58 protein-coding genes (2 of these 58 only partly in view) are annotated in these 55,360 nt (G+C 64.1%); 35 read left to right on the top strand and 23 right to left on the bottom strand.

Annotation, left to right across the window (positions count from 1 at the left end; genetic code table 11):
* Positions 1-959: the 3' portion of a polysaccharide biosynthesis/export family protein gene (locus QF092_RS01380; protein WP_281470123.1), read on the top strand. 175 nt of this gene lie to the left of the window's left edge; only the last 959 of its 1,134 coding nucleotides appear in the window; the start codon falls outside the window, past its left edge; it ends in the stop codon at positions 957-959.
* A gap of 7 nt (positions 960-966) precedes the next feature.
* Entirely contained in the window at positions 967-3,024 is a 2,058-nt protein-coding gene (locus QF092_RS01375) for a capsular polysaccharide biosynthesis protein (protein ID WP_281466890.1), read from the top strand.
* Positions 3,025-3,030: 6 nt separating this feature from the next.
* On the opposite strand, the gene QF092_RS01370 is transcribed toward QF092_RS01375, so the two are convergent.
* The 3 genes from QF092_RS01370 to QF092_RS01360 all read right to left on the bottom strand — a co-directional run bounded on the left by QF092_RS01370 (position 3,031) and on the right by QF092_RS01360 (position 4,304).
* Complete coding sequence (locus QF092_RS01370) at positions 3,031-3,528, bottom strand: MarR family winged helix-turn-helix transcriptional regulator (protein ID WP_281466888.1); 498 nt, start codon at positions 3,526-3,528, stop codon at positions 3,031-3,033.
* Between the two features lie 69 nt (positions 3,529-3,597).
* Positions 3,598-3,873 (bottom strand): FAD assembly factor SdhE, encoded by a 276-nt coding sequence (locus QF092_RS01365; protein WP_281466887.1) that lies wholly within the window; start codon positions 3,871-3,873, stop codon positions 3,598-3,600.
* A complete protein-coding gene (locus QF092_RS01360) occupies positions 3,870-4,304 on the bottom strand; it encodes a helix-turn-helix domain-containing protein (protein ID WP_281466884.1) in 435 nt (144 codons plus the stop codon). Before QF092_RS01360 ends, QF092_RS01365 begins: the two co-directional genes overlap by 4 nt.
* Positions 4,305-4,409: 105 nt before the next feature.
* Between QF092_RS01360 and QF092_RS01355 the strand changes: the two genes are divergently transcribed.
* Complete coding sequence (locus tag QF092_RS01355) at positions 4,410-5,612, top strand: pyridoxal phosphate-dependent aminotransferase (RefSeq protein WP_281466882.1); 1,203 nt, start codon at positions 4,410-4,412, stop codon at positions 5,610-5,612.
* 11 nt (positions 5,613-5,623) lie between these two features.
* Positions 5,624-6,040: a hypothetical protein gene (locus QF092_RS01350; RefSeq protein ID WP_281466880.1), complete on the top strand. Its 417-nt coding sequence runs from the start codon at positions 5,624-5,626 to the stop codon at positions 6,038-6,040.
* Between the two features lie 23 nt (positions 6,041-6,063).
* Here the strand turns inward: QF092_RS01350 and QF092_RS01345 are convergent, their stop codons facing one another.
* From QF092_RS01345 to ppk2, 4 genes are all read right to left on the bottom strand, one after another.
* A complete protein-coding gene (locus QF092_RS01345) occupies positions 6,064-7,437 on the bottom strand; it encodes an MATE family efflux transporter (protein ID WP_281466878.1) in 1,374 nt (457 codons plus the stop codon).
* Positions 7,438-7,533: 96 nt separating this feature from the next.
* Positions 7,534-8,445 (bottom strand): nickel/cobalt transporter, encoded by a 912-nt coding sequence (locus QF092_RS01340; RefSeq protein WP_281466876.1) that lies wholly within the window; start codon positions 8,443-8,445, stop codon positions 7,534-7,536.
* A complete protein-coding gene (locus tag QF092_RS01335) occupies positions 8,430-9,059 on the bottom strand; it encodes a DUF1007 family protein (protein ID WP_281466874.1) in 630 nt (209 codons plus the stop codon). Before QF092_RS01335 ends, QF092_RS01340 begins: the two co-directional genes overlap by 16 nt.
* Positions 9,060-9,122: 63 nt before the next feature.
* Positions 9,123-10,130, bottom strand: a complete 1,008-nt coding sequence (ppk2, locus tag QF092_RS01330) for a polyphosphate kinase 2 (protein ID WP_281466872.1) — start codon at positions 10,128-10,130, stop codon at positions 9,123-9,125.
* Positions 10,131-10,282: 152 nt separating this feature from the next.
* On the opposite strand from ppk2, the gene QF092_RS01325 reads away from it, so the two are divergent.
* Positions 10,283-10,927: a glutathione S-transferase family protein gene (locus tag QF092_RS01325; RefSeq protein WP_281470121.1), complete on the top strand. Its 645-nt coding sequence runs from the start codon at positions 10,283-10,285 to the stop codon at positions 10,925-10,927.
* Between the two features lie 50 nt (positions 10,928-10,977).
* Here the strand turns inward: QF092_RS01325 and QF092_RS01320 are convergent, their stop codons facing one another.
* Positions 10,978-11,862, bottom strand: a complete 885-nt coding sequence (locus QF092_RS01320; RefSeq protein WP_281466870.1) for an NAD-dependent epimerase/dehydratase family protein — start codon at positions 11,860-11,862, stop codon at positions 10,978-10,980.
* Between the two features lie 137 nt (positions 11,863-11,999).
* On the opposite strand from QF092_RS01320, the gene parE reads away from it, so the two are divergent.
* From parE to QF092_RS01300, 4 genes are all read left to right on the top strand, one after another.
* Positions 12,000-13,955: a DNA topoisomerase IV subunit B gene (parE, locus tag QF092_RS01315; RefSeq protein WP_281466868.1), complete on the top strand. Its 1,956-nt coding sequence runs from the start codon at positions 12,000-12,002 to the stop codon at positions 13,953-13,955.
* 9 nt (positions 13,956-13,964) lie between these two features.
* Positions 13,965-14,747 carry a hypothetical protein gene (locus tag QF092_RS01310; protein ID WP_281466866.1) on the top strand — a complete coding sequence of 261 codons (783 nt, stop codon included), beginning with the start codon at positions 13,965-13,967 and terminating at the stop codon, positions 14,745-14,747.
* A 135-nt stretch (positions 14,748-14,882) separates the two neighbouring features.
* The gene (locus QF092_RS01305) at positions 14,883-15,218 is read left to right on the top strand and encodes a type II toxin-antitoxin system RelE/ParE family toxin (RefSeq protein WP_281466864.1); all 336 of its coding nucleotides are present in this window, start codon (positions 14,883-14,885) and stop codon (positions 15,216-15,218) included.
* Positions 15,215-15,508 (top strand): helix-turn-helix domain-containing protein, encoded by a 294-nt coding sequence (locus tag QF092_RS01300; RefSeq protein ID WP_281466862.1) that lies wholly within the window; start codon positions 15,215-15,217, stop codon positions 15,506-15,508. Before QF092_RS01305 ends, QF092_RS01300 begins: the two co-directional genes overlap by 4 nt.
* 24 nt (positions 15,509-15,532) lie before the next feature.
* Here QF092_RS01300 and QF092_RS01295 read toward each other — a convergent pair whose 3' ends face one another.
* The 3 genes from QF092_RS01295 to QF092_RS01285 form a co-directional block, all read right to left on the bottom strand.
* Complete coding sequence (locus tag QF092_RS01295; protein WP_281466860.1) at positions 15,533-16,198, bottom strand: P-loop NTPase family protein; 666 nt, start codon at positions 16,196-16,198, stop codon at positions 15,533-15,535.
* A complete protein-coding gene (locus tag QF092_RS01290; RefSeq protein WP_281466857.1) occupies positions 16,195-17,286 on the bottom strand; it encodes an AI-2E family transporter in 1,092 nt (363 codons plus the stop codon). Before QF092_RS01290 ends, QF092_RS01295 begins: the two co-directional genes overlap by 4 nt.
* A gap of 131 nt (positions 17,287-17,417) precedes the next feature.
* Positions 17,418-17,921: a fasciclin domain-containing protein gene (locus QF092_RS01285; protein WP_281466855.1), complete on the bottom strand. Its 504-nt coding sequence runs from the start codon at positions 17,919-17,921 to the stop codon at positions 17,418-17,420.
* 216 nt (positions 17,922-18,137) lie between these two features.
* On the opposite strand from QF092_RS01285, the gene QF092_RS01280 reads away from it, so the two are divergent.
* The 7 genes from QF092_RS01280 to QF092_RS01250 all read left to right on the top strand — a co-directional run bounded on the left by QF092_RS01280 (position 18,138) and on the right by QF092_RS01250 (position 23,905).
* Entirely contained in the window at positions 18,138-18,494 is a 357-nt protein-coding gene (locus QF092_RS01280; RefSeq protein WP_281466853.1) for a hypothetical protein, read from the top strand.
* The gene (locus QF092_RS01275) at positions 18,491-19,087 is read left to right on the top strand and encodes a DedA family protein (RefSeq protein WP_281466851.1); all 597 of its coding nucleotides are present in this window, start codon (positions 18,491-18,493) and stop codon (positions 19,085-19,087) included. The genes QF092_RS01280 and QF092_RS01275 overlap by 4 nt, the downstream gene beginning before the upstream one ends.
* 61 nt (positions 19,088-19,148) lie before the next feature.
* Positions 19,149-20,486, top strand: coding sequence for a proline--tRNA ligase (gene proS, locus QF092_RS01270; protein ID WP_281466849.1), 1,338 nt, complete (start codon positions 19,149-19,151; stop codon positions 20,484-20,486).
* 171 nt (positions 20,487-20,657) lie between these two features.
* Entirely contained in the window at positions 20,658-21,323 is a 666-nt protein-coding gene (trhA, locus tag QF092_RS01265; protein WP_281466847.1) for a PAQR family membrane homeostasis protein TrhA, read from the top strand.
* 108 nt (positions 21,324-21,431) lie between these two features.
* Positions 21,432-22,715, top strand: a complete 1,284-nt coding sequence (locus QF092_RS01260) for a lipoprotein-releasing ABC transporter permease subunit (protein WP_281466845.1) — start codon at positions 21,432-21,434, stop codon at positions 22,713-22,715.
* Positions 22,708-23,391: an ABC transporter ATP-binding protein gene (locus QF092_RS01255; protein WP_281466843.1), complete on the top strand. Its 684-nt coding sequence runs from the start codon at positions 22,708-22,710 to the stop codon at positions 23,389-23,391. Before QF092_RS01260 ends, QF092_RS01255 begins: the two co-directional genes overlap by 8 nt.
* Before the next feature lie 94 nt (positions 23,392-23,485).
* Entirely contained in the window at positions 23,486-23,905 is a 420-nt protein-coding gene (locus QF092_RS01250) for a cytochrome C (RefSeq protein WP_281466841.1), read from the top strand.
* 90 nt (positions 23,906-23,995) lie between these two features.
* On the opposite strand, the gene QF092_RS01245 is transcribed toward QF092_RS01250, so the two are convergent.
* Entirely contained in the window at positions 23,996-24,712 is a 717-nt protein-coding gene (locus QF092_RS01245; protein WP_281466839.1) for a DUF1194 domain-containing protein, read from the bottom strand.
* Between the two features lie 161 nt (positions 24,713-24,873).
* Between QF092_RS01245 and QF092_RS01240 the strand changes: the two genes are divergently transcribed.
* The 7 genes from QF092_RS01240 to QF092_RS01210 all read left to right on the top strand — a co-directional run bounded on the left by QF092_RS01240 (position 24,874) and on the right by QF092_RS01210 (position 31,968).
* Positions 24,874-27,063 (top strand): RNA degradosome polyphosphate kinase, encoded by a 2,190-nt coding sequence (locus QF092_RS01240; RefSeq protein ID WP_281466837.1) that lies wholly within the window; start codon positions 24,874-24,876, stop codon positions 27,061-27,063.
* A 96-nt stretch (positions 27,064-27,159) separates the two neighbouring features.
* Entirely contained in the window at positions 27,160-28,713 is a 1,554-nt protein-coding gene (locus tag QF092_RS01235) for a Ppx/GppA family phosphatase (protein ID WP_281466835.1), read from the top strand.
* 3 nt (positions 28,714-28,716) lie between these two features.
* Positions 28,717-29,328 carry a VOC family protein gene (locus tag QF092_RS01230; RefSeq protein ID WP_281466834.1) on the top strand — a complete coding sequence of 204 codons (612 nt, stop codon included), beginning with the start codon at positions 28,717-28,719 and terminating at the stop codon, positions 29,326-29,328.
* Positions 29,325-29,813 carry a GNAT family N-acetyltransferase gene (locus QF092_RS01225; RefSeq protein ID WP_281466832.1) on the top strand — a complete coding sequence of 163 codons (489 nt, stop codon included), beginning with the start codon at positions 29,325-29,327 and terminating at the stop codon, positions 29,811-29,813. The genes QF092_RS01230 and QF092_RS01225 overlap by 4 nt, the downstream gene beginning before the upstream one ends.
* A gap of 31 nt (positions 29,814-29,844) precedes the next feature.
* Positions 29,845-30,543: a TerB family tellurite resistance protein gene (locus tag QF092_RS01220; RefSeq protein WP_281466830.1), complete on the top strand. Its 699-nt coding sequence runs from the start codon at positions 29,845-29,847 to the stop codon at positions 30,541-30,543.
* A gap of 1 nt (position 30,544) precedes the next feature.
* Positions 30,545-31,615 carry an endonuclease/exonuclease/phosphatase family protein gene (locus tag QF092_RS01215; RefSeq protein ID WP_281466829.1) on the top strand — a complete coding sequence of 357 codons (1,071 nt, stop codon included), beginning with the start codon at positions 30,545-30,547 and terminating at the stop codon, positions 31,613-31,615.
* A 5-nt stretch (positions 31,616-31,620) separates the two neighbouring features.
* Positions 31,621-31,968 (top strand): AAA+ family ATPase, encoded by a 348-nt coding sequence (locus QF092_RS01210; RefSeq protein WP_337250650.1) that lies wholly within the window; start codon positions 31,621-31,623, stop codon positions 31,966-31,968.
* 4 nt (positions 31,969-31,972) lie between these two features.
* Here the strand turns inward: QF092_RS01210 and QF092_RS01205 are convergent, their stop codons facing one another.
* The gene (locus QF092_RS01205) at positions 31,973-32,731 is read right to left on the bottom strand and encodes an EcsC family protein (protein ID WP_281466827.1); all 759 of its coding nucleotides are present in this window, start codon (positions 32,729-32,731) and stop codon (positions 31,973-31,975) included.
* 44 nt (positions 32,732-32,775) lie between these two features.
* Positions 32,776-33,261, bottom strand: coding sequence for a GNAT family N-acetyltransferase (locus QF092_RS01200; RefSeq protein ID WP_281466825.1), 486 nt, complete (start codon positions 33,259-33,261; stop codon positions 32,776-32,778).
* 97 nt (positions 33,262-33,358) lie between these two features.
* Here QF092_RS01200 and QF092_RS01195 point away from each other — a divergent pair, with 97 nt between their 5' ends.
* Positions 33,359-33,943, top strand: a complete 585-nt coding sequence (locus QF092_RS01195) for a flavin reductase family protein (RefSeq protein WP_281466822.1) — start codon at positions 33,359-33,361, stop codon at positions 33,941-33,943.
* Positions 33,944-33,970: 27 nt separating this feature from the next.
* Here QF092_RS01195 and QF092_RS01190 read toward each other — a convergent pair whose 3' ends face one another.
* Entirely contained in the window at positions 33,971-34,555 is a 585-nt protein-coding gene (locus QF092_RS01190; protein WP_281466820.1) for a dimethylsulfonioproprionate lyase family protein, read from the bottom strand.
* A gap of 109 nt (positions 34,556-34,664) precedes the next feature.
* On the opposite strand from QF092_RS01190, the gene QF092_RS01185 reads away from it, so the two are divergent.
* The 9 genes from QF092_RS01185 (at position 34,665) to QF092_RS01145 (ending at position 41,389) form a co-directional block, all read left to right on the top strand.
* Positions 34,665-35,549 (top strand): S-methyl-5'-thioadenosine phosphorylase, encoded by an 885-nt coding sequence (locus tag QF092_RS01185; RefSeq protein ID WP_281466819.1) that lies wholly within the window; start codon positions 34,665-34,667, stop codon positions 35,547-35,549.
* Between the two features lie 75 nt (positions 35,550-35,624).
* Positions 35,625-36,446 carry a hypothetical protein gene (locus QF092_RS01180; protein WP_281466817.1) on the top strand — a complete coding sequence of 274 codons (822 nt, stop codon included), beginning with the start codon at positions 35,625-35,627 and terminating at the stop codon, positions 36,444-36,446.
* A 212-nt stretch (positions 36,447-36,658) separates the two neighbouring features.
* A complete protein-coding gene (locus QF092_RS01175) occupies positions 36,659-37,192 on the top strand; it encodes an adenine phosphoribosyltransferase (protein WP_281466815.1) in 534 nt (177 codons plus the stop codon).
* 193 nt (positions 37,193-37,385) lie between these two features.
* A complete protein-coding gene (gene chrA / locus QF092_RS01170) occupies positions 37,386-38,654 on the top strand; it encodes a chromate efflux transporter (RefSeq protein ID WP_281466813.1) in 1,269 nt (422 codons plus the stop codon).
* A gap of 92 nt (positions 38,655-38,746) precedes the next feature.
* Positions 38,747-39,211 carry an SspB family protein gene (locus QF092_RS01165; RefSeq protein ID WP_281466811.1) on the top strand — a complete coding sequence of 155 codons (465 nt, stop codon included), beginning with the start codon at positions 38,747-38,749 and terminating at the stop codon, positions 39,209-39,211.
* A 111-nt stretch (positions 39,212-39,322) separates the two neighbouring features.
* Positions 39,323-40,717, top strand: a complete 1,395-nt coding sequence (fumC, locus tag QF092_RS01160) for a class II fumarate hydratase (RefSeq protein WP_281466809.1) — start codon at positions 39,323-39,325, stop codon at positions 40,715-40,717.
* 3 nt (positions 40,718-40,720) lie between these two features.
* Complete coding sequence (locus tag QF092_RS01155) at positions 40,721-40,912, top strand: DUF4169 family protein (protein ID WP_281466807.1); 192 nt, start codon at positions 40,721-40,723, stop codon at positions 40,910-40,912.
* Positions 40,909-41,124, top strand: a complete 216-nt coding sequence (locus tag QF092_RS01150) for a ribbon-helix-helix domain-containing protein (protein WP_281466805.1) — start codon at positions 40,909-40,911, stop codon at positions 41,122-41,124. The genes QF092_RS01155 and QF092_RS01150 overlap by 4 nt, the downstream gene beginning before the upstream one ends.
* Positions 41,125-41,158: 34 nt before the next feature.
* Positions 41,159-41,389: an N-(5'-phosphoribosyl)anthranilate isomerase gene (locus QF092_RS01145; protein ID WP_281466803.1), complete on the top strand. Its 231-nt coding sequence runs from the start codon at positions 41,159-41,161 to the stop codon at positions 41,387-41,389.
* A 100-nt stretch (positions 41,390-41,489) separates the two neighbouring features.
* Here the strand turns inward: QF092_RS01145 and QF092_RS01140 are convergent, their stop codons facing one another.
* From QF092_RS01140 to QF092_RS01130, 3 genes are read right to left on the bottom strand one after another with little or no spacing between them, the layout of a single operon-like run.
* Positions 41,490-42,839, bottom strand: coding sequence for a cytochrome P450 (locus QF092_RS01140; protein ID WP_281466801.1), 1,350 nt, complete (start codon positions 42,837-42,839; stop codon positions 41,490-41,492).
* Positions 42,836-44,068 carry a hypothetical protein gene (locus QF092_RS01135; RefSeq protein WP_281466799.1) on the bottom strand — a complete coding sequence of 411 codons (1,233 nt, stop codon included), beginning with the start codon at positions 44,066-44,068 and terminating at the stop codon, positions 42,836-42,838. The genes QF092_RS01140 and QF092_RS01135 overlap by 4 nt, the downstream gene beginning before the upstream one ends.
* 60 nt (positions 44,069-44,128) lie before the next feature.
* On the bottom strand, positions 44,129-44,890 hold the full coding sequence (locus QF092_RS01130; RefSeq protein WP_281466797.1) for a cytochrome c biogenesis CcdA family protein: 762 nt from the start codon (positions 44,888-44,890) through the stop codon (positions 44,129-44,131).
* A 93-nt stretch (positions 44,891-44,983) separates the two neighbouring features.
* Here QF092_RS01130 and QF092_RS01125 point away from each other — a divergent pair, with 93 nt between their 5' ends.
* Complete coding sequence (locus QF092_RS01125; RefSeq protein ID WP_281466795.1) at positions 44,984-45,232, top strand: sulfurtransferase TusA family protein; 249 nt, start codon at positions 44,984-44,986, stop codon at positions 45,230-45,232.
* A 183-nt stretch (positions 45,233-45,415) separates the two neighbouring features.
* Here the strand turns inward: QF092_RS01125 and QF092_RS01120 are convergent, their stop codons facing one another.
* The 5 genes from QF092_RS01120 to QF092_RS01100 all read right to left on the bottom strand — a co-directional run bounded on the left by QF092_RS01120 (position 45,416) and on the right by QF092_RS01100 (position 55,033).
* Positions 45,416-48,196 carry an Rne/Rng family ribonuclease gene (locus QF092_RS01120; protein ID WP_281466793.1) on the bottom strand — a complete coding sequence of 927 codons (2,781 nt, stop codon included), beginning with the start codon at positions 48,194-48,196 and terminating at the stop codon, positions 45,416-45,418.
* A gap of 560 nt (positions 48,197-48,756) precedes the next feature.
* On the bottom strand, positions 48,757-50,085 hold the full coding sequence (locus tag QF092_RS01115) for a sigma-54-dependent transcriptional regulator (protein WP_281466791.1): 1,329 nt from the start codon (positions 50,083-50,085) through the stop codon (positions 48,757-48,759).
* A gap of 7 nt (positions 50,086-50,092) precedes the next feature.
* Positions 50,093-51,859, bottom strand: coding sequence for a sensor histidine kinase (locus tag QF092_RS01110; protein WP_281466786.1), 1,767 nt, complete (start codon positions 51,857-51,859; stop codon positions 50,093-50,095).
* A gap of 57 nt (positions 51,860-51,916) precedes the next feature.
* Positions 51,917-52,585, bottom strand: a complete 669-nt coding sequence (gene purQ, locus QF092_RS01105) for a phosphoribosylformylglycinamidine synthase subunit PurQ (RefSeq protein ID WP_281466784.1) — start codon at positions 52,583-52,585, stop codon at positions 51,917-51,919.
* Between the two features lie 72 nt (positions 52,586-52,657).
* Positions 52,658-55,033, bottom strand: coding sequence for a trimethylamine N-oxide demethylase (locus QF092_RS01100; protein WP_281466782.1), 2,376 nt, complete (start codon positions 55,031-55,033; stop codon positions 52,658-52,660).
* Between the two features lie 109 nt (positions 55,034-55,142).
* On the opposite strand from QF092_RS01100, the gene QF092_RS01095 reads away from it, so the two are divergent.
* Positions 55,143-55,360: the start of an EamA family transporter gene (locus QF092_RS01095; RefSeq protein WP_281466780.1), read on the top strand. It continues 625 nt past the right edge of the window; 218 of the gene's 843 nt are visible here — the first part of the coding sequence; it begins with the start codon at positions 55,143-55,145; its stop codon lies off the right edge, out of view.

Genomic DNA, 55,360 nt, shown 5'->3' with positions numbered 1-55,360 from the left:
CGGTAACGCCCGCACTTGGCTTTTCTTCCAGCTTCCTAAGCGCGGGTCGCATCGGATCGGATACGATTGCGGCCGGGGATCGGCTTTCGGTCACCGTTTATGAAAACGTCAAGGATGACCCCCTGCTGGGCAATACCGGCCAGCGCCTTTCGCAGCTGAGCGAATTGCAGGTGGATGGCGAGGGTTTCATCTTTATCCCCTATGCCGGTCGCATCCGTGCCGCGGGCGCCTCGCCCGAAGAATTGCGAACCGAGATCGCCAAGAAACTTGACCCGCAAACGCCCGATCCGCAGGTGATCGTGCAGCGGATTGCCGGCGACGGGTCGACCGTCACGATTTCCGGCGCGGCAGGGGCGCAGGGGGTTTATGCCATCGAACGCCCGACACGGACGCTTTCATCCATGATCGCACGTGCGGGCGGCGTATCGATCGACCCGGAAACCGCCATCGTGCGCGTGACGCGGAATGGCCATACCGGGAAGGTCTGGCTTCTGGACCTGTATGAAAACCCGCGGCTTGATATCGCGCTGCGTCCGGGCGACAGCATCGTGATCGAAGAAGACACCCGTGCCTTTGTCGCCATGGGCGCAACCGGGGCGCAAAACCGCGTCCCCTTTGAAACGCAGAACCTTTCCGCGATCGAAGCCTTGGCCATTGTCGGCGGGCTGAACACCAGCCTTGCCGATCCGACAGGCGTTTTCGTGCTGCGTAACGAACCGGCGGAAGTGGCGAATGTGGTTCTGGGCCGCAACGATCTGGTGGGGGCGCAGCGCATGATCTATGTGCTTGATCTGACCCAACCCACGGGGATGTTCGAGGCGCGCGATTTCATCATCCGCGATGGCGATACGGTCTATGTGACCGAAGCGCCTTATGTGCAGTGGCAAAAGGCCATCGGTGCGCTTACCGGCGCCACCAGTGCGGCGAATTCCTTGGCAAGTGCCACCGGGACGAACTGAGCCGGTCATGCCGGACCAATCCAACAGCACCGCCGGGGCCATTCCCCGGCGGTTGCGTTTCCTGAATGGCGGCTTTCTGAACCCCGACCTTCGGCGCATTCTCGCCGCGGCGGGGCATGAGTTGCGCGCGGGCCTTCCCCGCCCCGGCGAAGGGGTGGTGGTCTGGGGGCAGTCTCCGACCGCGTGGCGCGGTGAGAGGGCGGCGTCGCGTCACGGCGCGCCGCTGATCCGGGTTGAGGATGCCTTTCTGCGGTCCTTGCGTCCGGGGCGGCAAAGGGGGCGCGGCAATGGCCCCCTTGGCCTCCTGATCGATCCGGTTGGGCTGCATTATGACGGCAGTGCGCCGTCGCTGATCGAAGAGATATTGCGTCAGAATGAATTGAACGATTCGAACCTTTTGCTTCGAGCAAAGGATGGAATTGGTCGAATTCAGGCTGGCCACTTATCTAAATACAACATTCATGACCCAGGGATGGCCGCGCCACCGCCGGGCTATGTGCTGCTGGTGGATCAGACGCGCGGCGATGCCTCGATCCGCTATTCGGGGGCGTCGGAGGCCACGTTTCAAACCATGCTTGCCACCGCGCGCGAGGAACATCCCACCGCGCGGATCGTGATCAAGACGCATCCCGAAACCCGCGCGGGCCTGCGCCCGGGTCATTTCGATGCCGCGCATCTGCCACCGGGGGTTACGCTTTGCGACGACCCAATCTCGCCTTGGGCGCTGCTGGAGGGGGCGATTGCTGTCTATACTGTCTCGTCGCAGATGGGGTTCGAGGCGATCCTTGCAGGCCATCGGCCCCGCGTCTTTGGCCAGCCTTTCTATGCCGGTTGGGGTCTAACCGTCGATGAACAGCCCCTGCCCCGTCGCCGTCGCAGCCTGACCCGCGCACAGCTTTTTGCCGCCGCGATGATCCTTGCCCCGACATGGGTTGATCCCTGCCGGAACCGGCTGTGCAGTTTCGAAGAGGCGCTTGATCAGTTGGAGGCCGATGTTTTCGCGTGGCGGGCGGATCGCTACGGCCATGTCGCGCTGAAGATGCGGCTGTGGAAACGCGCGCCCCTGCAACAGGTTTTCGGGCGCGAAAAACCTGTGGTCTTTGCCGACAGCCCCGAGAAGGCCGCGCGGATCGCGGCAAAGAGCGGGCGGCGGTTGATCGGCTGGGGCGACCGCGCGCCCGATCTGCCGGGGCTGATCCGGGTCGAGGACGGCTTTCTGCGGTCGCGCGGATTGGGGGCGGATCTGATCCCGCCCCTGTCACTGGTGATGGATGACCTTGGCCTTTATTTTGACCCCACCCGCGAAAGCCGGTTGGAGCGGTTGATCCTTGCCCCCCCGCCCCCCGGTGGCGTGGGGCGGGCGGAACGGTTGATCGCGCGCCTGATCGCGCTGCAAGTTTCCAAATATAACCTGACCTGCGCGCCCCTGCCCGATCTGCCACAGGGGCACCGCATCCTTGTGCCGGGACAGGTGGAAGATGACGCCTCGATCCGGCTGGGCGCGGGCGAGGTGAAGACAAACCTTGCCCTGCTGGAAGCCGCGCGTGCGGCGAACCCCGATGCAGTGATCCTTTACAAACCGCATCCAGATGTGGAGGCGGGGCTGCGCCCCGGTTCCATAAACCCTGCGGCCTTGGCGGGCCTTGCCGACGCGGTGCTGACCCAAGCCGATCCCATCGCCTTGATCGCGGCTTGTGACGAGGTCTGGACCATCACCTCCACCCTTGGGTTCGAGGCACTGCTGCGGGGCAAGCCTGTTACTACACTGGGCGTGCCCTTCTATGCGGGCTGGGGCCTGACCCGCGATCTTGGCCCGGTTCCGTCGCGGCGGTCGCGCCGCGCCGATGGCAGCCTGCAACCGCGCCCGACGCTGGCAGCATTGGCACATGCCGCGCTGATCGCCTATCCGCGCTATTTCGACCCGGTCACCCGCCGCCCCTGCCCGCCCGAGGTCGCATTGGACAGGCTTGCCCATGGGCCAATCCCGCATCCCGGCCGCGCCAATCGCCTGCTGGCGAAACTGCAGGGGGCCTTTGCGGGACATGCGCATCTTTGGCGGCGCTAGCCCGGATCAGTAGATATAGCGGATCTGTTCCATCCAAAGCCGTTCGGTCCGCCGAAGGCCTTGGCCGATCTGATCGATCGCCGACAGGTCCAGCACCCCACGCCGATAGATCAGCGCGGCATGGCGGGCGAAAAGTTCGGCAATCATCGTGCGGAGCTTGCGTCCCTTTTCCGTCAGTTTCACGCGGACGGAACGGCGGTCCACATCCGACCGTTGATGATGCATATAGCCCGCCTCAACCAGTTTCTTCAGATTGTAGCTCACATTCGAGCCCTGATAGAAACCGCGCGTTTTCAATTCCCCGGCGCTGAGTTCATTTTCGCCGATATTGAACAGCAAAAGACCCTGAACAGGGTTCACTTCCACGATCCGAAGGCGTTCAAATTCATCCTTGATCACGTCCAGAAGCAGGCGGTGCAACCGTTCCACCAGCCCCAGCATATCAAGATAACCCGCATGGAAGGCCCGTTCCGACCCATCCAGCACCATGTCCTGCACCGTCATCGCAACCCTCCGCAACCATGTCACGAAGGGCAGATTCGTCGAAAAATCCCAATATCCGGTAAAGCCCGATTACCCCTGCCGCGCCAGACGCCCGCGGGCATAGGCCGCGATCTCGGCCAGAAGGGGGGCGATGCCCGATGGCGGTTCGGACTGCCCCAGAATCCAAGACATCAGATCCTGATCATTTTCGGCGAGCAGGCGGTCATAGACCGCCAGCCGCCCTTCATCCAGCGCATCAAGATGCGCATCCGCCCAAGGCCCCAGGACAAGGTCCATCTCCTTGGTCCCCCGCCGCCAGCTGCGCATCTTCATCCGCTTCAGCCGTGCCTCTGCCGTTTCGGTCATCTTGCATCCGCCCCGTTGCGCATCGCCTGCGCCCGAAGGCGCCCTTCCAACTCGCCCATCCGGCCTGCCAGTGCAAGCATCTCGGTGCGCATCTGGGCCACTTCGCTGGTCAGGCGGCGCATCTCTTCGGGCACGGGGCCGCCTTGAACGGGGGCCTCTTCCTGCCCACCTTCGCCTGTCAAAAGCCAGCGCAAGGACACGCCCAGAAGGCCCGCCATCATCTGCATCTGGTTGGCGCGCGGTTCGCGCTGGTCGCCTTCCCAGGCCTCGACCAAGGGGCGTCGCACGCCGAGCCTGCGCGCAAAACCCGCGACTGTCAGACCCGCCGCCTCGCGCGCATGGGTCAGCCTGTCACCAAAGGTTGCCACGTCATCGGTGAACACCATCGCCTCATCGTCGGCCGTCACATCGCCCGTGCCATGTTCCGCCATCTTGCCTCTCCTTCTTTCGATATCGCTTGATTGCAGGGGGGGCCGACCCTAAGACCATGCACCGGAAAAGACAAACCCTGTTGCCCGAAAAAGGTTCCCCCCATCATGGCTTTCCTGTCCGACACGCTGGCCCGCGTGAAACCCTCGCCCACCATTGCCGTCACCAACAAGGCGCGTGAATTGGCGGCAGCCGGGCGCGACATCATCGGTCTTGGGGCGGGGGAACCCGATTTCGACACGCCGCAGAACATCAAGGACGCGGCAAAGCGCGCGATCGATGCCGGGCGGACCAAATACACCGCCGTGGACGGCATCCCGGAACTCAAGGCCGCGATCTGTGCCAAGTTCCTGCGCGAAAACGGACTGACCTATACACCCGCGCAGGTGACCGTGGGTACGGGCGGCAAGCAGATCCTGTACAACGCGCTGATGGCCACGCTGAACCCTGGGGATGAGGTCATCATCCCCGCCCCCTATTGGGTCAGCTACCCCGACATGGTGCTTTTGGCGGGCGGCACGCCTGTGCCTGTGGTGGCGGGGATCGAAACGCAGTTCAAGCTGACGCCTGCCCAGCTTGAGGCGGCGATCACGCCACGGACGAAGTGGTTCATCTTCAACTCTCCGTCGAACCCTACCGGGGCGGGCTATACGCGCGACGAATTGAAGGCACTGACCGATGTTCTGATGCGCCACCCCCATGTCTGGGTGATGTCGGATGACATGTACGAACACCTCGTTTTCGACGATTTCAAATTCTGCACGCCCGCCGAGGTGGAGCCCGGCCTGTATGACCGCACGCTGACCTGCAACGGCGTGTCAAAGGCCTATGCGATGACAGGCTGGCGGATCGGCTATGCGGCGGGACCTCTGGCCCTGATCAAGGCGATGGGCACGATTCAAAGCCAATCCACCTCGAACCCCTGTTCCGTTTCGCAATATGCGGCGCTGGAGGCGCTGTCGGGCCCGCAAGATTTTCTGGCCGAGAACCGCGCCCTGTTCCAACGCCGCCGCGATCTGGTGGTGTCGATGCTCAATCAGGCCAAGGGGATCACCTGCCCTACGCCGGAAGGGGCGTTCTACGTCTATCCCGACATTTCGGGCTGCATCGGAAAGGCCACGGCCACAGGCAAGATCATCACCAATGACGAGGTCTTTGCCGAGGCATTGCTGGAAGAAACCGGGGTCGCCGTGGTCTTCGGGGCGGCCTTCGGTCTTTCCCCGAACTTCCGCGTCAGCTACGCTACAGCGGATGCGGTACTGGCCGAGGCCTGCACGCGCATTCAGAAGTTTTGTGCGGGGCTTGTCTGAGGGAGGGTGACGTGCCGGGCGATCTGCCGGAGTATTATTTCCGCATCCGCGAGAACGGGGCCGTTTTGTTCAAGGTTGATACCGAGAACCGCCAGCGCCGGATCGAGCTGGATGAGATCGCGACGATCAACCTCAAGAACGGGAATATCAAGCCGCACGGCGATCATGTGCTGACGGCGCGGGAACGGGCGCTGATCAAGGATTGGGCCGCCGCGCGCAGCGCCGAACTGGCGCGGCGGGATATCGACGACATCCACCGCGCGGTCGATCACATGAACCTGACGGCGCAATGGGCGCAATCGCGCGCCAGCGATGAGGAACTGGATGAGGTAACCGATGCGCTGCTTCTGGCCATGCATGACCTGCGGTCGGTGCTGATCCGGCGCAAGGCGGATCGTCTGCTGAAGGCGGGTAAGGCGGCCGAGTGAGCGGCTGGTGTTAGGGTGGGGTTTCACCCCACGGCAACCGCACCGACACGCTGCCGCCATCCGGCCCAGAAGCGCCACATCAGGCTGGCCGCCGCGCAGGTCAACCCGACCACCAGCCCCAGCCATAGCCCCACCGCCCCCATTCCCAAGGGAAAGGCCAGCACATAGCTGCACGGGATGCCGATCCCCCAATAACTGATCGCGGCAAGCGCCATCGGCACCTTGGTGTCCTGCACCCCGCGCAACAGCCCCAGCGCGATCACCTGCATGGCATCGGCCAATTGAAACAGCGCCGCCAGTGCCAGAAGGACGGTGCCGAAGGCCACGATCTGGGCGCTTTCGGGTTTCGACATGTCCAGAAAGACCGCGACGATCGGTTCGGGCAGGGCAAGGAACAGCACCACCATCGCCACCGCGAACAGGAAGGACAGCGCAATCCCAACCAGCCCGCCCACCCGCATGGCCTGTAAGTCCCCTGCCCCATCGGCATGGGCCGTGCGGATGGTGACGGCATTGGACAGACCCAGATGCACCATGAAGGCCAGCGCCGCCACTTCCATCGCGATGCCATGCGCGGCCAGTTCCACGGTGCCAATCCAGCCCATCATGAGGGCGCTGGCCTGAAACAGACCGCTTTCCATCAACCCCGTCACGCCGATCGGCCAGCCCAGCCGGAAGACACGCCCGAAGGCCACCCAATCGGCCCGCCAGAATCTTTGCCACAGCCGAAAACGCCGCAACTCCGGCACCCAGCCCGCATATAGGCCCAAGGCCAACACGCTGGCCAATTGCACGCTCAGCGTCGCCAAGGCCGCGCCGACCACCCCCATTTCAGGCGCGCCCCAATTGCCGAAGATGAAGGCCCAGTTCATCACGATGTTCAAAAGAACCGACCCCAGCGTGACCCAAAGCACGACCTGCGTCCGCCCCAGCGCCGAAAGATAGCTTTTCAGCGCCATCACCATCAGCGCGGGGATCATCCCAAGCCCCGCCACGCGCAGATAATCCTGCCCCAGCGCCGCCACGTCCGGGTGCTGACCCAGCGCCAGAAGGATCGGCCCCGACCACCAGAACAGCGGATAGGACGCCAACCCGAACAGGATCGACAACCACAGCCCCATCCGTGCATCGCGCCGGACCTGCGTTTCATCCCCTTCGGCCAGCGCAGCGGCGACCATCGGCATCACCGCCTGCGCAAAGCCCGATCCGAGGATGAAGATCACAAAGAAACTTGATGCGCCAAGGACGGTTGCCGCCAGTTCCGTCACCCCATACCAGCCCATCATCACGGTATCGGCGACATGTAGCGCCATCTGGGCCAGATGGCTGCCGATCAGGGGCAGGCCCAGCGCAAGGATGGCCCGCGCATGTCCGGTATGGGTGAGGGGGTGCGTCATGCCACGGGATTAGCGCTGCGTCACGACAGGAACAAGACGCCATCCTCGCCGCGCTGCAGCGGGTTTTCTTTGCCAGGACGGGCATTACTGCCCATCCTACGCCCCGACCAGCATCCCCAAGGCCAGCGCGGCGATGATCGCGCCCCCCGCCATCTCGATCACCGGCAGCACGCGCCAGACCCGCGTCTCGCCCAGACCCGCAAACAGCCCTTCGCGCGACCAGACGGCCAGCCCGGCCACGGCGATGGTCACCATCGCCACGCCCAAACCCATGGCAAAGGCCCCGGCCACGCCTGCCGCGCCGATCCCCATCTGGAAAGTCAGGATCAAAAGGAACAACGCCCCGGAACAGGGTCGGATGGCCACACTGCCGATCAAGGCCAGCGTATCGCGCCACCCCCGTGCCTGATCCACCTGCGCCGCACTTGGCGCATGGGCATGGCCACAGCCGCAGGCTTCGTCATGGCCGTGAGAGTGGTGGTCGGGGTGGTGGTCGGGGTGGTCAGCCGCCCTTGTTTGCCATAGCATCCCGCGCGCCCCACGCCAGAGAAGCCACAGCCCGATCGCCCCGATCCCCGCCCAGCTTGCCGCAGCAAGCGTGCCCTCAGCCAGACCCACCATCCGCTCGCGTGTCCAGCCCAGTGCCAGCACCCCGGCATAGACCAACGCCACCGCCACACCTGCCTGCGCAAGCGATGCAGCCAGTGCAACGACCGACAGCCGCAGCATAGGAACCCGCTGCGCCACACCATATCCGCCGATCACGAATTTCCCATGCCCCGGCCCCACCGCATGCAGGACCCCATAGCCAAAGCACAGGGCCAGGAGTCCGGCCCATGCCGCGGGCTGACCCGCCTGCACGGCGCGCACCGCCCCGGCCAAGGGCGCCTGTATGGAACGCTGCGCCTCGACCGCCGACCGGGCAAGGCTGTCGAACCCACCCCAAAGCCAGAGCAGCCCCAGAAGGGCCGCCACGCCGATCCCGGCCAAGGTCAGGGCGCGGGGCATGTGACGCGCACCTCCTGTGCGAAAACGGCGCCCACTTCGGGAAAGCCCATCTCGACATCCACATCGGCAGGAAGCTCGGCCAAGGCCGCTTGCAAGGCGCGTTCGGCCTCGGTCAGGTCGGGGGCGATGATTTCCGTGGCGCAGCCTTCGGCGCGCAGGTCGCGGATGGTGTATTCGGTGTAATAGGTGGGATCGTAATTCTTCACCACCAAAAGCCCCGCCACGGGCTGTTCCAGATCGCGGATATGGCTGGAAATGATGCGCCCGCCCTCATAGCGCGCCACGCCGTCGCGCGGACCAGAGAGTGCCAGTGCCTCGGTCCCGGCAAAGGCATAGGTATCGCCCGGAAAACCGGGCTCCCAATTCATGTCAAAGCCTTGTAGCGCCGCCGTCTCGGCCGCGGTCAGGGTGCCGTCACCATCCGGGTCAAGCCCGCGTTCGGTGATCAGGACAAGCGAGAAGAAGGGATCATAGGTCCAAGTCACCCGCAGCGAAGCCACGCGGCCCTCGCTGTCGCGCAGAACCTCGATCCCCGTTTCCATGAAGATATGCGGATGTGCCGCCGCAGGCCCTGCCAGCGTCACCAGACCCGCCATCGCCCATGCCAGACGCATGCCCCCTCCAGTCACTCGCGTGGTGACAGAGTTAGGCCTGCGCCCGGCCCGCTGCAACCGGCCTTAGCGGCGAACCGCCGGGTGGGTGGCCGTGTCGAGGATATGCCCCGCGCCGTTGATCACCTGACTGGCCCGCCCCACGATCAGGGGGTCGGGGGTGCCGATCACGTCTAAATTCTTTTCGGGGTAGTCGATGGTCGTCAGGAAATGCCGCATCGCGTTCAGCCGCGCGCGCTTTTTGTCATCGGATTTCACGATCACCCAAGGGGCATCGGCGGTGTCGGTATAGAAGAACATCGCCTCTTTCGCCTCGGTATAGTCTTCCCATTTGTCGAGGCTGGCCTTGTCGATCGGCGACAGTTTCCAACGCTTCAGCGGATCGGTTTCCCGTGCAAGGAACCGCTTGCGCTGTTCTTCCCGTGTGACCGAGAACCAGTATTTGTAAAGCCTGATCCCCGACCGGACCAGCATCCGCTCCAATTCCGGGACCTGCCGCATGAATTCAAGATATTCCGAGGGCGAGCAGAAGCCCATCACCCGTTCTACCCCGGCGCGGTTGTACCAACTGCGGTCGTAGAAGACCATTTCCCCCGCCGTGGGCAGATGGGCGATATAGCGTTGAAAGAACCACTGCCCCTTTTCCACATCGCTGGGCTTGGTCAGGGCGCAGACGCGGGCATAGCGGGGGTTCAGATGTTCCATGAAGCGTTTGATCGTGCCGCCCTTGCCGGCGGCATCGCGCCCCTCCATCAGGATGACGAATTTCTGCCCCGTCTCTTGCGCCCAGATCTGCACCTTCAGAAGTTCGGCCTGAAGGGCGGCCTTTTCGGCCTCATAGGCTTTGCGGCCCAAGGGGCGGTGATAGGGGTAAAGCCCCGCCTCGAAACTGGCGCGGATGCGGTCGGTATCCAGCGTGGGATAATGCTGGGGGCCTTGGATGCGGTCCTCGGTGGAAGACCCGGCTTGTGCCGGCTGCCCGTCGTCCAGCACCGCGCCCACATTGGGGGCCATGGGCGCAGGCGCCGCGTGGGCGGAACCTGCCGTCTTGTTCACAACCGTATCGCCGTCCATCTTCACCCTCCCTTAAAAGTCATCCCGCAGCATCCATCTGGGCAACGCCGCCTGCCTTGATCCCGGTCAATAACGGCAAAACTTCCGCTTTATGTTGCATCCCTGCGCGGTCTAGCCTTGCTCCACCTGCCCTGCCCTTCAAAGGATCCATGATGATCACCCTTTACGGCGTCTATCGATCGCGCGCGACGCGCCCTCTCTGGCTGCTGCATGAAACCGGCACGCCCTTCACCCATGTCCCGGTGATACAGGCCTACCGCCTGCAAGATCCCGCCGCGCCGGGGGCGCAGATCAACACAGCCTCGCCCGAATTCCTGAAGGTGAACCCGCAGGGCCAGATCCCCGCCATGCAGGATGGCGATCTGATCCTGACCGAAAGCCTTGCCATCTCGCTTTACCTTGCGCGTCGCTATGGCGGGGCGCTGGGGCCTGCGGATGATGCGGAAACCGCTCAGATGGAGCAGTGGGCGCTGTTCGCCGCCACCGCGGTGGAAGGCCCCGCGCTTGAGATTTTGCAGGCCCCGTCAGGTGCCACGGGCGAAGGGATCGTGAAAATCGCGGCCGAAAAGCTGCGCCGTCCTTTGGGGCGGCTGAATGCCCATCTTGCGGGGCGCGACTGGCTGGTGGGCGACCGCTTCACCGTGGCCGATATCAATACCGCCGAATGCCTGCGCTATGCCCAAGGGCAGGCGGCCCTCATCGCAGAGTTCCCCGAAGTGGAACGTTGGCTTAAGGCCGCACAATCCCGCCCCGCCTTCCGCAAGATGTGGGAAGGCCGACTGGCAGAACCCGAATAACGGGCAAGACAGCGCGTGGGATGGGCAATTTTGCCCACCCTACGCCCCGGTCACGTCACATATTTCCGCCAGTTATGCGCTTCCTTGAACCCCAGAACCTCGCGGATCTTGCGGTTCGACAGAAGGCTTTCATGTGCCTCCACCGGGCGCGAGAGGGGCACATTGGGGAAGAACCGCGCCAAGAGTTCGCTATTGGGCTGAGGGGTGGAGTTGGTGTCATTCACCGCATTGAAGACCTGCCACCCCAGCCCGTCCTTCTTCAGGCACAGATCCACGATCTGTCCCAGATCGCGCGCGTCGATATAAGAGAATGTGATCCGCCGCCGGAGGCCCGGATCGTCCTGCAAAGGGGGAAAGACCGTCGCATATTCATGCGGTTCGATCACGTTCCCGATCCGTAAGGCGTAGATATCCGCCCCCGACCGGCGCTGGAAACTGCGGGCGGTGACCTCATTCACCTTCTTGGACATGCCATAGCTGTCCATCGGGTCGATGTCGTACTCCTCGTCCAAGGGCAGGACCTTGGGGTCCACCACCCCTTCGCTGAAACAGACGCCGTAGGTGGTTTCCGACGAGGCGATGATGATCTTGCGGATGCCCAGCTTCACCGCCGCCTCGATCACGTTATAGGTCCCCACCACATTGACGCGGTAGGTTTCGGTATCCGCGCACATCATCAGCCGGGGGATGGCCGCGAAATGCACCACCGCATCGAAAGGCTTTGCCGGGCCCTCATCCAACTCATCATAGCCTGCATGGCCTGACATGACGGAAAACATCTGCCCTGCATCGGTGATGTCGGCGAGGAAGTCATGCACGCCCGGATGGTTCAGGGCCACCCGATCGACATTCACCACCCTGTGTCCCGCCGCCGCCAGATAGGCCACCACATGCTTGCCCGCCTTCCCCGACCCGCCCGTGAACAGAACCCGCATGATCCGCCTCCCTTGATTGTCCCGCAACAGCATTAGCCCAGACAACGGGCAGGACAACCCCCACATCTTGCGCCCGCCCCCCCGGCGATGCTCTAATCCCGCTTCACATCGCACCCATAAAGAATCGAGCAACGCGCATGGCCAACGACCTCCTCTCCTCTGGGGACCAAAGCTACAACGCCTCCTCCATCGAGGTGCTCGAAGGGCTGGAGCCTGTCCGCAAACGCCCCGGCATGTATATCGGCGGCACGGATGAGAGGGCGCTGCATCACCTTGTGGCCGAAATCCTCGACAATTCGATGGATGAGGCGGTAGCGGGCCATGCGTCGCGCATCGAAGTGGAGTTGCATGCCGATTACGCCATCACCATCCGTGACAATGGGCGCGGCATCCCGATCGATCCGCACCCCAAATTCCCCGGCAAATCCGCGCTCGAGGTGATCCTTTGCACCCTGCACGCGGGCGGCAAGTTTGGCGGCGATGCCTATGCCACCTCGGGCGGCCTGCACGGCGTCGGCGCATCCGTCGTCAATGCCCTGTCAGATCATATGCGGGTCGAGGTCGCCCGCAACCGCGAGCTGTTCGTTCAGGAATTCTCGCGCGGCATTCCGAAAGGGCCGGTGCAGAAGATCGGCCCTGCCCCGAACCGGCGCGGCACATCGACCACCTTCCATGCGGATCATGAGATTTTCGGGTCGCAAACCTTCAAGCCTGCGCGCCTGCTCAAGATGGTGCGGTCCAAGGCCTATCTCTTTTCGGGCGTGGAAATCCGCTGGAAATCCGCCATCAACGATGGCGAAACCCCGCTGGAGGCCACGTTCCACTTCCCCGGCGGCCTTGCCGATTACCTGTCGGACACGCTTGCCAAGACATCGACCTATGCCGACCGCCCCTTTGCCGGGAAAGTCAGCTTCACCGAGAAATACAATGTCCCCGGTTCCGTCGAATGGGCGATCAACTGGACGCCCGCGCGGGACGGATTCATCCAGTCCTATTGCAACACCGTCCCCACCCCCGAAGGCGGCACGCATGAAGGCGGGTTTTGGGCCGCGATCCTGAAAGGTATCCGCGCCTATGGCGACCTTGTGAAGAACCGCAAGGCAGAACTGATCACCCGCGACGACCTTTTGGCGGGGGGCTGCGCGCTGGTGTCCTGCTTCATCCGCGAACCGCAATTCGTGGGGCAGACCAAGGACCGTCTGTCGACGGAAGAGGCCGCCAAATGGGTCGAAGGCGCGGTGCGTGACCATTTCGACAACTGGCTGGCCAATGACACGAAATCCGCGGGCGCCATCCTTGATTTCCTTGTGCTGCGGGCCGAGGAACGGCTGCGGCGCCGGATGGAAAAGGAAACCGCCCGCAAATCCGCGACCAAGAAGCTGCGCCTTCCCGGCAAGTTGACGGATTGCACCGCGAAATCGCGCGAAGGGACGGAGTTGTTCATCGTCGAGGGCGACTCTGCGGGCGGTTCGGCCAAAGGCGCGCGGGATCGGGAGACGCAGGCCCTCCTGCCGCTCAAGGGCAAGATTCTGAACGTCCTTGGCGCGGCCTCGGCCAAGCTGCACGACAACAGCGAGATCCGCGATATCTGCGAGGCGCTGGGGGTAGGCATGGGCACGAAGTTCAAGGTGGACGATCTACGCTATGACAAGATCATCATCATGACCGATGCCGATGTGGACGGGGCGCATATCGCGTCGCTCCTGATGACCTTCTTCTTCACCCAGATGCGGCCCCTGATCGACAAGGGCCACCTCTACCTCGCCTGCCCGCCTTTGTATCGGCTGACGCAAGGCGCGCGGCGCATCTATGTGGCCTCGGATGCCGAGAAAGAGGAATGGCTCGCCAAGGGCCTTGGCGGCAAGGGCAAGATCGACGTGCAGCGCTTCAAGGGTCTGGGCGAGATGGACGCCAAAGACCTGAAGGACACCACAATGGACCCCAAATCGCGCAAGTTGATCCGGGTGTCGATTGACGAGGACGCGCCGGGCGAGACGGGCGATCTGGTGGAACGGCTGATGGGCAAGAAGCCGGAACTGCGGTTCCAGTATATCCAAGAGAACGCGCGGTTTGTGGAGGAGTTGGATGTGTGAGGTGCTTGGTTGGCCAATAAGGGAACGGAAAAACTAGACAGAGAAGAGCCACTACAGGGCAAAGACCTCTTATGTTTTAAGCTGTACGTTGAAAATCTTTTTGTTGAGCCAGCCTTGTCAGACTGGGCAGCCGCACGACTGCTCCATCAAAATCAACTCATAAGAAACTTCTCATGGGCTGCCGCCCAAGCGCTTGAAAAGAGCATTAAAGCTGCACTTTTACTTAACTGGCGGAGCGCCAACTTTGGTCACAGTTTCAGCAATCACTTTGGCAAACTGCTAACGCTTCGCAACGCAGCGTGGCCTAAAACATTGCCACGAACTTTCCCTTGCTTTGACTGGTTTCTCGGAGAAGTTGAATCGTTCGAAACTTCACTAGCACGCTTCGAAAAAAACGGCTTGCCAGACAGTCGATATATGTTGGGAGACGTTCACGTCATGCCAGATGATCTTTTCCGATTAGACTTCCTTATGGGTCACATATTGCTTCATTGCTGTGACGTGGAGGCTGATTCCCCCAAAACCCCGATTGTGCCGAAGATTGAAACCCATCAGAATGCGGCTCTAACCCTGATAGATTATTTCATAAGGAAACTAGAATGGAACCCAAACAAACAAACACTTCTCAATTCGTTTACTGCACACAACTATGCCCTTGCGTCTTGGTCGAAGAGCAATGACATCAAACTAATATGCAGCACCTCCCTTGGTCGAGACGATACGAGCCTCAACCATTCATGGCGAGCGCAACGCTACTTGGAAGCGCATACAAAAAAAATCAAGTTCAAATGATAACTATAAGTCGCGCCATCGGTGTGGACTAATCCCCTTAACCCCACCTTAAATCTCCCCACCCCAAACTCCCCACCAAGGCGCATCCTGCGCCATTGACGCATGCGCCATTGGCGCATATACGGAGCATCGGGAATGCTGGTCACGGTCGTCGAACTTCCCGATTTCACGCGCCGCGCAAAGGCCGTGATGACGGAGGCAGAGCGCGTCGCGCTTATTGACTACCTCGCCGCAAACCCCGAAGCGGGCATCCCCTTGGGCGGCGGCCTCAGGAAACTCCGCTTCGCACGGGAAGGATCGGGGAAAAGCGGAGGTTTTCGCAGCATCCATTATTACCAGACGGGGGCGGGGCCACTCTACCTGCTCACCGTCTTTGCCAAGAACGAAAAGGCCAACCTCTCGTCGACGGAACTGTCAGCCCTCTATCGGCTCGGCGCGGAACTCGACGCAATACACGGAAGACGGCAATGACAAGCGAAGCCTTCAAACGCATCGAACAGGGTCTGAAAGAGGCCATCTCCTACGCCCAAGGCCATACCGAAGGCGCCATCACCCATCATATCGAGGTCCCGACCCCCGACGTGCGCGCCATCCGCGCGACGACGGGCCTCAGTCAGGCCGAATTCGCGCGCTCCATCGGGGTCAGCAAGGGCACGCTCTTGAACTGGGAACAGAACCGCCGCCGCCCAGAAGGCCCGGCCCGTGTCCTGCTGGCCTTGATCGCCAAAGATCCGACCATCGTGCAGCGAATGCTGGCCTAGGATGCCTGCCCGCAGGCACCGCCCCTAGTCCCCCAATTCCTCCGCCGCCATGGCCCGTGTGATCGGTCGCCCCTCAGCCAGCGACCGTGCATCCAGCCGCGCCACCAGATCGCGGGCGGCGTCGATAGAGCGTTCCATCCGCTGCACCAGATAGGGGATCAGCGCGGGCGGCACGGCCAGTTGACGATCCGCGAAAAGCTTGATCAGCACCGCCGAAAGAAGCGCGTCATCCGGGGCCTCGATCCGGGAAAGCGACGCAGCCTGCAATCGGCTGGCAAGGTCGGGCAGCTTCAGCTGCCAATCACGCGGCGGCGTCGCCGCCGTCACCAGAAGATGGCCCGCCTGCGTCACAAGGTTGTGCAGGTGGAACAGCGCCGCTTCACAGTCGCCCTGCCCCGCCGCCTCGTCCGCATCCTCCACCGCCACCGCGCCCTGGGCGGCCAGCGCGGGCAGGTCCGCTTCGGCCAAGCCACGGGCGGGCAGCACCGCCGCACCCGTCTCGGCCGCCCAAAGCCGCGCAAGATGGGTCTTGCCGCTGCCCTTCGGCCCCGTCAGCACCATCTTGCCCCCCGGCCAGTTGCGCCAATCGTCCAGCGCCGCCAGCGCCGCCGCATTGGCAGGGGAGACGAAGAAATCCTCGCGCCGCCATGCCGTGCGGGCAGGCAGGTCAAAGGTCAGTTGCCGGATCACTCCGCCGCCTCATCCTTTGCCTCGGGCCTCTCGCGCCCTGCAAGGCCGCGATAAAGGAGGCTGGACTGATATTGCTGGATGCCAAAGCGCGTCAGAACCCCGATCGCAGCCGCCACTGGCACCGCGACCAGCATGCCGACAAAGCCAAAGAGCGACCCAAAGGCCGACAGCGCGAACAGCAGCCAGACCGGGTGCAGCCCGACCGAATTCCCCACCAGTTTCGGCGTCAGGATATTGCCTTCGATGAACTGGCCTGCCCCAAAAATGCCCGCGATGATGGCGATAGAGACCCAGTCGCCCCAGAACTGAAACAGCGCCAGCCCGATGGCCAGCGCCCCGCCGACCAATGACCCGACATAGGGGATGAAGGTAATCGCCCCGGCGATGGCCCCCACGACAAGCCCGAATTGCAGCCCCGCAATCATCAGGGCCACGGCATAGAAACTGCCCAAGAGAAGGCAGACCGAAAGCTGCCCGCGCACGAACCCGGCCAGTACGGCGTTGATTTCGATCCCCAGCCGACGGATCACCGGCGCATGGTCGCGCGGCAGAAGGCTGTCGATGCGCGCAACCATATGGTCCCAGTCCAGCAGCAGATAAAAGGCAACCACCGGCACCACGACGATGAAGACGATGACCGAAACCAGCCCCATGGCAGAAGACAGCAGCGTTTCCGCCAATTGCCCGCCTTTGGCCTGAATGGTCTGGGCGATCTGGGCCAGCGTTTGGCGGATGGTCGATGTGCTGTCGGACAGTTCAGGGAAGCGCTCGACCAGAAAGGCCTGCAATCGCTGCGAAATTTCGGGCGCTGCGTTGATCAGGCCGGTCAATTGCTGGATCAGCGTCGGAATGATCGCCAGCACCAAGAGCACCGCCATCAGCAGTGCCACGAGAGAGATCGTCACCGTGGCCCCCACCCGCGACAGGCCCCAGCTTTCCAGCCGGTCGGCAACGGGATCAAGGAAATAGGCGATGGCCCCGCCCACAAGGAAGGGCAGCATCACATTGCCCAGTGCCCAAAGCAGGAACAGAAAGACCGCCGCGGCGATCCCCCAGTAGAAAAGCTGTTGCCTGACGGGCAGGGCCATGGTCGCCTCCGATTTGCGGATGCAAGATATCATGCCTGCAGGGCAAAGGTGCAAGTCCGGGGGTGCAAGGGCGGGCGCATGTCCCTGCGCCCGCCTTTGATCTTAACAGTAAAGCCGCCCTCGCTGCCGGATCAGTGGCAGGCAGGACGCGTCCCCGGCAACAGCACCTTGTCGATCACATGGATCACGCCATTGTCGGCCTTGATATCGGCGATGATGACATTGGCCACCTCGCCCGTGCCATCGGCGATGGTCACGCCAGATGCGGATTTGGTGATGCACAACCGCTGCGAGGTCAGCAGCGGTTTGAAATAGTTCGACCCTGCGGGAATGGCGGCGGCGGGCAGGTTACGGTCATCCACGTGATAAAGAAGGATATCCGTCAGCTGGCCCTTGTTTTCCGGCTTCAGCAGGGTTTCGACCGTGCCCTCCGGCAGGGCGGCGAAGGCATCGTTGACCGGCGCATAGACGGTGAAATGGCCGGGGCCTGCGAGCGTTTCGGCCAGACCGGCCGCCGTGACGGCGGCAACCAGCGTCGTGAAACGCTCATCCCCCGCGGCGATGTCGACGATGCTTTGGGCCGAGGCGGTGGTGGCGGAAAGCGCAAGCGCCGCGAGAGCAAATTTGATCTTCATAGATTGGTCCCCTGTGTGGTGTTTGCAGATGACACGGGGTTTCCGGCCCATGTCGCAAAGGCTTACGCAGGGGGGCGGCATCAGGATGCCTGCATTTCAACCCTTGTCGAAAGCGTGATGCGTCGTGAACGGACGTGCCCTCGGCGCCAGCGGGGTTCCCTCGGCCATCAAGCTGCGCCATGATCGCGGTGTTACCCGCCATGGCCGGAGGGCCAGATGATCCGCCTATTCGGACGCCATCCCTATGTAATGTCCATCCTTGCGCTATCGCTCTGCCTTGCGATGTTCTTTGCGGGGCGCTTCACGCTGCGGGCGATCTATTGGGAGGCGCATCGCCAGGAACCCGTCGCAGCCTGGATGACGGTGGGCTATTTGGGCCGAAGCTGGGGGCTTGACCCGCGCGAGATCGACCGGCTGGCGGATCTGCCTGTGCCGAATGGGGGCCCCCTGACGCTGGAAGAGATCGCCACCATCCGCAGCGTGCCCGTCACCCAAGTGATCACAGAGGTGGAGGCCGCCATTGCGGCCCTTCTGGCCGAACAGGCGGGCGCGACCAAGGATGGCAAGCCGTGACAGATTGGCTCTTGGGATTGGTGCCAACCTATGGCGGCTGGCTTTTGGCGCTGTCGACCTTTCTGTCCTGCCTTGCCTTGCCGATCCCCGCCTCGCTTCTGATGCTGGTGGCGGGGGGCTTTGTCGCGGCGGGCGATCTGACGCTGGTGGGCAGCGCGGGGGCTGCCTTGGCCGGGGCGGTGGCGGGCGATCAGACGGGTTATGCAGCCGGGCGTCTGGGCGGCAGTGCCTTGATTATGCGGCTGGGCAGCCGCGCCGCCCCCGTGGCAAAGGCAACCGACCTTTTGGCCCGCCGCGGCGGCGTGGCGGTGTTCCTGTCGCGCTGGCTGGTTTCGGCGCTTGGGCCTTATGTGAACCTTGCCGCAGGGGCGGCGGGGCAAAGCTGGGCGCGCTTCACCGCTTGGGGTGTGGCAGGAGAGGCAGTCTGGGTCTCGCTTTACGTGGGCGTGGGCTATGCCGTGCCGGGCAACCTTGCCGCTGCATCCGACATGGCCTTTGATCTGCTGGCCGCCCTCGCCGCGGGCGCGGTGGCGCTTGGCGCGCTGGTCTGGCTGGTGATCGTGCTGCGCGCCGAACGGGCGGCGGCGCGCTGACCGTTGCCCTGCCCTTGCCTTCCGGCTAGGAACGGGGCCAAACGTTTCACACGAGGCCAAAATGCGCTTGACCCGCTACTTCCTGCCCGTCCTGAAGGAAAACCCTGCCGAAGCGCAGATCGTGTCGCACCGCTATATGCTGCGCGCGGGGATGATCAAGCAGCAGGCGGCGGGCATCTATTCCTGGCTGCCGCTGGGCTATCGCGTGCTCAAGCGCATCGAAGAGATCGTGCATCAGGAACAGGTCCGCGCGGGCCATATCCCCCTTCTGATGCCCACGCTGCAACCCGCAGACCTGTGGCGCGAATCCGGTCGCTATGACGACTACGGCCAAGAAATGCTTCGCATCACCGACCGCCAGAAGCGCGAGATGCTGTATGGGCCGACGAATGAAGAGATGATCACAGACATCTTCCGGTCGCATGTGAACAGCTACAAGGACCTGCCGCTGACGCTTTATCACATCCAGTGGAAGTTCCGTGACGAGATGCGCCCCCGTTTCGGGGTGATGCGGGGCCGCGAGTTCCTGATGAAGGACGGCTATAACTTCGACATCGACCGCGATGCGGCGCTGCATGCCTATAACCGCCACATGGTGAGCTACCTGCGCACCTATGAACGTATGGGGCTGACGGCGATTCCGATGCGCGCGGCATCGGGCCCTATCGGTGGCGACAATACGCATGAATTTCTTGTGCTGGCGCAGACCGGGGAATCCGAAGTCTTCTATGACGACCGGGTGACGGGGCTGAAACTCGGCGCGCGGGATATCGACTATGACGACCGCGCGCAGGTGGCCAAGGTCTGCGAGGAATTCACCACGCTTTACGCCCGCACCGACGAAACCCATGACGAGGCGGTGTTCAACGCCGTGCCCGAGGCGCATCGCAAGGTGGGCCGGGGCATCGAAGTGGGCCAGATCTTCTATTTCGGCACCAAATATTCCGAGGCGATGGGGGCCACGGTGGTGACCCCCGACGGGTCGCGCGTGCCGGTGGAGATGGGATCGCATGGCATTGGCGTAAGCCGCCTTCTGGGCGCGATCATCGAGGCAAGCCATGATGACAAGGGCATCATCTGGCCCGAAGGCGTGACCCCCTTCCCGGTGGGGATCGTCAATCTGAAACAGGGCGACGGCGCTGCGGATGCCGCTTGCGAGGGGCTTTACAAGGCCTTGGCGGCCAAAGGGCTTGAGGCGCTTTATGACGACCGCGACGAACGGGCGGGGGCGAAATTCGCGACGATGGACCTGATCGGCCTGCCGTGGCGGATCACGGTCGGCCCGCGCGGGCTGGCCAATGGGGTGGTCGAACTGACCTCGCGCCGCACGGGCGAAAGCGAAGAGATGTCGCCTGAGGCCGCGGTGGACCGCCTCGTCCAGATCTACGCCGGACGCTAAGCGGAATAGGCAAGCCGATGGGGGGCCAGCCCCCCACGGCCCCTTCAGGGCCGCTCCCCCCGGAGTATTTCAGGCCAAGATGAAGGGCATGACGTGGCGTCAGGGGCGCGGCTGTCACGTTGACTTGGGCCATGGGGGCCGCATCCTGTGGGTCTTGAAACGGAGTGCCCCATGTCCCTGCCCACCGACCATCCGCGCCTGAAAAAGCGGCCCTTCACGACGGGGGAATTGCTTGCCGATGGCATCGTGCATGCCGTGGCGCTGCTCTCGGGTGTAATCGCCTTTGCCGTGCTCTTGGGCCATGTTCTGGCGCAGGGCGAGATCGGGATTTTCGCAGCCCTTGCCGTTTACGCGGCGGGCTATTTCGCCATGTTCGGCTTTTCACTGGCCTATAACATGGTGCCCAATTCGGCGCTGAAATGGGTGCTGCGGCGGTTCGACCATTCGGCCATCTATGTGATGATCGCGGGCACCTATACCGCCGTCGTGGTGCAGTTTGAGGACGGGCTTTTCGCCGCCCTCTTGGCGGGGATCGTCTGGGCTGGGGCCGTTCTGGGGGTTGTCGTGAAGGTGGCGCTTCCGGGGCGCTATGATCGGCTGTCGGTGATTGCCTATATCGCGCTGGGCGTGGTGGGTGTCGCGGCAATCGGCCCTGCGCGCGAGGCGCTGCCTTTGGCCTCGCTTTGGCTTTTGGCGCTGGGGGGCGTGACTTACGTGGCAGGCGTGGGCTTTTACCGCTGGCACGGGCTGAAATTTCACAACGCCATCTGGCATCTTTTCGTTGCCGTCGCGGCGGGCCTGCATTTCGCCGCCGTTGCGCTGGCCGTTGCGGGGTAACAGGATGCCATCGTGACGCGCCCGTGATGGGCGGCGGCTTGACCTTCGCCGGGCTTGCCGACACTGTCCGCGCGCAACGCCCCTTTGGGGTGCCATCACAGGCAGGACATGGCCAGCACCGCCCCCTTCTCGCGCTTTGAATGGATGATCGCCTGGCGCTATCTGCGCGCCCGCCGCGCCGAGGGCGGGGTGAGCGTGATGACGTGGATCAGCCTGATCGGCATCACGCTGGCCGTCTTTGCCCTGATCGCCACGCTTTCGGTGCGCGCGGGGTTCCGGGCCGAGTTCGTGGGCACGATCCTTGGGGCCAATGCCCATGTCACCGTCTATTCCGCAGGCCGCGTGTCCGAGACGGGCCAGTTGGTGCGGGGGTTTGAGGCGTACGACCCCCTCGCCGCCCGGCTGGCCGAGGTGCCGGGCGTGACCCGCGCGGCGCCGCTGATCAAGGGTCAGGTCATGGTGACGGCGGGCGAAGGCACCACGGGGGCCGAGGTATTCGGCATCCGCCCCGCCGATCTGGAGGCCATCCCCCGCATCGGCATCGGCGCGAATGCGGAAGGTGACATCGCCCGCTTTGCCGAAGGGATCGCCATCGGTTCCGGCATTGCGCGCGAATTGGGCGTGGGTCTGGGCGACCGTGTCCGCGTGATCGCGCCTTCGGGGGTGAAGACCGCCTTCGGCACCAGCCCGCGCGTGAACGCCTATGAGGTGGTCTATATCTTCACCGCCGGGCGCTATGACATTGATCGCACACGGCTTTACATGCCCTTCGACGAGGCGCAGGCCTATTTCAACAAGGAAGGCCGCGCCGATGAGATCGAGGTGATGGTGGCCGATCCCGAACGGGTGGATGACCTGTCCGGTCCGCTTTTGGCCGCTGCTGGCCCGGACGGGATGCTTTGGACATGGCGCGACAGTTCGGGGGCCTTCCTGCGGGCGCTGGATGTTGAAGACAATATCATGTTCATCATCCTGTCGATCCTTGTCCTGATCGCGTCGATGAACATCATTTCGGGCCTCATCATGCTGGTAAAGAATAAGGGCCGCGACATCGGCATCCTGCGCACCATGGGGCTGACCGAAGGGGCGGTGATGCGGGTCTTCTTCCTTTGCGGGGCCTCAACCGGGCTGGTCGGCACGGCCCTAGGGGTGGTGTTGGGGTGCCTCTTTGCCATCTATATCGACCCGATCTTTTCCTTTGTGAACTACATGGCCGGGGGCGGGGTCTGGGACCCGTCGATCCGGGGCATCTATGCCCTGCCGGCCAAGTTGCAGCTTGCCGATGTCTTGTCGGCGGTGGGGTTGTCGCTGTTTTTGTCCTTTGTCGTCACGCTGTTTCCCGCCCGCCGTGCGGCGCGGATGAACCCGGTAGAGGCGTTGCGCTATGAGTGAGGCGGCGCTGACCCTTGATGGGATCGAAAAGGGCTATAACCGGGGAAAACCCAGCGAAGTCATCGTCTTGCGGGGTGCAAGCCTGACCGTGGCCCGGGGCGAGGTGGTGGCGCTGGTGGCCCCATCGGGCGCGGGGAAGTCGACGCTTTTGCATATCGCGGGGCTTCTGGATACGGCCGACCGGGGCCGCGTCTTGCATGGCGGGCGCGAGATGGGGGGGCTTTCGGACCGCGCGCGGACCGAGGCGCGGCGCGGGGATGTGGGCTTCATCTACCAGTTCCACCACCTGCTGCCTGAGTTTTCTGCCTTGGAAAACATAGTCTTACCGCAACTGGCCAATGGCGTGGCGCAGCCTGTGGCGGAACGGCATGCGATGGATTTGCTGGCCCGTGTGGGGGTAGATGGGCGGGCGGCGCATCGGCCTGCGGCGCTGTCGGGGGGGGAACAGCAGCGGGTGGCCTTTTGCCGCGCGCTGGCCAATCGGCCAAAGCTTCTCTTGGCGGATGAACCGACCGGAAACCTTGACCCTGCCACCTCCGATCAGGTCTTTGCCACATTGATGGAATTGGTGCGCGAGACGGGGCTTTCGGCGCTGATCGCGACGCATAACCTTGACCTTGCGGCACGGATGGATCGCGTGGTGCGGCTGGATCAGGGGTTGGTCACGCAGGTCTAGGGATGGGCGGCTAACAGCCTCTCCTTGGCGCGGACATTGATCGTCGCGCGGGGTTGTGATTGACTGGACCCAATCACAAAAGACGGAGGCGACAGTGCAGCGTGTATTCCTATATCCCATTGGCATGATTGCGCTTTTCGGCCTTGCGGCCTGTGTCCTTCCGGGCGATGAAACGGCCGAACAGACAACGGGCGCGGCCGATTACGCCGCCTTTTGCGCGGGGTGTCATGGCCCCTCTGGGGTAGGCGATGGCGAGATGGCCGAGGGTCTTTTGCAAAAACCCGCCGACTTGACAGCGCTTGCCAAAGGGAATGGCGGAAGCTTTCCCACGACGCGGGTGATGGCGCAAATCTGGGGCTATACGGGCGGGCAGGATGGCGGGCGGGTGATGCCGCAATTCGCGGCGCTGCTGGATGGCGACCTTGTGCCTTATGACGGTGGCGATGGCATCATGACGCCGACGCCGATCCGCCTTGTCGATCTGGCCGAGTATTTGAAAACATTGCAGAAATAGGGCCGGGTTTCGTGCCGCCTTTTGTGCCGCAAACTGTGGCCACAGAAGGCAGCATTTTGGGGGCCAACGCGATGGATCGGCACAGACCCATCAAGGGGCGCTATTGGGTGCGACGGTAGGGATAGCGCCTGCTTCTGGCTGGCTACCCGCGATCTCAAGTATCAGCTTGCGGCGCACCGCTTCGGTAAAGCGCGCGCCGGTATCGGCGGGCACCAGAAAGGCACCGGGGCCGCCGATGATCCGGTCTTCATAAATCTGCACAAGCGGGCTGTCCCAACCATCGGCAGGGGACCGCATCAGGGGCAGCGCGTTGATCGTGATGCCTGCCGCCAGCACGTCGGCCCGCGCCTCTTCGATTGAGGGGCCGGACCAGTTGTTTGCACTATCGCCGGAAAAGTCGATCACACGGCGCAGGCCTGTGATGTCATTTTCCTCGATCAGCCGTTTGCCCGCCAGAAGCGCCGCGCCAATGGCATTGCGGCCCGAGGCAAGGCGGGGCGGTTCCAGCAGGCGGTCGGCGAAGGCCTGCGCATCCTCCGGCGTGGTGATGATCGCCCAATCGGCCACCACCACCTGATTGGCCGCCCATTCCACATAGGTTACCGCGATGGACCCGGTCAGGGTGGACGAGATGGCGTAAAGCACATCGGGATGGGTGATCGCCGCCGCATAGCCCTGCCGTTGCAGGTCAATTTCGGATTGATCGATGGACCCTGACGCATCGGCCAAAAGCACCAGTTCCAAATCCACTTCGGTGGCGTGAACGGGGGCGGCCAGAAGAAAAAGGGATAGGAGGGAAATACGCATCGTAAGAAGTGTAGGGCCAACCATGCGGCGCAGGCGATCACGAATTGGTGCGCCGCCTGCGTCCTCCCCCGCGCCTGCGTCTTGCGGGGTGCTGGACAGTTCCGCGCGCGGGTGATCATCTGTCATCATATCGTTGCTTTCGCCCCTTACCCCCGCGTGCCATGACACAGTCCGATTTCCTCAAAGCCGCCTTCCCCGCCCCTGTCACCCTTCCCGAAGAGGAACGCACAGGACCCTTGCGGTTCTTCAACCGCGAGCTGTCGTGGCTGGCCTTCAATTGGCGCGTGCTGGATGAGGCGTCGAACCCCGCCGTCCCCCTTTTGGAGCGGCTGCGGTTCCTGTCGATCTCGGCCACCAACCTTGACGAATTCTACACCGTCCGAGTGGCGGGTCTGCGGGCGCTGGTGCGCACGGGGAATGCGGTTCTGTCGGAAGATGGGCGCAGCCCGGCGGACCAGCTGGCGCTGATCCATGCCGATGCGCGCCGCCTGATGCAAACGCAGCAGAGCGTTTTCAACAAGCTGAAGAAGGAAATGGAGGCGCAGGGGATCGTGATCCTGACGCGGTCCAAGCTGACGGCGCGCGACCTGAAACATCTGGAAGAGCACTTCCTGAACAAGGTGTTCCCGGTTCTGTCGCCCTTGGCCATCGACCCGGCGCATCCCTTCCCCTTCATCCCGAACACGGGCTTTTCGCTGGCGCTGGAACTGGAACGCGAAAGCGACAAGCGCAGCCTTCAGGCCCTGCTGCCCATCCCGCAGCAGATTGCGCGCTTTGTCGCCCTGCCGGGCAAGCCGGGCGAGCATCGGTTCCTGCCTTTGGAAGAATTGCTGCTTTTGCACCTGAACATGCTGTTCCCCGGCTATACCGACCGGGGCCATTGCATCTTCCGCGTGCTGCGCGACAGCGATCTGGAGGTGGAGGATGAGGCCGAAGATCTGGTCCGCGAATTCGAGACCGCGCTGAAACGGCGGCGGCGGGGCGAGGTGATCCGTCTGAAACTGTCCGCGGGAGCGCCGCCGGAACTGCGCGCCCTGATCATGGACGAATTGGCGGTGACCGAGGATATGGTCGTGGAAATCCGTGGTCTTCTGGGGATTGCCGATCTGAAGGAGTTGGTCCTTTCGTCACGCCCCGATCTTCTGTGGCCCGCCTTCACCTCGCGCGTGCCGGAACGGGTGCAGGATCATGACGGCGATCTTTTCGCCGCGATCCGACAGAAGGATATCCTGCTGCATCACCCCTATGAGTCCTTCGACCTTGTGATCCGCTTCCTTGAACAGGCGGCGCGTGACCCGAATGTGCTCGCGATCAAGCAGACGCTGTACCGGACCTCATGGGACAGCCCGATCGTTTCGGCCCTGTGCGAGGCGGCAGAGGCGGGGAAATCTGTCACCGCGCTTGTGGAATTGAAGGCGCGCTTTGATGAGGCCGCCAATATCCGCCAATCGCGCCGCCTTGAACGGGCGGGGGCGCATGTCGTCTATGGCTTCATCCATTACAAGACCCATGCCAAGATCAGCACCGTGGTGCGGCGCGAGGGCGACAACCTTGTCACCTACACCCATTACGGGACCGGGAATTATCACCCGATCACGGCGCGCATCTATACCGACCTGTCCTTCTTCACCTGTGATGCGGCGCTGGGGCGGGATGCGACGAAGGTCTTCAACTATCTGTCGGGCTATGTGCAGCCCGAGGGGCTGGAAAACCTTGCGATTTCCCCCATCAGCCTGAAGCCGCGCCTTTTGTCGCTGATCGCGGAAGAGGCGGCGCATGCCAAGGCCGGGCGACCTGCGGAAATCTGGGCCAAGATGAACAGCCTGATCGACCCCGAGGTGATTGATGCGCTTTATGCGGCATCTCAGGCGGGGGTGAAGATCAGCCTTATCGTGCGCGGTATCTGCGGCGTCAGGCCGGGGGTGAAGGGGCTGTCGGAAAACATCCGGGTGAAATCCATCGTCGGGCGGTTCTTGGAACATTCGCGCATCGTCTGTTTCGGGTCGGGGCATGGGCTGCCCTCGCAAAAGGCGCGGGTCTTCCTGTCTTCGGCCGATTGGATGGGGCGGAACCTCAACCGCCGCGTTGAAACGCTGGTCGAGGTGAAGAACGCAACCGTGAAGGCGCAGATCGAAGGGCAGATCATGGCCGCCAATCTGGCGGATGAGGCGCAAAGCTGGGTCCTGCGCCCGGATGGCAGCTATCACCGGGAACTGGCGCCCAAGGATGGCGTGCTGTTCAATTGCCACCGTTTCTTTATGGAAAACCCGTCGCTTTCGGGGCGCGGCACAGCGGGGGCCAAGGATGTGCAGCGACTCGCACAGTTGCGAGACGATCCGGCGGCCGGGTGACGCAAGGTCAGGCAGGCCATATTCACGATCCCGAATCCTTGACCGCAGCCCCCCTTCCGCGCCACCTTGCAGCGCAGAAGACGAAGGACCCTGCCCATGATCAATACCGCCACAGCCTCCGAGATCGGCAGTGACGAGGATTGGGGGCCGTTCGGTCGCCCGCTGTTTGATGACCCCTCTGCCCGGGCGCTATCGCGCGTGGGGGTGGTGGATGTGGGGTCAAACTCGGTTCGGATGGTGGTCTTTGACGGGGCGGCGCGCAGCCCGGCCTATTTTTTCAATGAAAAGATCATGTGCGGGCTGGGCAAGGGCCTGCATGAAACGGGCCGCCTGAACCCGCAGGGACGACAGCGCGCGCTGGCCGCGCTGAAACGATTTTCCCTTTTGGCCGAAGGCATGGGGATCGCCCCCCTGACGGTCGTTGCCACCGCCGCCACGCGCGAGGCCGAGGATGGGCCGGATTTTCAGGCCGAGGTGCTGCGCGAGACGGGGCTGAAGCTTTGGGTCATCGACGGGGATGAAGAGGCGCGGCTGTCGGCGCAGGGCGTGCTTTTGGGCTGGCCCGAAGCGAAGGGCGTGGTCTGCGACATCGGCGGCAATTCGATGGAACTGGCCCGGATTGGGGATGGCAAGGTGGGAAAGCGCGTCTCGACCCCGCTTGGCCCCTTTCGACTGCAACAGGTGAAGGGCGATGCGGGCAAGCGGCGCAAGCTGATCGAAAGGGTCATCAGCACGGCGCAGGCCTCGATCAAATCCACGGGCGAACGCATCTACCTTGTCGGCGGGTCATGGCGCGTCATCGCCCGGCTGGACATGGAACGGCGCAACTATCCGCTGACCGTGCTGCATGAATACCGCATGACGCCCGAAAGCCTGACCGATACGCTGGATTGGATCGCCGGCAGCGACACAGCGATCCTGCGCGCGAAGACCGGCACCTCATCGGAACGGATGGAACTGGTCCCGCTGGCCTGCGAAGTGCTGCGCGAGTTGATCCGCATCCTGAAACCGTCCGAGATTGACGTATCCGCCTATGGCATCCGCGAGGGGCTTTTGTATGAACAGATGCCCACCCGCCTGCGCGGCCGCGACCCGCTGATCGAAGCGGCGCGGATGGCCGAACTGACTTCGGCCCGCATCCCCGGTTTCGGCAAGAAGCTGTATGATTTCCTGCTGCCTTTGTTCAAAGAGACCGACAAGGAACGGCTGCGCCTGATCAAGGCCGCCTGTCTTTTGCATGACACGACATGGCGCGCGCATCCCGATTACCGGGCCGAGGTCTGTTTCGACAATGCCACCCGCGCCAATCTGGGGGGCCTTGATCATCCGGGCCGTGTCTTCCTGGGCCTGTCGCTTTTGCACCGCTACAAGAACTCGCGGTCCGGGTCGCGGCTGGAGCCTTTGTTCCGGCTGCTGACCGATCAGCAGATCCAAGAGGCTGAGGTACTGGGCAAGGCCATGCGCTTTGGCGCCATGTTTTCCATCGCCGATCCGGCCGAGGCGGGCAGCTTGCGCTGGCAGGCCAAGAAGAAGGTGCTGGAACTGACCCTGACCGAACGTGGCCAAGCCCTGTTTGGCGAGGTGGCGCAGGCGCGTTTCGCCTCGCTCGCGCTGGCGATGAAGGCCACGACGCGGATCGTGACGGCGTAAGGGATGCTGCGGCTGGACCATCTTGCCGTATCTTGCCTTGCGCTGGAAGACGGCGCGGGGGCGGTCGAGGCGGCCTTGGGCCTGCCGCTTGCCCCCGGCGGGCAGCATGCACATATGGCCACGCATAACCGCCTTCTGTCGCTTGGCCCCGATCTTTACCTTGAGGTGATCGCCCCCGATCCGGCGCAGACAGGCCCCGCTTGGCCGCGCTGGTTCGATCTGGACCGTTTTACCGGACCGCCCCGCCTGACCAATTGGATTTGCGCCACGGATGATCTTGATGCCGCGCTGGCGCTGGCCCCTGAAGGCACGGGAACCCCCGTCGCGCTGGCGCGCGGCGATTTCCGTTGGCGCATGGCGGTGCCTGCGAACGGCATTCTGCCCTTCGACAACCGTTACCCTGCCCTGATCGAATGGGAGGGTGCGGCCCATCCCGCGCCCCGCCTGCCCGACCATGGCGCGCGCCTCATGCGGTTGGAGGTGGCGCATCCCGATGCGCCCGCCCTGCGCGCGGCCTTGGCATCCCTGAATGACCCCCGCGTGGTGGTCGTGGCAGGCCCGCCCGCCCTGCGCGCCATCATCGCCACCCCAGAAGGCGACCGCGTGCTGGCATGATCCGTGACGCCACGCCCGCCGATGCCCCGGCCATCGCCGCGATCTGGAACCCGGTGATCCGCGAAACGGCCATCACCTTCAACGCCGCCGAAAAATCCGATGCCGACATCGCCGCCATGATCCGCACGCGGCACGCCGATGGGCATGGGTTTCTGCTGGCCGAAGAGGGCGGCGAAATCCTTGGCTTTGCCACCTATGCACAGTTTCGCGGCGGCGTGGGCTATGCCCGCACCATGGAACATACGATCCTTCTTGGCCCCACCGCGCAGGGCCGGGGCCTTGGCCGCGCCCTGATGACCGCGCTGGAAGATCATGCCCGCGCGGGCGGCGCGATGTCCCTTTTCGCGGGGGTCAGCGCCGAAAACCCCGCCGGACGGGCCTTTCACGCGGCCTTAGGCTTTGCCGAGGTGGCGATCCTGCAACGGGTGGGGTTCAAATTCGGGCGGACGATGGATTTGGTGCTGATGCAGAAGTTCCTAGCCTGACTTCCCCATCAAACCGCACTATCATCCGATTATGTCGATCTGGTCCCGCATCGCCGAAGCGCTGTCCGCCCTCGCGCAAGGCGAGCCGCTTTCGGTTGTCTTCGACAAGCTTCAGGGAAATGTCGACACGCAGCCCGAACTTTCCGTGGGCTTCACCATCGCCGTCATCGCCTTGGGGGCCAAGATCGCAAAGGCCGATGGGCAGGTCACGAAGGATGAGGTGACGGCCTTCCGCCGCGTCTTCACGCTGGACGAGGCCGAAGAGGCGAATGCCGCCCGCGTCTATAATCTGGCCCGGCAGGATGTGGCGGGGTTTGACGCCTATGCCAAGAAGATCGCGCGCATGTTCGGCGCCGATCACCGCGACGTGCTGGAAGACCTGATGGAGGGGCTCTTTCTGATTGCCGTCGCGGATGGCACCTATCACCCGCGCGAGGATGAATTTCTGCGCGAGGTGGCCACGATCTTCGGCCTGTCGGACGCCTGTTTCCGGTCGCTGCGCGCCAGTTTCGTGGAAGGCGCGCCGCGCGATCCCTATGCCGTTCTGGGCATTCCCCCCGGCACTTCGCTGGACGAGGCGCGGGCGGCATGGAAACGTGCGGTGAAGGAAAACCACCCCGACCGGATGCTGGCGCGCGGCGTGCCGGAAGAGGCGATCAAGCTGGCCGAACGCCGCCTGATCGCGCTGAACGCGGCTTGGGAAGAGATTTCCGCCAAACAGGCCGCGTGACATGGCCGGGGCGGGGCGGCCTTGGCTGCGGCTGGCCACCTTTAACGTGGAATGGTTCAACGCGCTTTTTGATGACCATGGGCATCCGATGGCGGATGATGGCCCTTCGGGACGCTATGGGATCACGCGCAAGGCGCAGCTGGAGGCGCTGGCAGTGGTGTTCCGGGCGCTGGATGCCGATGGGATCATGGTGATCGAGGCACCCGATACCGGCTCCAAACGCTCCACCACCCGCGCGCTGGACCGTTTCGCCGAACAGGCGGGCATCCGGGCGCGGAAGGCGATCATCGGCTATCCGTCCGAAACGGAGCAAGAGATTGCCTTTCTCTACGACCCCGACCGCCTGACGGTGCAGCACGATCCGCAAGGCGACCCCGCGTCCCGGCAGGGCGGGCATGACGCGCCGCGGTTCGACACGGCCTTCCGCTATGATCTGGATGCCGATGGGATCAGCGAGGTGATCCGCTTTTCCAAGCCGCCCCTTGAGCTGTCGGTCACCTGCGACGGGGCGGCGCTGCGCCTGATCGGGGTGCATGCCAAATCCAAGGCCCCGCATGGTGCCCGCAACGGGGCCGAATCCATCCGCATCGCCATCGACAACCGCCGCAAGCAATTGGCGCAATGCCTCTGGCTGCGCCAGCGCGTGGCGGCGCATCTGGCAAAGGGCGATCCGCTGATCGTGCTGGGCGATCTGAACGATGGCCCCGGTCTGGACGAATATGAACGCCTCTTTGGCCGTTCGGGGGTCGAGGTGGTGATGGGCCTTGACGGCCCGCGCGACACCCGGCTGCAAGACCCCCATGCCGTGATGGCCATCACCCAGAGGGTGGGGGTGGCCCCATCGACCGCGCGCTTCTTCATTGCGCCCGAAGGCCGCTGGCTTGAGGCGCTTTTGGATTTCATCATGGTCTCGCCCGATCTTTGCGCGGGCCGCCCGCGCTGGCGCATCTGGCATCCGCAGGATGATGCGGCGATTGCCGCCGATCCGGGGTTAAGTGCGGCGCTCTTGACCGCGTCGGACCATTTCCCCGTCACGCTGGACCTTGCGGCCCGGCCATCTGACACCATCTAAAGGACATGATGATCCGCGCCGCCCTTCTTTCCGCAGCCCTTCTGTCCCCCATGCCGCTTGCCGCGCAGGAGGCCAGCCCGGCTGAACCCGAAGATGGCCCCAGCCTGATGGAACGCGGGCTGTCGCTGTTCTTCGAAGGGTTCCGTCAGGAAATGGAACCGGCGTTGGAGGGCATGGGTCAGGCCCTTGGCGAGATGAAGCCCGCAATGGACGAATTGATGGGCATGATTGACAGCATGACCTATTACCAGATGCCCGAAATGCTGGAAAACGGCGATATCATCATCCGCCGCAAACCCGATGCGCCGCCCGTCGCCCCTCCGGCCCCAGAGGCGCCGGGCATCGACCTCTGACCCCCTATAGCTTGGTGATCCGTGGCGGGGTGACGGCCTTTGAAAAGGCCGCAAGGATCGGCTCTGCCCCATGCTGTTCGGCCAGACGCAGCAGGGCGAAACGGATTTCTGCCATCTCGCGGTAATAGCGCAGGAACGCCGCATTCAATGCGGCCCCCGCCACGGCCCCCAGCACGGGCACCGCCTGTGTGGCCAGTTTCTGCCCCATGGCCGTGGCAAGGCGCGGGGCGACAGTGGCGATCACCTGCCCCAGCGCCGGACCTGTCACCGTCAACCGCGCCGACAGGAAGGACGTGTTCACCCCGTCATCCTGCGCCAAGGGACTGCCCGCCGAAAAGACGCGCAGGCATTCCGCCCGGATCGCGGGATCGTCAGGGTCATAGCCTGCCTCGCGTGCCGCGCGGCGGATGGCGTGCAGGATCACCGTGATCGTAACGGGCAGTTCGGCAACGGATGTGGCAATCCCCCCCGCCCCGCCCAAGGCCCCCGTGACCATCGCCGCAGCCAAAGGCCCCTGCCGCCCCAGATCGGGCGCACGGTCGCCCTGCGCGGCCAGCCCATGCGCAGCCAGAAGCGCGCGTTCCGTCACCGCCCCGATCTGCGCCTTCACCCCATCGGGCAAGCTGCCCATGCGATCTTCCAGCCGCCCGCCCACGCGATTGACCAGCGCCATCACCGGCCCATTGGCACGGCGATAGCGGCGGGCCAGCGCCGCGATCTCGGCGCTACGGTCGGGGGCGGCAATGGCGGGCAGGGTTTCCATAGGTCGAATGTGGGCGCATCACGCGCGGCCCGCAAGGGGCGCGTTCAGGTCGCTTTCGTCACTATGCCCGTAACGCCATCCCAAGCCCCCGCCTTCAGGGCAAGGCCCAGCACCCGGTCGGGGTTGGTGGGGGGCGGCATCTCAACACCCGAGAGTTTGTGGAACCCGAAGCGCGAATAATAGGGCGCGTCGCCCACCAGCATCACCCGCTCCCACCCCAGACGGCGGGCCTCGGCAAGGCTTTCATTGATCAGAAGGCCCCCCAGCCCCTCGCCCTGCCGAGTCGGGTGGACGGCCACGGGGCCAAGAAGCAGCGCATCGCGCCCCCCTACCCGCACCGGCCAATAGCGGATCGCGGCGGCCAGCGTGCCGTCGCCATCCCGCAAGGTCAGGCAGAGCGCGGCCACCGTCGGCACCCCATCCCGCAACCGATAGGACGACAGCGCCGTGCGCCCCGGCGCAAAGCAGAGGTCGTAAAGCGCCTCCACCTCCCACCAATCCTCTTCGGTTTCCTCGTCCAGACGGTACAAGCGGGCGGCCTTTCGATTCCTCTGGAACCGCCCGTAACATGTGAATACGACAGGTTCAAATCGCAGCAATCCTGCCCCCGAAGGAAGCCGCCCAACCATGTTCTACCGCCCCGCCGATGGCCACGGCCTGCCGCATAATCCCTTTAACGCCATCGTCACGCCCCGCCCCATCGGCTGGATCGCGACGCGCGGGCCGCAGGGCGACAACCTTGCCCCCTATTCCTTCTTCAACGCCGCCGCCTATAGCCCGCCGCAGGTGACCTTTGCCTCCACCGGGGTGAAGGACAGCCTGACGAATATCCGCGCGACGGGCGTGTTTTCGGTCAATATCGTGGCCGCCGCGATGCTGCATCCGATGTCCGAAACCTCGGCCAGCTTGCCGGCCGAGGTGGATGAATTCGCCCAAGCCGGGGTGGAAAAGGCCGAATGCGCGGTGATCGACGCCCCCCGCGTCGCAGATGCCCCCGCCACGCTGGAATGCACGGTGGTGGAGATCATCCCCTTGCGCGGGCGCGACAATTTTCTGGTGATCGGTGAAGTGGTGGGAATCCACCTGCGCGACGATTGCCTTGTTGCAGGGCGGTTCGACGTGACGCGGTTCCAGCCTTTGGCGCGCATGGGGTATCGGGATTACGCGGTGGTGTCAGAGGTGTTCGAACTGCACCGACCGGGCGAGACGTGACGCAGGGGATGGGCAATATTGCCCATCCTACCCCATACCGACGATCCGCGACTTCGCCGCCAGATCGCCCCCCCGCCAGACATAGGCCGCGACCAGAGGCTTCGCCCCCGTCCGCATCGCATGCGGCATCCATGACGGATGCCGGATCGCCTCACCCGGCAAGACGGGCGCGTAAGGACCATCCCCCCGCTGCCATTCCGCCACCCCCGATACTGGCAGATAGACCTCGGTCGCCTCATGCGCATGGGGCGGATAGGCCACCCCCGGCCCAAGAACAAGGAACCCCACCGCCACCGTCTTACTGGCGATCGGGCCGCGCAGACCGATCAACTCGGTCCAGCCATAGCCCTGCAGAAAATCCGCCCCGAAATCCGCCACCCCGTAGGTCTGCCCCCAGCGCAGCCCCGCAGCCCCGTCGCGCAAGCCTGCAACCAAGGGCGCAAAGGCATCGGGCGCCCCCGCCACCGCCGCATCCAGAACCGCGCAGACGGGCAAGACCGAAGGCCCCACCGCGCGCGTCATGTGCAGCGCGGGCCAGCCCGCCAGCGCCTCCTCCGCCCCCGCTGCCAAGAAGGCCGCCCTCACCCCCGCCGCCAGTTCGACCGCATCCATGCCCCGCCCCCCTTTTGTCGCACCCAAGCACGGAACGCCCGCGCACGCATCCCCCTTCCCGCCCCGCCTTGCCCCGCCTAAGCTGCCTGCGGCATCAAGGGGGCGACAGATGAAGACGATGATCGGCGTGATCGGCGGGTCCGGGGTCTATCAGATCGACGGGCTGGAAGGCGCAAGCTGGGTGAAGGTGAAAACCCCGTGGGGCAAGCCTTCGGATGAGGTGCTGCTGGGCCGTCTGGACGGCGTGCCGATGGCCTTTCTGCCCCGCCATGGGCGCGGCCATGTCCATGCGCCCTCTGACGTGCCGTTCCGCGCCAATATCGACGCGCTCAAACGGCTGGGCTGCACGGATGTGGTGGCCGTCTCTGCCGTGGGCAGCTTGCGCGAAGATTTCCGCCCCGGCGATTTCGTCGTGGTGGATCAATATATCGACCGCACCTTCGCGCGGCCCAAATCCTTTTTCGGCGCGGGCTGCGTGGCCCATGTGGGCTTTGCCCATCCCACCTGCCCCCGCCTGTCCGCCGCCTGCGCCGATGCCGCGCGTGGGGCGGGCGTCACGGTGCATGAGGGGGCCACCTATATCGCGATGGAGGGGCCGCAATTCTCCACCCTCGCCGAATCGCGGCTTTATCGTTCTTGGGGTGCCGATGTCATCGGCATGACGGGGATGCCCGAGGCGAAACTCGCCCGCGAGGCGGAGCTTTGCTATGCCTCGGTCGCGATGGTCACGGATTACGACTGCTGGCATCCGGGCCATGATGCGGTGGATGTGGCCGCCGTCATCGCCACGCTGACGGCCAATGCCGGGAATGCCCGCGCCCTTGTGGCAGGCCTGCCCGCGCGCCTTGGCGCTGACCGCGCGCCCTGCCCGCATGGCTGCGACCGCGCGCTGGACATGGCGCTGATGACCGCGCCCGACAAGCGCGACCCAGACCTTCTGGCGCGTCTTGATGCCGTGGCGGGGCGGGTGCTGGGCGGGGCAGCGGCGGGCTGAGTGCGCACGCTTAAGCCCCGGTAAACCCTGCCGGCGCGCAATGGCGGCCCGTCCTCATGACAAAGGCCAAGCCCCATGCGCGCCTCTCATATCCGTTTCCTGCAACGCCGCCTTGCCGCGCTGGGCCATGATCCCGGCCCCGCCGACGGCACGCGCGGTCCCCGCAGCGATGCCGCCATCCGCACCGCGCTTGCCAGCCTGCCCCCCTTGCCCAAGGGCTGGCAGGTCTGGCCCCCCCGTCGCCGCGCGATTGCCTGTCTTCAGGCGCTGGCGCGCAGGGATGGCATGGATCCCGGGCCGATCGACGGGCTCTGGGGCCCGCAGACGGATTATGCCGTGACCGCACTTCTCATCCTGCACCAGACGGGGCAGCGCCCCGATTGGCGCGACCTGCGTCCCGCCCCCCCGGCCCTCTGGCCGACCGAGCGGGAGGTGACCGCCACCTTCGGCCCGCATGGGCAGCCGGGCGGCTTTACCCCGCCGATGGTCAAGGTCCCCTCCCCCTGGCCCTTCCGCATCGCCTGGAACCTGGCCGAGACGCGCGCCTTCCTCTGGGCGCATGAGGCAACCGCCGCCTCTGTCACCCGCATCCTGCACCGCATCCATCTGCATTACGGGGCCGAAAGGCTGCGCGACCTGCGGCTTGATATCTTTTCAGGCGACTACGCCCCCCGCCGGATGCGCGGCAGCGAAAGCCGCTGGTCCATGCATGCCTGGGGCCTTGCCTATGATTTCGACGATACCGAAAACCGCCTGCATTGGGGGGCCGATCGCGCCCGCCTCGCCCGGCCCGACTACCTACCCTTCTGGGAAATCTGGGAATCCGAAGGCTGGACCTCGCTTGGCCGCGCGCGCAACCGCGACTGGATGCATGTGCAGGCCCCCCGGCTGGACTGACCCTAGAAAAGACCCTCCGCTTGGCGCTTCATCTTGGCCCAAATACTCAAAAAAACCTCGCCACCCGCGCCGCCGTCAGGCCGTCATGCCCCGGCAGGCGGGGGGCAGACGGACCGCAAGGTCCGACGCTGCCCCCCCCGGTCGGCCCAGCCCCTCTCGACGCCCCTGAAACGGCCCGCTACATCAAGGGGAACACGACCAAAGGGGACGCCATGGCCAAGACCGTCAAGGATTACATCCGCACCATCGTCGACTTCCCGCATGAGGGCATCCTGTTTCGCGACGTGACCACCCTCTTCGCCGATCCGCGCGGGTTCCGGATGTGCGTGGACCAGCTCCTTTCCCCCTATGCGGGCCAACCCATCGACAAGGTCGCAGGGCTTGAGGCGCGGGGGTTCATCCTTGGCGGCGCGGTGGCGCATCAACTCTCCACCGGCTTCATCCCGATCCGCAAGAAGGGCAAGCTGCCAGGGGCGGTGATTTCGGAAAGCTACACGCTCGAATATGGCGAGGCGACGGTCGAGGTGCATGACGACGCCATCCAGCCGGGCGAGAAGGTGCTTCTGGTCGATGACCTTCTGGCCACGGGCGGCACGGCCGAGGCAGGGATCAAGCTGATCGAACGGCTGGGGGCCGAGGTCATCGGCTGCGCCTTCGTGGTGGACCTGCCCGATCTGGGTGGCCGGAAACGGCTGGAAGGGATGGGGATGGATGTGCATGCCCTGTGCGCCTTCGAAGGGCTCTGACGCGCAGCATCTTGCCGCTAACCTTTTCTTAACCCCGTGCCCTTAAGACTGAGTCTCGTCGGGGCTACCCACCCCGGCGCTGCTTGCAGGGACCACAACCCCACCCCCCCGCCGGTTCACCCCGGCGGGGTTTCCCATTTAAAGGCGCGACCCTGTCATTGTCCCGTCACGGGCGGCAGGCTATCTCCGCCCGATGACATCCTTACGCGATCTTTTCCGCAGCTTTGGCCAGATCGGACTTCTGTCCTTTGGTGGCCCTGCCGCGCAGATCGCGCTGATGCACCGGATGCTGGTCGATGACCGCAAATGGCTGACGGAAAAGGAATACCTCTCGGCCCTTTCCTTTTGCATGCTTTTGCCGGGGCCAGAGGCGATGCAGCTTGCCACCTGGTCGGGCTGGCGGCTGCGCGGCACGCTGGGCGGGCTGATTGCGGGTGGGCTCTTCGTCCTGCCGGGGGCGGCGGTGGTGCTGGCGCTTTCCATGATCTATGCGGCCTATGGCACGCTGCCCCTTGTGCAGGCGGTCTTTTCCGGTGTGCAAGCCGCCGTCGCCGTAATCGTGATCGAGGCGCTTTTGCGTCTGGCCAAGCGCGCGCTGAAAGGCCGCGCGGCGCTGGTCATCGCAACGCTCGCCTTTCTTGCCCTTTTCGCGCTGAACGCCCCCTTCCCCGTGGTGATCCTGATCGCGGGCCTTTGGGGCTTTGCCGCCGCAAGGGGCGAGGCTGGCCCCCTGCCCCCCGCCCCCGCGCTGCGCGGCACCTTGGCGACCATCCTTCTCTGGTCGGTGGTCTGGCTTGCGCCCCTTGCCCTGCTCTGGGCAGCCGAGGGCGGCATTCTGGCCGAAATCGGCGCCTTCTTCGCGAAACTCGCCCTGCTCACCTTCGGCGGGGCCTATGCCGTGCTGGCTTGGATGGCGCAGGCGGTGGTCGAAGAGAAGGGCTGGCTCACCTTGCCGCAAATGATGGACGGCCTCGGCCTCGCAGAAACCACGCCCGGCCCCCTGATCCTTGTCACCGAATTCGTGGGGTACATGGCCGCATATCGCGATGGCGGCTGGGTCATGGGCATGGCCGGGGCGGCGGTGACGCTTTGGGCGACCTTCGTGCCCTCTTTCCTGATGATCTTCGCCGGTGCCCCATGGATTGCCCGGATCACCGCCGACCCGCGCCTTGGCGGCGCGCTTCAGGCCATCATGGCCGCCGTGGTGGGGGTGATCGCCAACCTCGCGCTGTGGTTCGCGGCCCATGTCTTTTTCGCGCGGATTGGTCGGGCAGGTTTTGGGCCGGCGGACCTGATCGCGCCCGATCTGGCAAGCTTTCGCCCCGGCTTTGCCGCGCTGGCCCTGATCGCGGGGTGGCTGCTCTTGCGGCGGCATATGCCGCTGCCTCTTGTCCTTCTGATGGCAGCGGCGGGGGGATTTCTGCTCCACCTGGCCGGTCTGGACCAGCCGCTTTCCCCCTGATCGGCAAGCGAAAGCGACAACTTCCCGAACCGCCCCCTTTCCTTCGCAGCCGAATCCCCCTTAATTGGGGGCAGCAGCGGAAAGGACAGCGCATGGCCCGATCCATCGATTATGGCAACCTGATGCACCGGGCGATGCGCGGCCTGATCCAGACTGTCCTGCGCGATGTGGCGCGCGACGGTCTGCCCGGCGCGCATCATTTCTTCATCACCTTCGACACGACGCATCCCGGCGTCGCCATCGCCGATTGGCTGAAGGAGCGCTATCCGTCGGAAATGACGGTGGTCCTGCAACATTGGTACGAGAACCTTACCGTCACCGACGACCATTTCGGCGTGACGTTGAATTTCGGCAATCAGCCCGAACCTCTGATCATCCCCTTCGACGCGGTCCGCACCTTCGTCGATCCCTCCGTCGAATTCGGCCTGCGCTTCGAAACGCATGACGACAGCGATGACGAGGAAGATGAGGATGAGGACGACGATGATGGCGATGACGATCCCCCGCCCCATCAGGATGCCGAAATCGTCAGTCTGGACAAGTTCCGCAAGCACTGACCCGCGCCAGGGTCGAAAATTCCCCGCCCCGCACGGTATGCGACGGTATGCCAATTGATTTCAGCCACGCCCCCCGCTAAGGCGGACGCAGCGAAAACAGGAGGCTTGCCCATGTCCGCCACCCGCACCGAAACCGACAGCTTTGGCCCGCTGGACGTTCCCGCCGACAAATACTGGGGCGCACAGACCCAGCGGTCGATCATCAATTTCCCCATCGGCTGGGAACGCCAGCCCGTGGCGATCATCCGCGCCTTGGGCGTGATCAAGAAGGCCTGCGCGCTGGTCAATATCGATCAGGGCGACATCGCGCCCGAACTGGGGAACGCCATTGCCGCAGCAGCGCAAGAGGTGATCGACGGCAAGTTCGACGACAACTTCCCCCTTGTCGTCTGGCAGACCGGATCGGGCACGCAATCGAACATGAACGCGAACGAGGTCATCTCGAACCGCGCGATCGAGATGCTGGGCGGCGTGATGGGGTCGAAGAAACCCGTCCACCCGAATGACCATGTGAATATGGGGCAATCCTCGAACGACACCTTCCCCACTGCGATGCATGTGGCCATCGGCATGATGGCGCGCGACGTGCTGCTGCCGGGGCTGGAAAAGCTGTCGGCGGCGCTTTGGGCGAAATCGGCGGAATTCAAGGACATCATCAAGATCGGCCGCACCCATACGCAGGATGCCACGCCCCTCACGCTGGGGCAGGAATTTTCCGGCTATGCGACGCAGGTCGACAAGGGGATCGCGCGCATCAAGGCCTGCCTGCCCGACATTTATGAACTGGCGCAAGGCGGCACTGCCGTCGGCACCGGGCTGAATACCCGCGTCGGCTGGGATACCCGCGTGGCCGCCCGCATCGCCGAGATCACGGGCCTGCCCTTCGTCACCGCGCCCAACAAGTTCGAGGCGCTGGCCGCGCATGACGCAATGGTGATGTTCTCGGGCGCCCTCAAGACCGTGGCGGCGGCGCTCTTCAAGATCGCCAATGACCTGCGGCTTTTGGGGTCCGGCCCCCGGTCGGGCCTGGGAGAGCTGATCCTGCCGGAAAACGAACCGGGTTCGTCGATCATGCCCGGCAAGGTGAACCCCACGCAGGCCGAGGCGCTGACCATGGTCTGCGCCCATGTCATGGGCAATGACGCCGCCGTGGGCTTTGCCGGAAGCCAGGGCCATTTCGAACTGAACGTCTACAACCCGATGATGTCCTATAACGTGCTGCAATCCATGCAGCTTTTGGGCGATGCGGCGGGGTCTTTCACCGATAACATGGTGGTGGGCACGCAGGCCAATGTGGCGCGGATCGACAAGCTGATGAAGGAATCGCTGATGCTGGTGACGGCACTCGCGCCCACCATCGGCTATGACAACGCCACCAAGGTCGCCAAGACCGCCCACAAGAACGGCACCACCCTGAAGGAAGAGGCAATCGCCTTGGGCTTTGTGGATGAGGAAACCTTCGACCGCGTGGTGCGGCCCGAGGACATGATCGGCCCCAAAGGCTGATCCATGGCGGAAATCGTCAACCTGCGCGCAAAACGGAAAGAGGCGGCCCGCAAGGCCGCCCGCGCCAAGGGGGATGAGAATGCCGCGAAATTCGGCCGGACCAAGGCCGAGCGGGACCTTGAACAGGCGCGGGCGGAAAAATCCGCCCGTGATCTGGATGCGCATAGACGTGACGCCCCCGAGGGCACGGAATGACCGCCCGCCCTGCCAAACATTCCCTAACCCTGCGCGGCCACCGCACCAGCGTCAGCCTAGAGGAAGAGTTCTGGCAAGCCTTCCGCGCCATCGCCACCGAACGGGGACTGACGCTGAACCAATTGGCGGTTCAGGTGGACGAGGCGCGCGAAGGCGATGTGGGCCTTGCCTCGGCCATCCGGGTTTTCGTGCTGCGCCATTATCGCGGTTAACCGGGAATTTACCGACTCAGGCCAATTTGGGGGGATGAACCGAAACCTTCTCCCCTATACGACCGAAGGATGGATCGCCCATCTCTTCAGCTCGCAAGCCGCGCGGGATGGCGGGGTGATCCGGCGGCAGGTCCGTGATGTGGAACGCTATGTGGGCCGGGATGTCTTCCTGACCGAGATGCGTCGGCGCGGTTATCCGGTGCTGGAAAACTCGGGACAGTTCATCATCATCTGCAATCAAGAACCGATCCGCCGCGTGGTTTAGCGATTTCTGACGCAGAAATCGCAGCGGAATTTGACGCAAATTCCGCCTTGAAGCGCCGTCCACCCGATTTCTGCGTGCAGAAATCGCCACGAAATCTGCGTCAGATTTCGTCTCCCCGCCGCGACACCCGCAGCCAGATCCCGTCCTTCGCCCGCACCGTCAGATGCGCCACAGGCACCGGCACCCGCCCCTCCACCACCTCAAACCGGAAGGCCCGGACCAGCAGCGCCAGAAGAAGCACCCCTTCCGCCATGGCAAAGCCCGCCCCGGTGCAAACCCGCGGCCCACTGGAAAACGGCAGCCAGCCGTCCCGCGCCGCGGCCTTCGTCTCGTCCCGCCCCCAGCGCCCCGGATCAAAGTCGTCCGGCTGGGACCAGATCCGCTCATGCCGCCCCAGATGCCAAGAGGACAACACCACTTGCGCCCCCGGCGTCACCTCCCGCCCGCGAAACACCTCCGGGCAGGTCGTCTCGCGCACCATCATCGGCACGGGCGGGAACAGGCGCAGCGTTTCGCGGAACACATCCCGCGTCAGTTTCAACCGCGACAGGGCGGAAAACGTGGCCTCCATCCCCGCCGCCTCCGCCGCCACCGCCTCTTGCACCTCCGGATGCGCCGCCAAAAGCCACAGCGCCCAGCCCAGCGCGGATGCACTTGTCTCATGGCCCGCAAGGAAGAAGATGGCGACCTGATCGACCATTTCTTCGGTCCCGAACCGTTCCCCTGTCACCGGGTCCGCCGTCACCATGATCTTCGTGGCCAGATCGTCGGGCGCCCTGCCTGCTGCGATCTCGGCCGCCCGCCGCGCCGTCATCGCGGTGATCAAACGCCGAATATCCGCCGCCGCCGCCCGCGTGCCACGCCGAAACCCGCGCGGCAGCCAGCGCGGCAGGGGGATAAAGGCCGCCAGATTCAGAATGGGCTGCGTGCGCTGATAGGCGCGAAAGGCTTGGAACACCGCCGTGGCATCCCGATCCTCGATGGGCAGGGAAAACAACGTCCGGAAGATCACATCCGCCGCGGCATGGCTGGCGAATTCCTCCACCTCCACCACGCCTTCGCCCATCCGCGCGACCGCCGCCTCGCCCGCCGCCCACATCGCGGGAAAGGTATCCCGCAATCGCCCCCCTTCGAAGGCCGGATCGATGATCCGGCGTTGGCGTTTCCACTCTTCCCCATTCGTCACAAAGACCGACCGGCCGAGCAGGGGCGCCAGCCCCTCACGCACCCGGTCGGATTTCGGGAAATCGTCCGGCCTTTCCTGCAGCACCAACCGCACCAGCGCCGGATCATTGCACATATAGCTGCGAAAAAACGGCGTCCGAAACTCCGCCATCCAGGCCCGATACAGCCGCGCGGGTTGCGCCGACAGGATATCGGCCCGGAACAGCCGCAAATAGCGCCACCACGACACGCGGTCGGGCCGCACAGGGGGCTTTGGCACCCTCATGCTACGCTCCGATGGCCCGACATGGCCCGCTCGATCCGGCTTTTGGACGGCACCCGCCCGCGATAGCGCGCGCCCAGCGTCAAGGGCCCCGCCGTGATCCGAAAATAATCGTAATCGCCGGGCCGATCAAAGGCGCACATATATTGGAAATGCAGTCGGAACCAGCGATAGCGCATCGCCCGCCACCGCTCGGGGCTGAAGGTCTGGCTGAACGCGGCCGAGATGACCAAGGGCCAGCGCTTCCCTTCCGGCGCCACCCCCGTCACCGCCACCGGATCGCACAGCGCGAAGGCACAGCCATCCCCCGGCGCCGTCACATCCACCCACGTCACCGCCTCTTGCGCGGCAAGATAGGCAAGATCCGCGCGCAGCCGCTTTGCCTCGGGCAGAAAGGACACCATCGGCACCACCTGCCCAAGGCTCAGGAAGGACAGGGCCGCACTCCGCTCCGCCCCCCCCTCGCGCAAAAGATCGGCCAGGATCGTCACCCCAAGGATCGCGCCCGAAGAATGGCCCACGACCAGCACCTCATCCACCCCCTCCTCCGCCACGGCGGCGCGGATGCGGGCGCGAAACTCGGTCATCCGGCGGTCCAATCGGGGCGGATAGGCCCCCCAATGGCGCGCCGAAAAGGCGTAATCATGCATCAGGTAATAGGCAAGGAACCGGCGATCCGCCCGCTGAAACAGGCGCAGCACGGCCCAAGCCAGCCCCAACCCCGCCCCAAGGCCCAGCGCCAGGCCCAAAGGCCCCGGCAACAGCGCCGCCAGCCCCAGCCCGATCCCCCAGCCCGCCAGCCCCGCCAGAACGGCTTGCAGGGACAGCATCACCACCGGGTAAAGCGCGGCCAAGGTCGGCCCCTTGCGCAACCGCCCCAGCCGAAACAGCGCGCCTGATGCCACATAGACCCAAGCCGTGCGCAGCATCTGCCCATAGGTCGCAGGGATCGTCCGCCGCATCGAGGATCCGATGATATCGGCCCAGACCAGCACCTCGACCTCGGCCCGCACCTCTTCGCCGTCGATCTGGGCCTTCACACTCCAGCCATGGGCAATGCCTGCGGGTTTTGCCCCCACTTCCAGCCCATAGCCCGAAATCGCGGCCTGCGCCGGCCCCTCTTGCCGGTAGAACTGCCGATAGCGCCGCGTCTGCAGGGGGTCGAAGCCCGGAATATAAAAGACCCGCCGCCGCCGCACCCGGCCCGTCTCCCGTGGCCCCAGTTCTGTCATTGAAAAACCCTGCACCCTGCCTGCACATCGCACGGGCCGCAGTATGGCCTGCCCCGCGCCTTAGCCCAAGAGGGGAATGCCAAAGCGATCAAAGGTTTCCAGAAGCCACCAGCTGAAATCGGTAAAAGCCCCGGTCAACAGCGCCAGACCGACGATGACCAAAAGACCGCCCATTGTCCGCTCGATCCATTTCATATGCCGCTTCAGCCGCTGCATGATCCCCATGGCGCGTTCGATGAACAGCGCAGCCAGCAGGAATGGTATGCCCAGACCCGCCGCATAGACCCCCAAAAGCAGCGTGCCCCGCTGCACCGATCCCTCTTGCGCGGCAAGCGACAGGATAGCGCCCAGCTGTGGCCCGATACAGGGCGTCCAACCAAAGGCAAAGGCCAGCCCAAGGACATAGGCCCCCAGCGCCGAACCGCCCCTGTCGCCCGCATCCAGCCGCGCCTCGCGGTCCAGAAGACCGATGCGGAAGACCCCAAGGAAATGCAGCCCGAAGACAAGGACCACCGCCCCCGCGACCTGCGAGAACAGCACCTGATTCTTCAGGAAGAAGGCTCCGAAAGCGCTGGCCGTGAACCCCAGCAGAAGAAAGACCGTCGACAGGCCCATGACGAAGAACAGCGCAGGCAACATCACCCGCCGCCGCGCCGATTTGCCCCCCGCCGTCATCTCGCCCATGGAAATGCCGCCCATATAGGCCAGATAGGGCGGCACGATGGGCAGGACGCAGGGCGACAGAAAGGACAGCACGCCCCCCAGCAATGCCACCAGCATTGCCGCCCCCATCCCCGCATCCATGATCTCGATCCCGAACATAAACCCCTGTTACCCGCTTCCATCCGCGCCGTCATCACGGTCTTTCGTCACATTGCCGTGGCCCTGCCCCGCGCCTTGCGCTAAGTCCGCGCCATGACCCGCCCGCCCGACATCACGCTGGATTGCGAAGGCCTCCTCTGCCCCCTGCCCGTCCTCAAGGCGCGCAAGGCGCTGGCGGGCATGGCTCCGGGCCAGATTCTGCGCCTCACCGCGACCGACCGCATGGCCGCAATCGACCTGCCGCATTTCTGCGCCGAAGCCGGGCACCACTTCCTCGCCGCCGAAGAGAACGGCCCCGTCACCGCCTATCTGATCGAACGCGGCCCCTCCCCCTCTCGCTAACCCCCTTCATCTTGGCGAAAAATACTCCGGGGGTCCCGGGGGGGACCCCCGGCGGAGCCAAGCGGCGAAGGCCGCGCAGGCGACCCAAAAAACTTGCGCCGCAAGGCGCGCCGCTTTCTGGGCCTCCGCAAAGGGAAAGGGCCGGAACATGCGTCCCGGCCCCCGATCTTTCCTCCGCAGGGCTTAGCGGCCGAGCGACCACCAGCCCTTCTTGCGCGGCTTGGGCGGGCCTTCCTCTGCCGCAGGTTCTGCTGCGGGTGCAGGCGCGATGGCGGCCACCTCTGCCTCGCCCGGATCGGCCTGCAGCGCGGCCTCCGGCGCGGGGGCCAGGCCCGGATCGGCAGGGAAAGCCGCGGCTTCCACCGCAACTTCGGCCGCCGCAACTTCGGCCGCGGGTGCTTCGGACTCGGGCTTCTTCTTCGCGCGCGACCGGCTGGCGGGTTTCTTGGCGGGTTTCGCCGGGGGCTCCACCGCCTCGACCGGGGCCGCCGCCTCAACCGCCACCTCAACCGCCGCATCCGCCACAGGCTCTGCCGTCACGGCCTCGGCCGCCGGGGCCGCCTTGCGGCTGCGCGACCGGGTCACTTTCTTCTTCGGCGCTTCCGGCGCGGGCTCTGCGGCCACTTCGGCAGGGGCCTCGCTCACCACTGCCTCGGTCACTACGGGCTCCGCCGCGGCCTCAGCCGCAGCCTCAGTCACCGCGACCTCGGCCTCGTCGCCATCCTCTTCGTCGCTCTCAGCCCCTTCGCCGGTGGCGGCTGTCGCCTCAGCCCCCGGCTGGCCGCCCTGCGCGCCGCCCTTCTTCTTGCGCCGACGACGGCGCTTTTTCTTACCGCCGCCGTCGCCCGTGGCCGCGCGACCATCGCGCCCTTCGGCCCGCGCCTCACCCCGCGCCTCGCGCGGCTCTTCGGCGACCTCAACCTCTTCGACCTCGTCCAGATCCTCGTCGAAGGGCAGATCCTCGTCCTCGTCCTCATCGACCGGGGCACCCATCAGACCGGCATGGCCCGAAATCACCGCCGTCGGTTCCGGCACCACACGGGTGGCCGTCTTGAACTTCTCGATCACGTAATCCGGGCTGACCAGTGCCGGATCGCCTTCGATCCGCACGCTCATGCCATACCGCGCCTCGATCAGCGCCACATGTTCGCGCTTCTGGTTGATGAGGAAGTTCACGATCCCCACAGGCGCCTTCAACAGCACCTCCTTCGACCGCTTCCGCGTCCCCTCTTCCTCCAGCGCACGCAGGATTTGCAGGCCCAGACTGTCATCCGACCGGATCAGACCCGTGCCATGGCAATGCGAACAGGGCTGCGTGGTGCTTTCCAGCATGCCGGGACGCAGGCGCTGGCGGCTCATCTCCAACAGGCCAAAGCCCGAGATGCGGCCCACCTGAATCCGTGCGCGATCCGTCTTCAGTTTTTCCTTCAGGCGCTTTTCGACGGCGGCGTTGTTCTTCCGCTCTTCCATGTCGATGAAGTCGATCACGATCAGCCCGGCAAGGTCGCGCAGACGCAATTGCCGCGCGATCTCTTCCGCCGCTTCAAGGTTCGTCTTCAGCGCGGTTTCCTCGATCGACCCTTCCTTCGTGGCCCGTCCTGAGTTGATGTCGATGGCCACCAAAGCCTCGGTCACGCCGATGACGATGTAGCCCCCGGATTTCAGCTGCACCACCGGGTTGAACATGCCGCCCAGATAGCTTTCCACCTGATAGCGGGCGAAGAGGGGCATCGTGTCCTCATACCGCTTCACCACCTTGGCGTGGGACGGCATGATCATCCGCATGAAGTCCTTGGCGGTGCGATAGCCCGCCTCGCCCTCGACCAGAACCTCGTCGATCTCGCGGCTATAAAGATCGCGGATCGACCGCTTGATCAGGTTGCCTTCCTCATAGATCGCGGCGGGCGCAATGGATTTGAGCGTGAGTTCGCGGATCTGTTCCCACAGCCGCATCAGGTATTCGTAATCACGCTTGATCTCGGCCTTGGTGCGCTTGGCCCCGGCCGTGCGGATGATCAGGCCCGCGCCTTCCGGCACCTCGATCTCTTGCGCGATTTCCTTCAGTTTCTTGCGGTCTGCGGCCTGCGTGATCTTGCGGGAAATGCCGCCGCCCCGCGCAGTGTTGGGCATCAGCACGCAATAGCGGCCTGCCAGCGACAGATAGGTGGTCAGCGCCGCGCCCTTATTGCCGCGCTCTTCCTTCACGACCTGGACCAGCATGATCTGCCGGACCTTGATCACTTCTTGAATCTTGTATTTGCGCGGGCGGGGCTTTCGCGGTGCGCTGATCTCTTCGGCGACATCCTCTTCGGCGACCGACTCGATCTCGTCATCCGTGTCGCTGGCATGGTCCATGGCACGGTAGGGGCGATCGCCATTCTCGCCGCCATTCTCGGACCCGTTTTCGCCGTTCTGCTCGCCATCCTGCCCATGGTCATGCCCGTGGTCGTGATCATGCCCATGGTCGTGTTCGGCGGCCTGCTCGGCCACGGGTGCGGCCTCGGCCAGATCCTCCACCGCCTCGGCGGCGTTGTCCTCGGTCTCTTCCTCGTCCAGATCGACGACATCCATGCCGCTGATCTCAACCGTTTTCACCGCATCGCGGCGCGCGCCTTCGGGGCGCGGCCGCGAACGGCTGCGCGAGCGGCGGTTCTCTTCCTCTTCCTGCGCGCGGTTATAGGCGCGCTCTTCCTCGATCAGCGCCTTACGGTCCGCGACGGGGATCTGGTAGTAGTCCGGGTGGATTTCGGCAAAGGCAAGGAAACCATGCCGGTTCCCGCCGTAATCGACAAAGGCCGCCTGAAGCGACGGCTCAACCCGTGTGACCTTTGCGAGGTAGATATTGCCAGCAAGCTGGCGTTTGTTCACCGTTTCAAAGTCGAATTCTTCAACCTTGTTTCCGTCCACCACCACGACGCGGGTCTCTTCCGCATGCGTGGCGTCGATAAGCATCTTCTTGGCCATGATATCCTGATGCGCCCCGGCATGGCCTGCCCGGGCCGGAGCGAACTCCGGGATCGGGGTCGGACATGAAAAGGCGGCTTGTCTGGGAATGACGGCGCGGGACGAATGGCCGGGCCATGCCCGGTGGGCATCCCTCGGTTTTCGTCATCGAAATCGCGCGCATCATCGCGGTTCTCTTTCGAACGCCTTACGGCATCCACCTAATTAAGCCCGCTGCGTCTTGTGACCTCGCAGGCAAACTGACGACCTTGCGGCCGATCCGACTGCCACTGTCGCGGTCCATTCCAAAGGTCCGGCAATAGTGGGCAGAGAATTCATCGGCGAGACATGCGTCCCGCGTCCCGCGACCCTAGCGGCAAAGACGCGCCAAACACAATGGGTGAATTTCACCGCCCCCCAGAAAGCGCGACCGGAGGGTGAGGCGCGAGATGGCCGATCAACCTTTGGTTAGGGTTAATCGACCGGGCGGGACCACATCTGTGGCCACAGTTTGCGGCACAAAACCCGGCACAAAACAGGGCACAGGCTTTTTCAGCGATTTCCGCAGGTTAATGCCCGTTTCAGGTATATTCCGCCCGGCTGAGGCCATACTTGGCCATCTTCTCGTTCAGCGTCCGGCGCGGCAAGCACAACTCATCCATCACGGCAACGATACTGCCCTTGTGGCGGCGCATCGTATTGTCGATCAGCATCCGTTCGAAAGCCTCGACATATTCCTTCAAGGGCTTACCCTCGGTGGTCATGGCAGGCCCCGTCGCCTCGTTATCCGCCATCAGAAGCGAGGCGATCGACCCCGATCCCCGGCGGTTCTGCAACACGGCCCGTTCCGCGATATTGACCAATTGGCGCACATTCCCCGGCCACGGGGCCTGCAAGAGTTGCGCCGCCTCTTGCGCCGTCACCTGTGGCGCGTCGCAGCCATATTCTTCGGAAAACTGTTCCGACATCCGGGTGAAGAGGGTCAGGATATCCTCGCCCCGAACCCTAAGGGGTGGGCAAAGAATGGTCATCGCCCCCAACCGGTAGTAGAGATCGGACCGCAGCACATCTTCCAGTGTCTTATCGGGCGCATGTTCGTTGCAGATGGCGATGATGCGGGTTTCGGGCGGCATGCCCTGTTCGTTGATCACCGTCAGAAGCCGCGCCTGCAAGGGTTGGCTCAGCGCCTCGACATCCTCAAGACAGAGCGTGCCCCCCCGCGCCTCTTCCACCAGCGGGATCTGCCCATCCTCGGACGGGCCAAACAGTTTGGCCGCCAATTGATCCTCGGACCATGCCGCGCAGGAAATGGTGACGAATTTCTTCGACGCGCGCGGCCCCACGGCGTGCAGGGCATGGGCGACCAGCGTCTTGCCCGTGCCCGTTTCGCCATCAATCAGGACATGGCTATCTGCTTGACCCAGATCGAGAATATCCTCGCGCAGCCGTTCCATCACCGGGCTTGATCCGATCAGTTTCTTCATCAGGACCGACCCGTCCGACAGCTCCTTCCGCAGGGCCCGGTTGTCCAGCGTCAACCGCCGCGTCTGGGTCGCGCGTTTGGCCAGTTCCGTCATCCTATCGGGATTAAAGGGTTTTTCCAGAAAGTCATAGGCGCCGACTCGCATGGCCTCGACCGCCATGGGCACATCGCCATGCCCGGTGATCATGATGACAGGGAGCCCTGAATCCATGCCCATCAGGCGTTTCAGAAAGGCCATGCCATCCATCCCCGGCATCTTGATATCGCTGACGACAACCCCCGGAAATTCCGGCCCGATGCCCTTCAGCGCCTCTTCCGCGCTGGCATAAGTCTCTGTATCGAAACCGGAAAGGGCCAGCCATTGGCTGATCGACTGCCGCATGTCGGCCTCGTCATCGACAATCGCCACCTTCATTGCCCGTGCCATGTTTCCCTCATTCCGCTGCTTCGACTTCTTTGCCCAGCAAGGGCAGTTGCATTTCAAACACCGCGCCGCCGCCTTCGGCATTGCGCGCCGTCAGCCGACCGCCAAGGTCGGTCACGATGCCCGATGAGATGGCAAGGCCAAGCCCCACCCCCTCGCCCGGTTTCTTGGTCGTGTAGAAAGGCTCGAACAGGTTGTCCAAGTCCTTGATTCCCGTGCCATTATCCCGCACGGCCAGCATCGCCACATCGCCCGATGACAAGATCAGGTCGATCTGCGGATCGCGGCGGTCGCGCGTGGCATCCAGCGCATTGCGCAGAAGGTTGATGATGACCTGTTCCAGACGGATACGGTCAGCCATCACCATCACGGGCGTGCGCGGCAGCGTGCGGGTGATGCGCACCACCCGCTGTTTCAACTGCGGCTCCATCATCGATAGCGCACCAGACAGGGCAGATCGCAGATCCACAGGCTCGAACGCCTCGCCCCCTTTGCGGGCATAGGATTTCAGCTGCCGTGTGATCGCCCCCATGCGTTCGATCAGGTCATCAATGCGTTGGAACGATGACAGCGCCTCTTCCGGCCGTTTCCGTTGCAGAAGCAGCCGCGCCCCCGCGAGATAGGTCTTCATCGCCGCAAGCGGTTGATTCAATTCATGACTGACCGCAGCCGACATTTCGCCCAGCGCGGCAAGCTTGGACGATTGCGCCAGCGTCAATTCGGCCACGGCAAGGTCCTTCTGCACCTTTTCGCGTTCCGCAATCTCGCGCTGCAGGCGGGCGTTCAGCATCCGAAGTTCGGCAGATTCCTTCTGAAAGCTCATGCTTTGCGACCATGCCTTGCGCGACAGCATGTAGAAGGTCAGCGCCATCAGGATGGCAAAGCCCATGATCTCCAGCGCCAGAATGCCGTTGACCCTTTCGCGGACGGAATCATAGGCCGTGAAGGTGATCATCCGCCAGCCACGGAACGGCACCCGCGCCTCGGTCTTCATCACCGCCTCGCCCCGGACATAGGCATCGGGCGGGGCCTGCGCCCAATCCGCCGTCGCCTGCAAGGCCCGGCTCAGCGCCGAAGGCGCATCGCGCACAGCCAGCGCCTCGGCCATCGGCAGGCCGCGCCAGCGCGGTTCGGTGGCAAGGATCACCGTCCCCTCGCTGTCGGTGACCATGACCGCATCCTGCAAACCCGCCCAAGCGCGTTCGTATTTCATCAGATCGACCGCCACCACGATGACGCCTGCAAAGCGGCCATCCACCAGCACCGACCGGGAATAGGTGAAGTCGAACCCGCCGCCTTCGCGCGCCTGCGCGGTAAAGACCGTGTCCTTGTTGCGCTGCGCTTCGATGAAATAGGGGCTGCCGCGATGGTTCGTCCCCAACAGGTTACGGTTCGTGGCCCCCACCGTACGGGCATCGGCATCGATCAAGAGGATCGAGGCCACCCCGATCTCAGACTGCACCCGGATCAGTTTTTGTGACGTATCGGCAAAGCTGCGGTTGCGCAGCGCCTCTATCAGCGCGGGGTCACCCGCCAATAGCAGCGGCACGACCGAGGTGCGCTGCAATTCCGACACCATATTCCCGGAATACAGCGCAAGGCGCAATTCGGCCCGGTTGCGGGTGGTTTCGGTAAAGCGTTCCGAAAGCCAGCGGTTCGTCACCAGCACCACGCCGATGGCCACCAGAACCAAAAGCGCAATCACCAGTTTCGCGCGCCAGGAAATGCCGGGCGGCGTGTCAGACTCGGCGCTGGAAAGGTGATCGGCGTCCTGCATGGTGGCAATTTAGGCCCGCTCCGCAGGCCCCTTCAAGAAGCCGACGAAAAGCCCTCGTCAGGCAAGCGTCAACCCGCCCATCAACGCCTTGAACAGCGCCGCGCCATCGGTGCCGCCCTGCGCCGGGTCAACCACACGTTCGGGATGCGGCATCATCCCAAGGACACGCCGATTCTCGGACAAGACGCCCGCGATATCGGCCATCGACCCGTTGGGATTGCCGTCATAGGTAAAGGCGATGCGATCCTCGCCCTTCAGTCGGGCCAGACCTTCGTCATCGATGGTGTAATTGCCATCGTGATGGGCCACAGGCACCGTGATCGCCTGCCCCATCCCGTATTCGGCGGTAAAGGCGCTGTCGGTGGTGGCCACCCGCAACCCCTGCATCCGGCAGACGAATTTCAGGCCCGCATTGCGCATCAGCGCACCGGGCAGAAGCTGCATCTCGGTCAGGACCTGAAAGCCGTTGCAGATGCCAAGGACAAACCCACCCCGCGCGGCATGGGCCTTGACCGCCGCGCCGATGGGCGATTGCGCCGCAATGGCGCCGCAGCGCAGGTAATCGCCAAAGGAAAAGCCGCCGGGAATGCCCACCACATCCACGCCGGGGGGCAGGTCTGTATCCTTGTGCCAGACGCGGGTGACGTGCCATCCCGCCCGCTCGAACGCGACGGCAAGATCACGGTCGCAGTTGGAACCGGGAAAGGTGACGACGGCGGCCTTCATCTTGGCATCCTTTCGCAAGCAGGGAATGCGCGGGGATTAGCGCAAAGCGTTTCGCCCCGCCACCCTAATTCCTTAGCTTTGCGGACGCGTCTTCTTCGGGTCGTAATGCGACAGGGGCACGATCACCGCAGGCAGGCGTTTCTGATGGCCGTCCAGCTTGCCCACCTCCAGCGCGGTGCCCACTTCGGCATGGGCGACATCGACCCGCGCCAGCGCGATATTTTTGCCCAGAAGGGGCGACCGCATGGACGAGGTCACCTCCCCCACCTGCGCGCGGCCCATATGGATGCAATCGCCATGGCCCACATCGACATTTGCGTCGATCTCCAGCCCCACGAATTTCCAGCGCGGGTTTTCCTTGCGCCGGATCAGCGCCTCGCGCCCGATGAAATCATCGGTTTTCGACTTCAACGGCACGGTAAAGCCGATGCCTGCTTCGAACGGGTCGGTCTGGTCGCTGAAATCATAGCCGGCGAAGATCAGCCCCGCCTCGATCCGCACCATATCCAGCGCGGCAAGGCCCATCGGTTTCAGCCCAAGGTCGCGGCCATGTTCCCAGACGGCGTCATAGACGGCGTTGCCGTCCTTCGGGTGGCAGAACACCTCAAACCCAAGCTCGCCCGTATAGCCCGTGCGCGACACCACCACCGGCGCGCCCTCCGGCCCGCCCAGACGGCCCACGGTCAGCCTGAACCAGCCCAGTTCGGCGATCGAAGGCTGATGCGGCGCGGTCCAGATCATCCGCTCCATGATCTTGCGGCTGTTCGGCCCTTGCACGGCAAGGTTATGCAGCTGATCCGTCGAGGACCGCACCATCACCTTCAGGCCCAACTTCTCGGCCTGTTCGCGCAGCCAGATGCCGCCGTAATCATCGCCGCCGATCCAGCGGAAATTGTCACGCCCCAGCCGGAACAGGGTGCCGTCATCGATCATCCCGCCATGTTCATAGCACATGGCGGAATAGACGACCTGCCCCACGCTCAGCTTTTTGACATCCCGCGTCAGGGTCCATTGCATCAAGGCCTCGGCATCCGGTCCCGTCACCTCAAACTTGCGCAGGGGCGACAGGTCCAGCACGACGGCCTTTTCCCGGCAGGCCCAATATTCCTCGATCGCGCCGTTCGATGAATAGACCTGCGGCAGCCAATAGCCCTTGTATTCCACCACATGCCGGGTCAGCGCCCCGGTCCTTTCGGCAAAGGCGGTGTCCTTGGTCATCTTCGGCTCCGAATCTGGGGTGGCGCGCCATGCGATGGCGCGGCTGAACTTTTCCGCGCCGGAATAGGTGCGGACATGGATATCGCTAAGATACCAGCCATTGGCCGGGCTGGTGTCATCCGGGCAGGCCGAGGACACGCAAACCAGATCGGTCAGCGCGCGGAAAAGGACATAGTCGCCGGGGCGCGACCACGGCTCATCGGAATACAGCACGCCATGCGCGTCGATGCCCGTATTGAAAAACAGGTTCACTGCCATCCAGCCGGGTCGGCCCGAGATGTTGAATTCCGCCAGCGCACCGTTGAAATTGTCGGAGCAGTTGGCATGGCCGGGATAGCCGATATCATCGTAATACTTGGCCGCGCAGGCCATGGCGAAGGCGTCATGGCGACCGACGGTATCCTGCACCACCTCTAGAAGCGACAGCATGTCCTGATCGTAATATTTCGAATGCAGCCCCGGCATCGAATAGGCATGGCCCATCAGGGTGCGCGAGGTGGTCACATCCAGCGCATGTTCGATCCCCTTGTCGAGTTTGCGCGCGGCGAAGGCCTGAAAATCGGTGCATTGGCGGCCATCCACGTCGATGATCTGGATATAGTCGCCCGCCTTCACGAAATAGGCCCGTGCCGTGGCTGATTTCACCCGCAGGTCCAGCACCGGATCGGCCAGCGGATCGGGCAGATCGAACTGCCGGACGGTCAACAGGGAGGCACGTTGCACCTGCACAACGAGGGGCGTGGCGGTATCCTGCCCGTCAGGCTCCATCTCGCCGCCCGGCGCGGCAATGATAAGCACGCCATCGCGGGTGACGGTGAAGGTTTCCTCGCTGCCCGCCGGGCTTTCGCCGCCAAAGATCGCAAGGGCCCCGGCCTTGGACAGATCAATCCCCCGCCGTTCCAGACCCAACCGCAGCCCGCCCATGCCGGACCCCAGCCGTGGCCCTGCTGACAGAAGCGCCTTCAACCCGCCCGCGTCGGAATTGGCCGCAACCCCCAGAAGGCCCGCATCGATGCGCCCCTGCCCGTCTGCGGCCACAAGTTCCGCCCGCTGCCCGCCTTCGGGATTGGCAATGGTGACACGATCCCCCGCGCCGATGCGGATCAGGATTGCGCCATTCCCCGCCACTTCGTAGCGTTCCTTACCCGACTGCGGCAGAGCCGAGGTCGCGGTGAGGATTCGGCTTGGGCGCGGCGGGCCGGGGATGACTTTGGGATAAAGATCGAGCATGGCCACTCCCCCCGCCAGAGTTGCATCAGCGTAAAAACTGTTTCACAAAAAGAATATCCGGCGTCTCCCTTTGGGGCAAGCGCCATGATGGGAAAAACGAGGCAGCACCGTGATTGCACTTTCCCTTGGACTTCTCGCCGCCCTGTTTTGGGGACTGCACGATTTTACCATCCGCCGCGTGGGGGGCAAAGCCGATGTGGCGGTGATCTTCACCGTCGTCACGATCTTTGGCCTGATCCCGCTGATCCCGATTGCGGTGATCGTCGGCGGCTGGTGGGCCATTGGCCCGCAGCAGGCGGCGCTGGCATTGGCCGCAGGTGTGGGAAC

It is taken from the genome of Fuscovulum ytuae, from assembly GCF_029953595.1.
GTDB classification, from domain to species: domain Bacteria; phylum Pseudomonadota; class Alphaproteobacteria; order Rhodobacterales; family Rhodobacteraceae; genus Paragemmobacter; species Paragemmobacter ytuae.
The sequence above is the reverse complement of the archived record's forward strand: the minus strand, read 5'-3'. Positions and strand labels throughout refer to the sequence as shown.

Excerpts from the sequence above, each read along its gene's own strand:
- QF092_RS01375 (WP_281466890.1), top strand. The coding sequence starts at position 967 with ATGCCGGACCAATCCAACAGCACCGCCGGGGCCATTCCCCGGCGGTTG.
- QF092_RS01370 (WP_281466888.1), bottom strand. The coding sequence starts at position 3,528 with ATGACGGTGCAGGACATGGTGCTGGATGGGTCGGAACGGGCCTTCCAT.
- QF092_RS01365 (WP_281466887.1), bottom strand. The coding sequence starts at position 3,873 with ATGACCGAAACGGCAGAGGCACGGCTGAAGCGGATGAAGATGCGCAGC.
- QF092_RS01360 (WP_281466884.1), bottom strand. The coding sequence starts at position 4,304 with ATGGCGGAACATGGCACGGGCGATGTGACGGCCGACGATGAGGCGATG.
- QF092_RS01355 (WP_281466882.1), top strand. The coding sequence starts at position 4,410 with ATGGCTTTCCTGTCCGACACGCTGGCCCGCGTGAAACCCTCGCCCACC.
- QF092_RS01345 (WP_281466878.1), bottom strand. The coding sequence starts at position 7,437 with ATGACGCACCCCCTCACCCATACCGGACATGCGCGGGCCATCCTTGCG.
- QF092_RS01340 (WP_281466876.1), bottom strand. The coding sequence starts at position 8,445 with ATGCCCCGCGCCCTGACCTTGGCCGGGATCGGCGTGGCGGCCCTTCTG.
- QF092_RS01335 (WP_281466874.1), bottom strand. The coding sequence starts at position 9,059 with ATGCGTCTGGCATGGGCGATGGCGGGTCTGGTGACGCTGGCAGGGCCT.
- ppk2 (WP_281466872.1), bottom strand. The coding sequence starts at position 10,130 with ATGGACGGCGATACGGTTGTGAACAAGACGGCAGGTTCCGCCCACGCG.
- QF092_RS01325 (WP_281470121.1), top strand. The coding sequence starts at position 10,283 with ATGATCACCCTTTACGGCGTCTATCGATCGCGCGCGACGCGCCCTCTC.
- QF092_RS01320 (WP_281466870.1), bottom strand. The coding sequence starts at position 11,862 with ATGCGGGTTCTGTTCACGGGCGGGTCGGGGAAGGCGGGCAAGCATGTG.
- parE (WP_281466868.1), top strand. The coding sequence starts at position 12,000 with ATGGCCAACGACCTCCTCTCCTCTGGGGACCAAAGCTACAACGCCTCC.
- QF092_RS01305 (WP_281466864.1), top strand. The coding sequence starts at position 14,883 with ATGCTGGTCACGGTCGTCGAACTTCCCGATTTCACGCGCCGCGCAAAG.
- QF092_RS01300 (WP_281466862.1), top strand. The coding sequence starts at position 15,215 with ATGACAAGCGAAGCCTTCAAACGCATCGAACAGGGTCTGAAAGAGGCC.
- QF092_RS01290 (WP_281466857.1), bottom strand. The coding sequence starts at position 17,286 with ATGGCCCTGCCCGTCAGGCAACAGCTTTTCTACTGGGGGATCGCCGCG.
- QF092_RS01285 (WP_281466855.1), bottom strand. The coding sequence starts at position 17,921 with ATGAAGATCAAATTTGCTCTCGCGGCGCTTGCGCTTTCCGCCACCACC.
- QF092_RS01280 (WP_281466853.1), top strand. The coding sequence starts at position 18,138 with ATGATCCGCCTATTCGGACGCCATCCCTATGTAATGTCCATCCTTGCG.
- proS (WP_281466849.1), top strand. The coding sequence starts at position 19,149 with ATGCGCTTGACCCGCTACTTCCTGCCCGTCCTGAAGGAAAACCCTGCC.
- trhA (WP_281466847.1), top strand. The coding sequence starts at position 20,658 with ATGTCCCTGCCCACCGACCATCCGCGCCTGAAAAAGCGGCCCTTCACG.
- QF092_RS01260 (WP_281466845.1), top strand. The coding sequence starts at position 21,432 with ATGGCCAGCACCGCCCCCTTCTCGCGCTTTGAATGGATGATCGCCTGG.
- QF092_RS01255 (WP_281466843.1), top strand. The coding sequence starts at position 22,708 with ATGAGTGAGGCGGCGCTGACCCTTGATGGGATCGAAAAGGGCTATAAC.
- QF092_RS01245 (WP_281466839.1), bottom strand. The coding sequence starts at position 24,712 with ATGCGTATTTCCCTCCTATCCCTTTTTCTTCTGGCCGCCCCCGTTCAC.
- QF092_RS01240 (WP_281466837.1), top strand. The coding sequence starts at position 24,874 with ATGACACAGTCCGATTTCCTCAAAGCCGCCTTCCCCGCCCCTGTCACC.
- QF092_RS01235 (WP_281466835.1), top strand. The coding sequence starts at position 27,160 with ATGATCAATACCGCCACAGCCTCCGAGATCGGCAGTGACGAGGATTGG.
- QF092_RS01230 (WP_281466834.1), top strand. The coding sequence starts at position 28,717 with ATGCTGCGGCTGGACCATCTTGCCGTATCTTGCCTTGCGCTGGAAGAC.
- QF092_RS01225 (WP_281466832.1), top strand. The coding sequence starts at position 29,325 with ATGATCCGTGACGCCACGCCCGCCGATGCCCCGGCCATCGCCGCGATC.
- QF092_RS01220 (WP_281466830.1), top strand. The coding sequence starts at position 29,845 with ATGTCGATCTGGTCCCGCATCGCCGAAGCGCTGTCCGCCCTCGCGCAA.
- QF092_RS01215 (WP_281466829.1), top strand. The coding sequence starts at position 30,545 with ATGGCCGGGGCGGGGCGGCCTTGGCTGCGGCTGGCCACCTTTAACGTG.
- QF092_RS01210 (WP_337250650.1), top strand. The coding sequence starts at position 31,621 with ATGATGATCCGCGCCGCCCTTCTTTCCGCAGCCCTTCTGTCCCCCATG.
- QF092_RS01205 (WP_281466827.1), bottom strand. The coding sequence starts at position 32,731 with ATGGAAACCCTGCCCGCCATTGCCGCCCCCGACCGTAGCGCCGAGATC.
- QF092_RS01195 (WP_281466822.1), top strand. The coding sequence starts at position 33,359 with ATGTTCTACCGCCCCGCCGATGGCCACGGCCTGCCGCATAATCCCTTT.
- QF092_RS01190 (WP_281466820.1), bottom strand. The coding sequence starts at position 34,555 with ATGGATGCGGTCGAACTGGCGGCGGGGGTGAGGGCGGCCTTCTTGGCA.
- QF092_RS01185 (WP_281466819.1), top strand. The coding sequence starts at position 34,665 with ATGAAGACGATGATCGGCGTGATCGGCGGGTCCGGGGTCTATCAGATC.
- QF092_RS01180 (WP_281466817.1), top strand. The coding sequence starts at position 35,625 with ATGCGCGCCTCTCATATCCGTTTCCTGCAACGCCGCCTTGCCGCGCTG.
- QF092_RS01175 (WP_281466815.1), top strand. The coding sequence starts at position 36,659 with ATGGCCAAGACCGTCAAGGATTACATCCGCACCATCGTCGACTTCCCG.
- chrA (WP_281466813.1), top strand. The coding sequence starts at position 37,386 with ATGACATCCTTACGCGATCTTTTCCGCAGCTTTGGCCAGATCGGACTT.
- QF092_RS01165 (WP_281466811.1), top strand. The coding sequence starts at position 38,747 with ATGGCCCGATCCATCGATTATGGCAACCTGATGCACCGGGCGATGCGC.
- fumC (WP_281466809.1), top strand. The coding sequence starts at position 39,323 with ATGTCCGCCACCCGCACCGAAACCGACAGCTTTGGCCCGCTGGACGTT.
- QF092_RS01155 (WP_281466807.1), top strand. The coding sequence starts at position 40,721 with ATGGCGGAAATCGTCAACCTGCGCGCAAAACGGAAAGAGGCGGCCCGC.
- QF092_RS01150 (WP_281466805.1), top strand. The coding sequence starts at position 40,909 with ATGACCGCCCGCCCTGCCAAACATTCCCTAACCCTGCGCGGCCACCGC.
- QF092_RS01145 (WP_281466803.1), top strand. The coding sequence starts at position 41,159 with ATGAACCGAAACCTTCTCCCCTATACGACCGAAGGATGGATCGCCCAT.
- QF092_RS01140 (WP_281466801.1), bottom strand. The coding sequence starts at position 42,839 with ATGAGGGTGCCAAAGCCCCCTGTGCGGCCCGACCGCGTGTCGTGGTGG.
- QF092_RS01135 (WP_281466799.1), bottom strand. The coding sequence starts at position 44,068 with ATGACAGAACTGGGGCCACGGGAGACGGGCCGGGTGCGGCGGCGGCGG.
- QF092_RS01130 (WP_281466797.1), bottom strand. The coding sequence starts at position 44,890 with ATGTTCGGGATCGAGATCATGGATGCGGGGATGGGGGCGGCAATGCTG.
- QF092_RS01125 (WP_281466795.1), top strand. The coding sequence starts at position 44,984 with ATGACCCGCCCGCCCGACATCACGCTGGATTGCGAAGGCCTCCTCTGC.
- QF092_RS01120 (WP_281466793.1), bottom strand. The coding sequence starts at position 48,196 with ATGGCCAAGAAGATGCTTATCGACGCCACGCATGCGGAAGAGACCCGC.
- QF092_RS01115 (WP_281466791.1), bottom strand. The coding sequence starts at position 50,085 with ATGGCACGGGCAATGAAGGTGGCGATTGTCGATGACGAGGCCGACATG.
- QF092_RS01110 (WP_281466786.1), bottom strand. The coding sequence starts at position 51,859 with ATGCAGGACGCCGATCACCTTTCCAGCGCCGAGTCTGACACGCCGCCC.
- purQ (WP_281466784.1), bottom strand. The coding sequence starts at position 52,585 with ATGAAGGCCGCCGTCGTCACCTTTCCCGGTTCCAACTGCGACCGTGAT.
- QF092_RS01100 (WP_281466782.1), bottom strand. The coding sequence starts at position 55,033 with ATGCTCGATCTTTATCCCAAAGTCATCCCCGGCCCGCCGCGCCCAAGC.